General features: G+C 41.0%; 50 protein-coding genes (2 of these 50 only partly in view). 26 read left to right on the forward strand and 24 right to left on the reverse strand.

Annotated elements, in window-relative coordinates; translation table 11 throughout:
• The 3 genes from gatB to alaS all read right to left on the reverse strand — a co-directional run.
• A protein-coding gene (gatB, locus tag PDL71_RS17330; protein WP_407523517.1) for an Asp-tRNA(Asn)/Glu-tRNA(Gln) amidotransferase subunit GatB crosses the window boundary here: on the reverse strand, positions 1-515 show its start. Its footprint begins 931 nt before the window's first position; 515 of the gene's 1,446 nt are visible here — the first part of the coding sequence; its start codon is at positions 513-515; its stop codon lies beyond the left edge, outside the window.
• A 103-nt stretch (positions 516-618) separates the two neighbouring features.
• Entirely contained in the window at positions 619-1,683 is a 1,065-nt protein-coding gene (locus PDL71_RS17335; RefSeq protein WP_407523520.1) for a PDZ domain-containing protein, read from the reverse strand.
• Between the two features lie 342 nt (positions 1,684-2,025).
• The gene (gene alaS, locus PDL71_RS17340) at positions 2,026-4,644 is read right to left on the reverse strand and encodes an alanine--tRNA ligase (RefSeq protein WP_407523522.1); all 2,619 of its coding nucleotides are present in this window, start codon (positions 4,642-4,644) and stop codon (positions 2,026-2,028) included.
• 214 nt (positions 4,645-4,858) lie between these two features.
• Between alaS and PDL71_RS17345 the strand changes: the two genes are divergently transcribed.
• From PDL71_RS17345 to PDL71_RS17355, 3 genes are all read left to right on the forward strand, one after another.
• Positions 4,859-5,830 (forward strand): M23 family metallopeptidase, encoded by a 972-nt coding sequence (locus PDL71_RS17345; protein WP_407523525.1) that lies wholly within the window; start codon positions 4,859-4,861, stop codon positions 5,828-5,830.
• A 537-nt stretch (positions 5,831-6,367) separates the two neighbouring features.
• The gene (locus tag PDL71_RS17350; protein WP_407523528.1) at positions 6,368-6,871 is read left to right on the forward strand and encodes a MerR family transcriptional regulator; all 504 of its coding nucleotides are present in this window, start codon (positions 6,368-6,370) and stop codon (positions 6,869-6,871) included.
• Position 6,872: 1 nt separating this feature from the next.
• On the forward strand, positions 6,873-7,394 hold the full coding sequence (locus tag PDL71_RS17355; protein ID WP_407523531.1) for a thioredoxin family protein: 522 nt from the start codon (positions 6,873-6,875) through the stop codon (positions 7,392-7,394).
• Between the two features lie 116 nt (positions 7,395-7,510).
• Here the strand turns inward: PDL71_RS17355 and PDL71_RS17360 are convergent, their stop codons facing one another.
• From PDL71_RS17360 to rsfS, 8 genes are all read right to left on the reverse strand, one after another.
• A complete protein-coding gene (locus PDL71_RS17360; protein WP_407523534.1) occupies positions 7,511-8,044 on the reverse strand; it encodes a GNAT family N-acetyltransferase in 534 nt (177 codons plus the stop codon).
• A 4-nt stretch (positions 8,045-8,048) separates the two neighbouring features.
• Positions 8,049-9,116 carry a mechanosensitive ion channel family protein gene (locus tag PDL71_RS17365; RefSeq protein ID WP_407523537.1) on the reverse strand — a complete coding sequence of 356 codons (1,068 nt, stop codon included), beginning with the start codon at positions 9,114-9,116 and terminating at the stop codon, positions 8,049-8,051.
• Between the two features lie 69 nt (positions 9,117-9,185).
• Complete coding sequence (locus PDL71_RS17370) at positions 9,186-9,989, reverse strand: hypothetical protein (RefSeq protein ID WP_407523539.1); 804 nt, start codon at positions 9,987-9,989, stop codon at positions 9,186-9,188.
• Positions 9,986-10,744, reverse strand: coding sequence for a UDP-2,3-diacylglucosamine diphosphatase (locus tag PDL71_RS17375; protein ID WP_407523541.1), 759 nt, complete (start codon positions 10,742-10,744; stop codon positions 9,986-9,988). The genes PDL71_RS17370 and PDL71_RS17375 overlap by 4 nt, the downstream gene beginning before the upstream one ends.
• 38 nt (positions 10,745-10,782) lie before the next feature.
• Positions 10,783-11,202 (reverse strand): gamma-glutamylcyclotransferase, encoded by a 420-nt coding sequence (locus PDL71_RS17380; protein ID WP_407523543.1) that lies wholly within the window; start codon positions 11,200-11,202, stop codon positions 10,783-10,785.
• Positions 11,203-11,249: 47 nt separating this feature from the next.
• Entirely contained in the window at positions 11,250-11,897 is a 648-nt protein-coding gene (locus tag PDL71_RS17385; protein WP_407523545.1) for a lactate utilization protein C, read from the reverse strand.
• Positions 11,894-13,927, reverse strand: coding sequence for an ATP-dependent zinc metalloprotease FtsH (gene ftsH / locus PDL71_RS17390; RefSeq protein ID WP_407523547.1), 2,034 nt, complete (start codon positions 13,925-13,927; stop codon positions 11,894-11,896). The genes PDL71_RS17385 and ftsH overlap by 4 nt, the downstream gene beginning before the upstream one ends.
• A 131-nt stretch (positions 13,928-14,058) precedes the next feature.
• Entirely contained in the window at positions 14,059-14,466 is a 408-nt protein-coding gene (gene rsfS / locus PDL71_RS17395) for a ribosome silencing factor (protein WP_407523549.1), read from the reverse strand.
• Positions 14,467-14,558: 92 nt separating this feature from the next.
• On the opposite strand from rsfS, the gene PDL71_RS17400 reads away from it, so the two are divergent.
• The 12 genes from PDL71_RS17400 to PDL71_RS17455 all read left to right on the forward strand — a co-directional run bounded on the left by PDL71_RS17400 (position 14,559) and on the right by PDL71_RS17455 (position 28,419).
• Positions 14,559-15,323, forward strand: coding sequence for a biotin--[acetyl-CoA-carboxylase] ligase (locus PDL71_RS17400; RefSeq protein WP_407523552.1), 765 nt, complete (start codon positions 14,559-14,561; stop codon positions 15,321-15,323).
• 204 nt (positions 15,324-15,527) lie between these two features.
• Positions 15,528-16,982 carry an NADP-dependent isocitrate dehydrogenase gene (locus tag PDL71_RS17405; RefSeq protein ID WP_407523554.1) on the forward strand — a complete coding sequence of 485 codons (1,455 nt, stop codon included), beginning with the start codon at positions 15,528-15,530 and terminating at the stop codon, positions 16,980-16,982.
• 85 nt (positions 16,983-17,067) lie between these two features.
• Positions 17,068-18,387, forward strand: coding sequence for a hypothetical protein (locus tag PDL71_RS17410; protein WP_407523555.1), 1,320 nt, complete (start codon positions 17,068-17,070; stop codon positions 18,385-18,387).
• A 123-nt stretch (positions 18,388-18,510) separates the two neighbouring features.
• Positions 18,511-20,331: a tetratricopeptide repeat protein gene (locus tag PDL71_RS17415; protein ID WP_407523558.1), complete on the forward strand. Its 1,821-nt coding sequence runs from the start codon at positions 18,511-18,513 to the stop codon at positions 20,329-20,331.
• A 19-nt stretch (positions 20,332-20,350) separates the two neighbouring features.
• Positions 20,351-20,950: a DUF3109 family protein gene (locus tag PDL71_RS17420; RefSeq protein ID WP_407523561.1), complete on the forward strand. Its 600-nt coding sequence runs from the start codon at positions 20,351-20,353 to the stop codon at positions 20,948-20,950.
• Entirely contained in the window at positions 20,947-22,323 is a 1,377-nt protein-coding gene (locus PDL71_RS17425) for a LutB/LldF family L-lactate oxidation iron-sulfur protein (RefSeq protein WP_407523564.1), read from the forward strand. Before PDL71_RS17420 ends, PDL71_RS17425 begins: the two co-directional genes overlap by 4 nt.
• 4 nt (positions 22,324-22,327) lie before the next feature.
• Positions 22,328-23,611, forward strand: a complete 1,284-nt coding sequence (locus tag PDL71_RS17430) for a DUF7033 domain-containing protein (protein WP_407523567.1) — start codon at positions 22,328-22,330, stop codon at positions 23,609-23,611.
• 17 nt (positions 23,612-23,628) lie between these two features.
• The gene (locus tag PDL71_RS17435) at positions 23,629-25,488 is read left to right on the forward strand and encodes a carbamoyltransferase (RefSeq protein ID WP_407523569.1); all 1,860 of its coding nucleotides are present in this window, start codon (positions 23,629-23,631) and stop codon (positions 25,486-25,488) included.
• A gap of 24 nt (positions 25,489-25,512) precedes the next feature.
• Positions 25,513-26,601: an SGNH/GDSL hydrolase family protein gene (locus PDL71_RS17440; protein ID WP_407523572.1), complete on the forward strand. Its 1,089-nt coding sequence runs from the start codon at positions 25,513-25,515 to the stop codon at positions 26,599-26,601.
• Complete coding sequence (locus PDL71_RS17445; protein ID WP_407523574.1) at positions 26,598-26,750, forward strand: DUF5989 family protein; 153 nt, start codon at positions 26,598-26,600, stop codon at positions 26,748-26,750. The genes PDL71_RS17440 and PDL71_RS17445 overlap by 4 nt, the downstream gene beginning before the upstream one ends.
• A 1-nt stretch (position 26,751) precedes the next feature.
• On the forward strand, positions 26,752-27,108 hold the full coding sequence (locus PDL71_RS17450) for an SxtJ family membrane protein (RefSeq protein ID WP_407523576.1): 357 nt from the start codon (positions 26,752-26,754) through the stop codon (positions 27,106-27,108).
• Between the two features lie 117 nt (positions 27,109-27,225).
• Positions 27,226-28,419 carry an ATP-grasp domain-containing protein gene (locus PDL71_RS17455; protein WP_407523578.1) on the forward strand — a complete coding sequence of 398 codons (1,194 nt, stop codon included), beginning with the start codon at positions 27,226-27,228 and terminating at the stop codon, positions 28,417-28,419.
• Between the two features lie 37 nt (positions 28,420-28,456).
• Here PDL71_RS17455 and PDL71_RS17460 read toward each other — a convergent pair whose 3' ends face one another.
• The 7 genes from PDL71_RS17460 to radA all read right to left on the reverse strand — a co-directional run bounded on the left by PDL71_RS17460 (position 28,457) and on the right by radA (position 36,619).
• Positions 28,457-29,284 (reverse strand): alpha/beta fold hydrolase, encoded by an 828-nt coding sequence (locus PDL71_RS17460; RefSeq protein WP_407523580.1) that lies wholly within the window; start codon positions 29,282-29,284, stop codon positions 28,457-28,459.
• Between the two features lie 85 nt (positions 29,285-29,369).
• Positions 29,370-30,698 carry a stage 0 sporulation family protein gene (locus tag PDL71_RS17465; protein WP_407523583.1) on the reverse strand — a complete coding sequence of 443 codons (1,329 nt, stop codon included), beginning with the start codon at positions 30,696-30,698 and terminating at the stop codon, positions 29,370-29,372.
• A 456-nt stretch (positions 30,699-31,154) separates the two neighbouring features.
• Entirely contained in the window at positions 31,155-32,336 is a 1,182-nt protein-coding gene (locus PDL71_RS17470; RefSeq protein ID WP_407523585.1) for an ATP-binding protein, read from the reverse strand.
• Positions 32,337-32,413: 77 nt separating this feature from the next.
• Complete coding sequence (locus tag PDL71_RS17475) at positions 32,414-32,953, reverse strand: glutathione peroxidase (protein WP_407523589.1); 540 nt, start codon at positions 32,951-32,953, stop codon at positions 32,414-32,416.
• An 87-nt stretch (positions 32,954-33,040) separates the two neighbouring features.
• Positions 33,041-34,435, reverse strand: coding sequence for a choice-of-anchor Q domain-containing protein (locus tag PDL71_RS17480; protein WP_407523591.1), 1,395 nt, complete (start codon positions 34,433-34,435; stop codon positions 33,041-33,043).
• A gap of 55 nt (positions 34,436-34,490) precedes the next feature.
• Positions 34,491-35,192, reverse strand: coding sequence for a ComF family protein (locus PDL71_RS17485; RefSeq protein WP_407523593.1), 702 nt, complete (start codon positions 35,190-35,192; stop codon positions 34,491-34,493).
• A 35-nt stretch (positions 35,193-35,227) separates the two neighbouring features.
• Positions 35,228-36,619, reverse strand: a complete 1,392-nt coding sequence (gene radA / locus PDL71_RS17490; RefSeq protein ID WP_407523595.1) for a DNA repair protein RadA — start codon at positions 36,617-36,619, stop codon at positions 35,228-35,230.
• A 496-nt stretch (positions 36,620-37,115) separates the two neighbouring features.
• On the opposite strand from radA, the gene PDL71_RS17495 reads away from it, so the two are divergent.
• The 6 genes from PDL71_RS17495 to PDL71_RS17520 all read left to right on the forward strand — a co-directional run bounded on the left by PDL71_RS17495 (position 37,116) and on the right by PDL71_RS17520 (position 46,737).
• Positions 37,116-37,808, forward strand: a complete 693-nt coding sequence (locus PDL71_RS17495) for a zinc metallopeptidase (RefSeq protein ID WP_407523597.1) — start codon at positions 37,116-37,118, stop codon at positions 37,806-37,808.
• A 184-nt stretch (positions 37,809-37,992) separates the two neighbouring features.
• On the forward strand, positions 37,993-39,576 hold the full coding sequence (locus tag PDL71_RS17500; protein WP_407523599.1) for a SusC/RagA family TonB-linked outer membrane protein: 1,584 nt from the start codon (positions 37,993-37,995) through the stop codon (positions 39,574-39,576).
• A 40-nt stretch (positions 39,577-39,616) separates the two neighbouring features.
• Positions 39,617-41,080 carry a SusC/RagA family TonB-linked outer membrane protein gene (locus PDL71_RS17505; protein ID WP_407523601.1) on the forward strand — a complete coding sequence of 488 codons (1,464 nt, stop codon included), beginning with the start codon at positions 39,617-39,619 and terminating at the stop codon, positions 41,078-41,080.
• A 30-nt stretch (positions 41,081-41,110) separates the two neighbouring features.
• Positions 41,111-42,547: a RagB/SusD family nutrient uptake outer membrane protein gene (locus PDL71_RS17510; RefSeq protein ID WP_407523603.1), complete on the forward strand. Its 1,437-nt coding sequence runs from the start codon at positions 41,111-41,113 to the stop codon at positions 42,545-42,547.
• Positions 42,548-42,667: 120 nt separating this feature from the next.
• Positions 42,668-46,027 (forward strand): methylmalonyl-CoA mutase family protein, encoded by a 3,360-nt coding sequence (locus PDL71_RS17515; protein WP_407523605.1) that lies wholly within the window; start codon positions 42,668-42,670, stop codon positions 46,025-46,027.
• Positions 46,028-46,122: 95 nt separating this feature from the next.
• Positions 46,123-46,737, forward strand: a complete 615-nt coding sequence (locus PDL71_RS17520; protein ID WP_407523607.1) for a hypothetical protein — start codon at positions 46,123-46,125, stop codon at positions 46,735-46,737.
• A 67-nt stretch (positions 46,738-46,804) separates the two neighbouring features.
• Here PDL71_RS17520 and PDL71_RS17525 read toward each other — a convergent pair whose 3' ends face one another.
• Positions 46,805-47,389 (reverse strand): WG repeat-containing protein, encoded by a 585-nt coding sequence (locus PDL71_RS17525; RefSeq protein ID WP_407523609.1) that lies wholly within the window; start codon positions 47,387-47,389, stop codon positions 46,805-46,807.
• A 189-nt stretch (positions 47,390-47,578) separates the two neighbouring features.
• Here PDL71_RS17525 and PDL71_RS17530 point away from each other — a divergent pair, with 189 nt between their 5' ends.
• Both PDL71_RS17530 and PDL71_RS17535 read left to right on the forward strand, forming a co-directional pair.
• Positions 47,579-48,394, forward strand: a complete 816-nt coding sequence (locus PDL71_RS17530; RefSeq protein WP_407523611.1) for an N-acetylmuramoyl-L-alanine amidase — start codon at positions 47,579-47,581, stop codon at positions 48,392-48,394.
• An 85-nt stretch (positions 48,395-48,479) separates the two neighbouring features.
• Positions 48,480-51,086, forward strand: a complete 2,607-nt coding sequence (locus PDL71_RS17535) for an MGH1-like glycoside hydrolase domain-containing protein (RefSeq protein ID WP_407523613.1) — start codon at positions 48,480-48,482, stop codon at positions 51,084-51,086.
• A 175-nt stretch (positions 51,087-51,261) separates the two neighbouring features.
• Here PDL71_RS17535 and PDL71_RS17540 read toward each other — a convergent pair whose 3' ends face one another.
• Genes PDL71_RS17540 through PDL71_RS17555 form a run of 4 tightly spaced genes read right to left on the reverse strand, consistent with a single transcriptional unit; the run spans position 51,262 to position 54,233 of the window.
• Positions 51,262-51,990 (reverse strand): SOS response-associated peptidase, encoded by a 729-nt coding sequence (locus PDL71_RS17540; RefSeq protein ID WP_407523615.1) that lies wholly within the window; start codon positions 51,988-51,990, stop codon positions 51,262-51,264.
• The gene (locus PDL71_RS17545) at positions 51,987-52,502 is read right to left on the reverse strand and encodes a hypothetical protein (RefSeq protein ID WP_407523617.1); all 516 of its coding nucleotides are present in this window, start codon (positions 52,500-52,502) and stop codon (positions 51,987-51,989) included. The genes PDL71_RS17540 and PDL71_RS17545 overlap by 4 nt, the downstream gene beginning before the upstream one ends.
• A 6-nt stretch (positions 52,503-52,508) precedes the next feature.
• Entirely contained in the window at positions 52,509-53,792 is a 1,284-nt protein-coding gene (locus PDL71_RS17550; protein ID WP_407523619.1) for a Y-family DNA polymerase, read from the reverse strand.
• Positions 53,793-53,798: 6 nt separating this feature from the next.
• The gene (locus PDL71_RS17555) at positions 53,799-54,233 is read right to left on the reverse strand and encodes a LexA family protein (RefSeq protein WP_407523621.1); all 435 of its coding nucleotides are present in this window, start codon (positions 54,231-54,233) and stop codon (positions 53,799-53,801) included.
• 191 nt (positions 54,234-54,424) lie between these two features.
• On the opposite strand from PDL71_RS17555, the gene PDL71_RS17560 reads away from it, so the two are divergent.
• From PDL71_RS17560 to PDL71_RS17570, 3 genes are all read left to right on the forward strand, one after another.
• Positions 54,425-55,048, forward strand: coding sequence for a 2'-5' RNA ligase family protein (locus PDL71_RS17560; RefSeq protein WP_407523623.1), 624 nt, complete (start codon positions 54,425-54,427; stop codon positions 55,046-55,048).
• Positions 55,049-55,148: 100 nt separating this feature from the next.
• Positions 55,149-56,258: a PA0069 family radical SAM protein gene (locus PDL71_RS17565; protein WP_407523625.1), complete on the forward strand. Its 1,110-nt coding sequence runs from the start codon at positions 55,149-55,151 to the stop codon at positions 56,256-56,258.
• Positions 56,259-56,292: 34 nt separating this feature from the next.
• Positions 56,293-56,697 carry a Dabb family protein gene (locus PDL71_RS17570; RefSeq protein ID WP_407523627.1) on the forward strand — a complete coding sequence of 135 codons (405 nt, stop codon included), beginning with the start codon at positions 56,293-56,295 and terminating at the stop codon, positions 56,695-56,697.
• Between the two features lie 46 nt (positions 56,698-56,743).
• Here PDL71_RS17570 and PDL71_RS17575 read toward each other — a convergent pair whose 3' ends face one another.
• Positions 56,744-57,671: the 3' portion of a GDSL-type esterase/lipase family protein gene (locus PDL71_RS17575; RefSeq protein ID WP_407523629.1), read on the reverse strand. 323 nt of this gene lie beyond the right edge of the window; 928 of the gene's 1,251 nt are visible here — the last part of the coding sequence; its start codon lies beyond the right edge, outside the window; it ends in the stop codon at positions 56,744-56,746.

The following is a 57,671-nucleotide window of genomic DNA, read 5'->3' on the forward strand; positions in this document are numbered from 1 at the left end:
TAAGCCGCTGCTTCATCACCGTTATGAAGATCAGGTTCTGTTACAATTTCAACCAATGGAACGCCGGCACGATTGCAATCAACAACAGAATATTCTTCATATTGATCATGCATGCTTTTACCGGCATCTTCTTCCATATGAATCCGGTTGAGTTGGATCTTGCGTTCACCGGCTGCTGTTTTGATGGTAACATATCCTCCTTTACAAACAGGAGTTGTATGTTGTGAAAGCTGGTAGCCTTTCGGAAGATCAGGATAGAAATAATGTTTGCGTGCAAAATAATTGGTGGTTTCAATTTCACAATGACAGGCCAGCCCGATACGTACCGCCAGCTCAATAGCCTCTTTATTCAGCTTCGGTAATGTTCCGGGATGAGCTAATGTAATGGGACTTACATGTGTGTTTGGGGCTCCGCCAAAACCGGCATCATCTGCACTAAAGAGCTTGCTCTTTGTTAAAAGCTGGGCATGCACTTCCAAACCAATTACCGCTTCGTATTTATCGCTGTATTGCATAGAAAGAGCAAAAATATCCTATTTCAGCCGAAGCATTTGTAACATAGTTCACAAAAAAGCCCCGCCGGAAACGGAAGGGCTATCGATCAACATGAGAAAAGGTTTATGGTTCTAATTCAGCTTTTTTAAGTTCTTTGGGAATTTTCACTTCAATCGTTACCGGTTTACCGCCACGTTGTACTTTGATGTTCCATGTATTCTTATCTGTTGCTTCCCGCATGGCTTCCCTTGCATCATCTACATTATTGATTGCTTTGCCGTTGATTTCAGTGATCACATCTCCTTTTTGTAAACCATTCTTAGCTGCAGGTGAATCAGCATCTACTTCATCCACTGTTACACCTTTACCATCTTCCGTATCCTGAATGGTAGCGCCTAGTTTGGGACCTCGTTTGTAAAATTGAAAACCCTCTCCGCTAAAAGGAGGCATGATTCTCATTTCACGCAAACCATCAAACTGAAAATCAGGAATTTCAATAGGATCCATTCTGAATTGAAAACTTTCCGGCATTGAAAGCGACTTCAAAGTGGCTTTGGTGCTTTGCTTTTTTCCATCACGTAAATAGTCAATAGTCACTTCATCGCCCGGTTTGTGAGCACGAATGGCTTCTACCAGTTGCTCACTTTCTTTCATTTCCTTACCGTCTACCTTGGTAATAATATCGCCTTCCTTTAATCCGGCAGCAGCGGCTGCACTTTCATTGGAGACTTCTGTAATTTTTAATCCGTTGGAAACTTCATCGGTACTTACGCCCAGGAATGCACGTTTTTCCATTTTCAGTTTCATACCTTCCATTCTACGTTCCAGTTCCCTGCTCTTCTGCTCCCATTGCTTTGATTTATGTTGCCAGTCTCTCTGTTTCAACATAAGCTCTTCCTGTAATAAAGGCATCATGCGCTCATACACATGGGGCATGTGCAGGTAAACATCCTTATCATCAAACTCCCTGATGATGATGTTTCCATCTTTATCGCCCTCTTTGATTTCTTTACCATTCACTTTTACTTTATCCCCGTCAATTTCAATGACGGTCTTTTCATTTTTATCTCCTTTTTTCTGAATGATGATGCGCTCTGCTTTTTCCCGTTTCTGGGCAAATGATAAGGAACCCACTCCCAATTGTAAAGCCAGCAACAGCAGTGCGGCTTTGAATGTGATACGTTTCATACTATTAGGTTTTTTGATTGTTGAAAACGAATGTACGAAACATTTCCTAATTACGAAACATTTCGCATTTGTTAAAATTTGGCAATAAAAAAGCAGGCTGGAGCCTGCTTGCTTTGTGATATATAAAAGTTTAATGTGCTGTGCTATCGAAATATTTGCTTTAACCCCATCGGGGTGTTGATGTCAGTAGTACAATCAAATAATAAGAGCTTAAGCTCCGTAGGAGCGACATGTTTACAGTTCAGATTCGTAACATTTCGCCCTGATGGGGCTTGTTTTGCTTATCTGCTTTTCCCTACTAACGTTACGCCTCTCCGAGGCTCGTTAGACATAATCGCTTACTTATAATAATCCTTTCACCTTTTCAATCACTGTCTGCAAATTACCAGCTTCCTGGCCACCGGCTGTGGCCAATGTTTTTTGTCCGCCACCTCCACCTTTAATGAGCGGGGCAATATATTCCTTGATGATCTTGCCTGCATCTAATTGTTTAGCAGCTGCCACAGTTTCTGAAATGCCAACGGCCACAAAAGGCTTGCCGCCGATATTGGCGCAAAGCACTGCTACATAATCGTTGAGATTATTCTTCAGATCAAAACAGATTTTCTTGAGCGCATCTGCATTGCTCACTTCAATGATATCACCTACAAAGGTTACACCATTGATGATTTCATCTTTCTGCAACAGCTCGTTACGGATGGCTACCAACTGGCGTGCTTCCAAACCTTCGAGCCTTTTACGCAGCTCTGCATTTTCTGATTGCAAACTCTCTACTGCTTTCGTAAGATCCTTTGGATTTTTAAGCAGCTCACGGATTTCACTGATCAACACAGACTGGGTATTTATCAATTGCTCCGCTGCGAATCCTGTTACAGCTTCCACACGACGCACACCAGCCGCTACTGCACTTTCAGAAGTGAATTTGAAGAAACCAATTTCACCGGTGCTGCCTACATGTGTACCACCACATAACTCAATGGAGTAGTTAGGGTCCATAATCACTACCCGAACTACATCTGCATACTTTTCACCAAACAAAGCCATAGCACCCAAAGCAATCGCCTCTTCCTTGGGCATGGATTTGATCACTACCGGGATATTCGCCCTGATCTTTTCGTTAACGATCGCTTCTACATTCCGCAACTCTTCCTCTGTTAGTTTAGCAAAATGCGAAAAATCAAAACGTAAATATTCATCATTCACCAAACTACCCTTTTGTGCTACATGGGTACCGAGCACGGTACGTAAGGCAGCATGCATTAAGTGCGTAGCTGAGTGATTGAGTTCAGTATGCTTTCGTTGTAACGGATTTACTTTTGCTTCCACACCAGCAGCAATGGTAGCAGGAAGCTTCTCAGTAAAGTGAATGATGAGATCATTTTCTTTTTTGGTATCAGTAACTGCAATTTCTTCTCCATCAAAGATCAGCACACCTTTATCACCTACCTGTCCGCCGCTCTCTGCATAAAACGGTGTGGCACTTAATACAAACTGGTAATGCTCTTTGCCTTTTGCTTTTACTTTTCGGTATTTGAGTACATCAGCTTTTGTTTCCAGTGAATCATAGCCAATGAATTTATTCTCCGCTTCTTTCAATACCACCCAGTCCTCTGTATCAAGCGTGGTAGCAGCACGGCTTCTTTCTTTCTGTTCATTCAATGCAGTTTCAAAACCTTTCTCATCAATGCTCAGTTTGTTTTCTGATGCAATCAATCTTGTTAAGTCAATGGGGAAACCATAAGTATCAAATAATTCAAATGCTGCTTTTCCTTCAATAACTCCACCGTTTGCTGAAGCGATCATATCATCAATACGCTTCAGGCCTTTTTCCAGTGTTCGCAAAAACGCTTCTTCTTCTTCTTTCACCACTTTGGCTACAAAACCTTCCTGTGCTTTTAATTCAGGAAACACGTTTTCAAACTGTGCAGCCAACACAAAAACTAACTGATGTAATAAAGGCTGCTTATAGTCCAGGTAAGAATAATAATAACGAACCGCCCTTCTTAAAATACGACGGATCACATAACCGGCGCCGGTATTACTTGGCAATTGTCCATCAGCAATGGTAAAAGAAATAGCACGGATATGATCGGCCAATACCCTGAAAGCTACACTTTCTTTATCATCTCCACCTTTATAGATTTTGCCAACAATTTTTTCTGTAGCAGCAATCGTACCTGTGAAAATATCTGTATCGTAATTGCTTTGTTTGTTCTGCAACACACGGGTCAATCGTTCAAAACCCATACCTGTATCCACATGTTTGGCAGGCAATTGCTCCAGTGAACCATCTTTCAACCGGTTGAACTGGATGAATACATTATTCCAGATTTCAATCACCTGCGGATGATCATTGTTCACCAGTGTTTTTCCATCCACCAGTTTGCGTTCTTCATCTGTTCTGCAATCCACATGTATCTCTGTACAGGGACCACAAGGTCCTGTATCACCCATCTCCCAGAAATTATCTTTCTTATTGCCCAGCAAAATGCGGTCTTCCGCAATTACTTTTTTCCATTCATTGCAGGCTTCTTCATCTTTGGGTAATCCTTCTTTAGCATCACCTTCAAAAATGGTTACATACAAACGGTCTTTGGGAATACCATATACCTCCGTCAGCAATTCCCAACTCCAGGCAATGGCTTCCGTTTTAAAATAATCACCAAAGCTCCAGTTGCCCAGCATTTCAAACATGGTATGGTGATAGGTGTCCACGCCTACTTCTTCCAGGTCGTTATGCTTGCCGCTCACCCGCAAACATTTCTGTGTATCGGCAATACGTGGATGCACGGGTTTTTTATTGCCTAAGAAGTAATCCTTAAACTGGTTCATGCCTGCATTGGTAAACAACAAAGTGGGGTCATTCTTTACTACAATAGGGGCGCTGGGCACCACCTGGTGCTGTTTGGAAGCAAAAAAGTCTAAAAACTGCTGACGTATTTGGGCTGCGGTCATCATCATACAAAAAAAGGTTTGGGTTGATTTTTGCAGGGGAAGCGACTATATTTGTCAGCCTTCAAAAATCAATGGCGGCAAAGGTAAGCCTTGTAAACTGATTCAGATTACAGGCGGTGATCAAGTTGTGAAATTGCTGGCTACGTAAAGCACCACAACCATATTGTTCATGAACTTCCTTCAGCTGAAGGCAAAAATGTTCCCACGAGGGTTGGGGTAAATGAAAAAAGTAAAGTACTTCTATAATACCAATACACTCCGGTATGAGAAACTGGTAACTCCCCTGCGGGTAAAACTGCTGCGGGTGTTCAGTTTTATTGCTGCGGTGGCGGTAACGGGTTTCTTGTTTATGCAGATTGCCTACCGCTATTTCCCCAGCGCCAATGAAAAGAAACTGCTGCAGGAAAACGAACGCATACAGGATAAGTTTGACCTGGTGCAGCAGGAAATACAGCAGATGAGTAAACAACTCCGTGAAATTGAAAAACGGGATAATGAAGTGTACCGCTCCATCTTTGAAGCCAGCCCCATACCCGACAGTGCCCGAGCCAAAATGATGGAAAAACAGCAGGAAGAAAGGCTGATAGCCACACTCTCAGATAAAGAGCTGAACACGTCCATCATCAACCAGATTAAAAATCTCAGCAGCAGGTTATTTGCCCAGTCAAAGTCGTTTAATGCGGTTGAAAATATGGTGAAGAATAAGGAGGCACTTTTAGCAGCCACACCTGCTATACAACCCGTGAGCAATAAAGATCTAAACCGGTTAGCCAGTGGTTTTGGCTACAGGATTGATCCTGTTTATAAAACCACCAAGTTTCATGCAGGGCTTGATTTTGCAGCACCTCAAGGTTCGCCTGTGTATGCCACGGCTGATGGCGTGGTGGAACTGGCGGGCAATACCGGCAATGGCTATGGCAATCATGTGGTGATTAATCACGGTTTCAGCTATGAAACATTGTATGGTCACATGGTACGTATAAAAGCAAGGGCTGGACAAAAAGTGAGAAGAGGCGAAGTGATTGGCTGGGTGGGCAGCACGGGTAAAAGTACCGGACCGCACCTGCACTATGAAGTACATAAAAATGGCAGGGAAATCAACCCGATCTACTTCTTTTATAACGATCTTACTCCGGAGCAGTTTGATCGTTTGCTGAAAATAGCTGCCACCGGTAACCAGAGCTTTGACTGATAAAAGAATCACTGATGGAACTGATGAGAATGATGTTCACTGATTTTTATTGGACGGGCAGATGTGCCTTCGAGGGATCGATGTTGCGACGCTCCTTTCAGGGTTCGGTTTTTCAATTGGGCTTTATACTTAATTAAAATTGAAACCTCATACAATCATATTAGCGTTACTGCTGGCAATTCAAACAATCTATTGTTGGTATTGCTTTTATCAAGCACGGTTTTTAGAATACGATGACAATTATGGGCTTTTAATACACGGCTTTTTTATTTCATTAGTCGCTTTAATAACTCTACTAATTGTTTGGTTTCGAAATCGACAAATTCTTAAAAAGAACGCTGCTTTAGTAATTGCGTGGATGGTGTTAGGCTCACCCATAACATTTGTTATCTGTTCCCTGTTTTACGAAGCTATCTTCGGAGCAAGGCTTATGAGCTAAATGAGTATCTTTATAGTTACCTTATTATCCATCTTTAACACGGTCAATGTGTTTGAGGCTATTACCTTCAAAATTGATTTATTACTTTTGCATGGTTCATGACAGGCAATTCCCAAATAGCATTTGAGTTTGACGACACCAAACCGGCTACTACAGCACCTGTAGTGGTGCAGAAAGATGTAGTGCAGTTTGTAGCCGTAAAGCCAAAAACCAAACGGGGCCGCAAAAGCCTGAAGGATATGGTGAGCGAGGCCGAAATGGTACAGTTGCCGCCTGATGATGAGCTGAGCAAAAAGCTCTACTACAGCATCGGCGAAGTAGGTGCCATGTTCAACCTCAATCCGTCATCCTTGCGTTACTGGGAAACGGAGTTCAAACACATTACACCCCGTAAAAACAAAAAAGGCGATCGGTTTTATACAGTGGCTGATATTAAGAAGCTGCAACTGATTTACTTTTTGTTACGTCAAAGAAAATATACCATTGAAGGCGCTAAGGATTATCTCAAAAAGTATAAAGATGATTCTCTGCTGCGGTATGATCTCATTAAAAGTTTACAGGAAATAAAATCTTTCTTACTCACCATCAAAGCAGATTTATAAGATGAAGCAACTATTCGCTACCCTGCTCTTTAGTTTAACACTTGCACTTAACACCACCGCCCAGGTTCAATATGAAGTGGGAAAAGACCCGCAGAATGGTTTAAAAACGCTCAAAGGTATTCTGAGTATTGATGCATTAAAAACAGATGCAGCTTTTGAATGGATGCGGAACGATATCAGCTGGTACAAACCCAACGCTGCTGCTGTTACTGCTTTAAAGGAAGTAAAAGATACCGTTCAGTTGCTTGTATTCATCGGTACCTGGTGTGAAGATTCGCATATTGTATTTCCCCAGTTACTGAAGTTGTGTACAGAAGCAGGTTTTGATACCAAACGGATCACCATTATTGGTGTTGACCGCAAAAAAACAACGCTGGGTTCATTGTGTGAAGCGTTGGGCATAACCAAAGCTCCTACGATTGTGGTGATGAAAGCCGGCAAAGAAATTGGTCGTGTTGAAGAGTTTGGCAGCAGCGGTATGTATGATAAAGACTTGAGCGAAGTGTTGATGAAGGCAACGTAGGAGTTTAAGAACACAGAGTTCACAGGGTGCATAGAGAAAATACAAAATGATTGAATGAATTACTTCCCCTCTGTGCCCTCCTACTCCTGCGTGTGATGAAAAGCTTTCAATAACCCTTATCTCTTGCCCCAATCCTCTTTCTTCAACTCGTATTCAAAGTTGAGCCGCTCCGGCTCTCCATGATAAGCTACTTCAATTTCTTTTGTCTTGATGGCACCAATACGTTCAATAGCAATTTGTGAGCGTATGTTTTGTGCGCCAATATGAAATTTGATGGTATTAACAAGTTGAAATGCATAATCAATCATCAATTGTTTGGCAGCAGGGTTATAACCTTTACCCCAGAACTTGCGTCCGAAAAAGGTATAACCGATGAAAACGGAAGATGCTGTTTCATCATAATCATAAAACCGGCTGCAGCCTGCCACTTCTCCTGTTTCCTTTTCTTTTATAAGCATAGCTCCTTTTGATTGCATAGCCCCGTCAAAAAAATTCTGAAACACTTCCCGTTGATAACGGTTTTTGTTAGGATGTTGCTCCCACACCAATGGGTCAGCTGCTACTGTATATAATGGTTCAAAATCATCCTGCTGTAAGGGTTGCAGCAGAACGAGATTGTTTTGAAGTGTGGGTTGAAAATGGATATGCATGTATTTACTCTTTACTACCTGCCAGTTCTATTTGTAAATCTTCCATCGCACGCAGTAAGTGCAGGTTGATGGTTTGTTTGAGTTGTTGAAAACGGTTGAATTCAATAGAACTGGTAAAGTATTCTACAAGAACAGTAATGGATTTTAAACCAATATCATTCAGAATAACGCTGTGAGTTTGTATGTCATCCTCCTGTTGCAACAGCATTTCAGCCTTTGCAAGCAGCTCATTTATTTTTTGTGAAGAGGTTTGTACACTCAGCTCCAACCTGATTTCAGCTTTCCGCTGTGTACGCAGCGAAAGATTATCGAGTATGCTATCCACCATTTTTTTATTTGGCATGGTAACGTAGGTCTTCTGATCTGTACGTATTCTTGTGCTGCGCAAACCGATTTTTTCTACTGTACCTGTAATGGCTTCTACTTTCACTAAATCACCTACTGTAAAAGGTTTGTCAAAAAAAATGATGAAAGAGGCGATCAGGTTCTCAAGACTTTCTCTTGTAGCAAGAGCAATGGCTGCAGTTACAATGCTTAAACCTGTAATGAGATTGGTTACATTAAAATTAAAAGCAAACCGGGAGATAAGTAGTATCCCCAGAATAACAGCCACTGCTTTAAAAAAATCTTTGAAGAAAACTACAAGCTGGTTATCACTCTGATCAGCGGTTTGATTGGCCTGTACTTCAAAGATGAGTGCAAAAAAATCAATGAGACGAATGAGTAAACGGATAAAGAAAACAATCAGAATTATTTTACCGATGGCATCAGCAATATCCTGTGTACTTACTTTGTACAACTCAACTTTTAATACTTCGGGGAATTTCAGCTTGTGCAAAGAGAATACCACCACAGTCCATACAATAAACCATTCCATAGGCAGCAATACCAGAGCAATAAACTGTTTACGGTCCACATATTTCTTCGCTTTTGGAAAAAAGCCATACAGGATGCTGCATAAAAAACGGGAGATCACTCCCTTGAGCAGCATCATTGTTATAAGGACAACTGCAATCCATACATAACTCATGAGTGGATTATCAAGAAAGCTGTTTTGTAGAAATTCAGGCATATGCAAAATTAATTTCTAAACCTTTTCATGAGCATTAAAATTGATTAAGGGCGCATTACTGCTAAAGATTTAAAATGTAAAATGCCTGATGCTGTTGTTTTGAAGCAGGTACAAATGACCCGGTTGTATGATGGCTTTCTGATAATCAGCAAGACCGGCAGGCAAGGGAAGTCTTCTTTCAGTAAGTGTTCCGGTTGTATAAGCAATAATGATTTTGTTTTCAATGCCGAGTATGGTTTTACCGAAGACGGTAACATCCGTTAAGCCCTTGTACGAAATTTTTGTTTTGAAGCTGCCATAAATGTCAAACACATAAAATCCTTTTTCCGGATCATAGAGGTACACAAATCCATCGTGGTCAAAAATATGCGTGGGCGATGGCACTTCATCAAAGATGATGCGCAGGTCAACTGTTTCAAAAATCACTTCCCCTTTTTCACCAATGCGTTTGAGTTTATTATTCTGCTCATCATACAGCCAGATATTATTATCATAGCTCTGGGCAATGGCTTTTACCTGGAAGATGTTTTGTTTGCGCAGATCAAGTGTGTTCACAATGTTGAGAAAACGATCCAACACAACGATCGTTGAAAAGTTTTTGTAATACAACAACACCTTGAGCGGATTGGTAACATCAATAGAATATAGTTTGCCATAGCGACGTACATCATTAAAAACTCCCATACTATCGCCACGGTTATTGAGTTTTTTAAGCTGATTGTCTTTGGAAAGCAGGTAGTAGTTACCTAAGTTATCCACCGTAAAGTCGACAAACTCACCTTCAACTGTTTTAGCAGGTGTAAAAAAAGAACTGTCCTGCGCCTGTGTATTGCAAACAGCAACTAAAAAAAATATGGTAATGAATAACTTCAAGGATTGTATGTTTTCAATTCCAGATCTGTTCCGTCAAACTGAGCGTAGGTGAAATAACGGATCCAATCGCCGAGATTGATGTATGTTGATCTATCAGACAGACGATGATTGATGGGCAAATGGCGGTGTCCGAACACAAAAAAATTGTAAACCTTTTTTTGTAATACCTCTTTGCAATAAATAATGAGCCATTCTTTGTCTTCACCCAGAAACTGTTCTTCTGTTGCTCCCGTTTGTGCACGGCTGCGCCGGCTCATATAATTGGCAATACCCATGCCAATGTAAGGCGGCAAGACACCAAATAACCATTGGCAAACAGGATTACGGAATATCTTCTTGAGCATTTTATAACCATGATCCCCGGGACCTAATCCATCACCATGACCAATATGAAAAAGCTTCCCGTTGAATTCAAAATCCTTTGGTTCAAAATAAACAGGAATGTTGAGTTCTTTCTGAAAATAATCCTTCATCCACATATCATGATTGCCCACAAAAAAATGAACAGGAATACCGGCATCTGTCATCGCTGCCAGTTTACCAAGAATACGCACATAGCCTTTGGGTACCACAGTTCGGTATTCATACCAGAAGTCAAACAGATCACCTACAATAAAAACCGCAGCAGCTGTGGATTGTATTTCATCTAAAAAACGAATGAGCTTCTTTTCACGCAACAGGCTTTGTTCCTTATTGGGAGCGCCGAGATGAAAATCTGAAAGGAAGTATATTTTTTTACCCGCAGGAACTTGCATTTCCAAATATAAAAGAAGAAACAGGAACAGAGAACCCGTTAACGGCTGTTTTTAAAATACTCCATTACATCACCGCTTTCAACCACCGGGAAGCCGTCTACAGCACCATTGTACCAGTAAATCCATGCAGTGGTTTCAGTGTCATTATGGTAAACAGTAACCGTTTCTCTTCTGTACAAGGCAGTTTCTCCGGCTTCAGGGTTCAGGCCTTCATAATCATCAAGCTGACTGATGGCCCAGTTAAAATCTTCTGTGCTGTTTGCTACAAATAATTCACCAACCAGGTATCCTTCTTCTGAGGGAACAGCAGCAGGATAAGTGCCTAAATCAAATAAGCGGCCTTTCACCTTACCGTCAGCAACAAACGTAAAATGGTTCTTGATGTAATCAAAAACAGGATGATGAAATCCCCTGCGTAAAGAACCGTAAACAAATAAATGGATAACAGGCGTATTCATGCCTTAAAGATACAATCAAATCACTGTTGTAAAAAGTGAAACAAAAATTAAATGGAAGAAGGTGTTTCAATTAAAAACACAAACACTTCTTTAGGCCCGTGTACACCTACTACTAATGTTTTTTCAATATCTGCTGTGCGGCTGGGACCCGTAGCAAGCGATATAAAAGAAGGAAGATGGTTGCCGTATTTTTCTTTGAGCTGAACCAATCCATCTTTGATGTCATAAACCAATTGATGCGTGAAGGCAATACAAATATGAACCGGTGCATATACACTCGCTGTACGGCCGCTTTCATAAGCACTGCTCAGCAAAATACTTCCGGTACGGCTGATGAGTAATTCACAACTGGTGACAGAAGCATCACTATCATGCAATGCATTATGAAATTCCAGCTGAGGTGCAAAGCCCAGCAACAGGTTTTGCAGATCTTTTTCCCTGCATACAAGTTTAGACCATGCCCTGCTTTGTACTAACTCCAGCAAATGCTGTACAGCTTCTTTAGCATCGGCACAATACACAAAACGGCCCTGCAATTTGGTAAACTCCTGTGCAAACTGCACAGCCATATCATCAACCGGTGGTTGAAATACACTGTTGTTTCCTTCGCTTTGAGGAAATGGAACAGGCACCGGGTGACTCAGTGCCTGTCTTATTTTTTTCAGAATATTTTCCTTTGCGGGAGAAACACTCATGCTTCTGTATTTGGAGTATCAGGAATTTCGCTGGCAGCATGTGCATGATGCGGAATTTCAACACCGTTTTCATCCAATAATTTCTTGTGTTCAAACGGACGTTTACCAATCAGGGATTCCACATCACTCTGGAACAACACCTCTTTATCCAGCAACTCTTTCGCTAATTTCTCAACTTCGTTTTTCTTTTCCGTAAGCAATGCTTTGGTTCTTTCGTAGGCCGCATCAATTAACTTACGTACTTCCTCATCAATCATCTTCGCCGTTTCATCACTGTAAGGTTTGGTAAATGTTTGATCCTGGTTGGGGTCGTAGAAACTTACATTACCTACTTTATCATTCATACCATACACACTCACCATGGCATAAGCAATACGGGTGATCTGCTGCAAATCATTCTGGGCACCGGTTGAAATCTTACCAAAGAAAATATCTTCAGCAGCACGGCCACCCAGTGTCATACAAATCTGGTCAATCAACTGATCAGTGTTGTACAAATATTGTTCTTTAGGTGTGTATTGTGCATAGCCCAATGCAGCAGTACCACGGGGAACGATGGTTACCTTCAATAACGGATACGCATGTTCCAGGAACCATCCGCAGATGGCATGCCCTGCTTCATGATAAGCAATGATTTCTTTTTCTTCCGGACTGATGAGTTTGTTTTTCTTTTCCAAACCACCAATCACACGGTCAATCGCATCCTGGAAATCACTCATATCCACCGCTGCTTTTCCTTTACGTGCTGCAATCAATGCTGCTTCATTACAAACATTGGCAATATCAGCACCTGCAAAACCGGGGGTTTGTTCTGCCAGTTTATGAATATCGAGGGTTTCTGAAACCTTGATCGGTTTCAGGTGTACTTTGAAAATTTGTTCACGGCCTTTTACATCCGGACGATCAATAGAAATCTGACGATCAAAACGACCGGGACGTAAGAGTGCAGAATCCAATACATCGGGTCTGTTTGTTGCAGCAAGAATGATGATGCCGGTATCGCCACCAAAACCATCCATCTCCACCAGCAACTGGTTCAATGTATTTTCACGTTCATCATTACTTACAATCGCATTTCGTCCACGTGCACGGCCAATGGCATCAATTTCATCAATGAAAATAATACAAGGCGCTTTTTCTCTCGCCTGTTTGAACAGGTCACGAACACGGCTGGCACCCACACCCACAAATAATTCCACAAAATCAGAACCACTGATGCTGAAGAAAGGCACTTGTGCTTCGCCGGCCATTGCTTTTGCAAGCAAAGTCTTACCTGTACCTGGAGGGCCTACCAGCAAAGCACCTTTTGGAATTTTACCACCGAGTGCTGTGTATTTTTTGGGTTGCTTCAGGAAATCCACAATTTCCATCACTTCCACTTTTGCTTCATCCAAACCGGCTACATCCTGGAAAGTAACGTTAACCTTAGTGCCCTTCTCAAACAACTGGGCACGTGATTTTCCAATGTTGAAAATACCTCCACCGCCGGGACCAGCACCACCGCCTGCATTCATCTTGCGCATGAGTAGTACCCATAAGGCAATCAATACCAGAACCGGAAGTAATAAACTCAATACGGGGCTTAACCAGTTTTCTTCTTCTCTTGAATCCGATGCCGGCTTTACCACCGTTGGGTTAGCTATGAAAAAATCATTGAGCTGCTTATCAAAGTTGCTTACATCAGGAATTCTGAACTCAACATGAGGTCCTTGCTTTTTATCAATTTTTATTTTACGGCTTTCAAACCTTGAATTGATATAAGGATCAGAAAACGCATTTTCTTTAAGCGTAACTCTAACAACTTTTTTATTGGTTACAATCAAATAGTCTTTTACATAGCCCGGCTTAAGCAGGCTATCTAAAAACACCTCCCTGGAAATAGAGACAGTTGAGGGGGACATGCGCCCAAAAAGCTGAAAGCCCAGTAATATGGCCACAATAATGGCATATACCCAGTAAATATTAAACTTGATTGTTTTACGTGGTTCTTTTCCGCCGCCTTCGTTCATATTGTTATCCTGCAAACTCATTTTCTTTTTTTATTTAGCCCTCTCGGGTATTTTGATGGTTATATTACAACTGAAAGGTGAAATGTTTCACCGGAAATTAAAATTTAAGTGTCTTTGCCTGGTGGAGCAGACGGATTAAAACAATAATTCCTTTACAAATGTTCCTGTAAATCTGCATCACTCCACATTTCTTCCAGGCGGTAAAACTTTCTTGTTTCGGGCTGAAAGATATGGACTACAATATTGATATAATCCACTAACACCCATTGTGCCGCAGTCATTCCCTCATGCCGGTAAGGTAACTCTAAACAGACTTCTTTTACTTTTTGCTCCACATTATCTGCAATGGCTTTTACCTGTGTAGTACTGGTAGCCTGGCAAATGATAAAGAAATCGGCCACGGCCTCAGGTATCTTGCGCAAATCGAGGCTTACAATTTCCTCCGCCTTTTTTTCCTGAACGGCCAGAAGAATAGTTTTAAATAGCTTGCTGTTTCTGTTGATACGGGTAGTTGCTTTCGACTGTTTTTTAAGTGTACCGGTAAGAGATAGTGTACTCAAATGGCTGTTTATTTAGTGAATAATTACTGGTGCCTCCTTTTAGCGGAGATGCATTTACTTTGTTTGCTCAAAATTAAATAAAGTTCCCTTACATGAGCCTCAAAAAAAACCTACCCCCTCTCATTGAACTGAACGAAGTGGACAGCACCAACAACTATGCCATGGGGTGGGCACGCGGAAAGCACCTGCCAAAGGGGCATGAGGAACCTGTAAATGGCTTAGCAGTACTGGCTTATCATCAAACTGCAGGTCGTGGACAAAGAGGTAAAAGCTGGCAAAGCTCCCATGGCGAAAGTTTGAGTGTAAGTATTTTGTTAAAACCTGATTTTGCAGATCCCGGTCAGCCTTTTCCGCTATTAATGGCAATAGCAGTAGCAGCAGCCGGCGTATTGCAACGCTACACCGGCGATGAAACCGGCATTAAATGGCCCAATGATTTGTACTGGCGCAACCGAAAGTTGGGAGGCATTTTAATGGAAACCACGGTTAAAGGCAACAGTTTCAACTGGGTGGTGGCCGGCATTGGCATTAATGTATTGCAGAAGCAATTCCCTGATTTTCTGCAAAACCCGGTATCTATCAAACAAATCACCGGCAAGGAAGCTGATATTAAACAACTGGCTCTTGAGTTACAGGAAGCTGTAGTAACAGCGCTTGAACAAGCTGCACAAAACCCGTTGACTTATTTTGAATCCTATAACCAATTATTGTTTGGCCGGAATAAAACAATGAAACTGAAGCAGGGCAACAGGGCATTTGAAACGCTCATTAAGGGCGTGGATGCACAAGGCCGGTTGATGACGGGGGCAGATGGGTCTACTACCTTCCAATTTGGCGAAGTGGAATGGATGCTCTGATATTTTTCAATTCTTTAATTACGAATCCAATTATTCAAAACCGCCGGCCCTTACCTTTGCGGCCGATGAACAATTCCGTTGAATTTTCATTATAACAAACAGCACATGGAGGCGAACAGATGAACGCTTCCGGGCGTTGAAACATAAAACCATGAAGACAGCACCTTACCACCATTTGATTACACAGTTAAACATCAAAACAATATGACAAAGATTGCAGTAGCCAAAGGAGACGGAATTGGTCCGGAAATAATGGATGCCGTTTTAAACATTTTTAAAGCAGCCGATGTACCCCTGGAATATGAGCTGGTGGATATGGGTAAATGGGTATTTGATAAAGGTTTCAGTAATGGTATGACTCCAGAAGCACAGGCCACCATAGAAAACCTGGGTATCTTATTTAAAGGCCCCATGGAAACCCCCAAAGGAAAAGGCGTAAAAAGTGTAAACGTTACTGCCCGCAAAACATGGAATACGTATGCCAACAAACGCACTTTCCAGACATTGCATGGTGTAGATACGGTGTTCAGTAAAGCAGGCATCCCTATTGATGTAACGATTGTACGTGAAAATATTGAAGATACTTATGGTGGTATTGAACACATGCTTACGCATGATGTGGCTTTGAGCCGCCGTTTTATTACACGCCCAGGCAGTATGCAGGTGATTAAATATGCGTTTGAAATGGCTAAGAAAAAAGGAGCCAAACGTATTACCTGTGGTCACAAGGCTAACATCATGAAGATTACGGATGGTTTGTTCCTGGAAGTGTTTTATGAAGTAGCCAAAGAATACCCGGAGTTGAAAGCAGATGATGTGATTGTTGATGATTTGTGTATGAAGCTGGTGAGCCGTCCTGATTTGTTTGATGTGGTGGTACTTACAAATCTGCAAGGTGATATTGTAAGTGATCTATGTGCAGGATTGGTGGGTGGTTTAGGTTTTGCACCCAGCGCTAACATTGGTGATCATATCTGCATTTTTGAAGCGGTACACGGTACAGCACCGGATATTGCCGGAAAAAATATTGCCAACCCTACTGCCTTATTGTTGAGCGGTTTTGGCATGCTGCGTCACTTAGGTTTGATGCAGAAGGCTGCCATGATTGAAAACGCCTTGCTTTACACTTTAGAAAGCGGTGTACATACCGGTGATTTTGGTGATAAGAGCAAAGCAAGTGTAAACACAACTGGGTTTGCCAATGCCATCATCAGCAATTTTGGAAAATTACCGGCTCATAATCCCCGCCCGATGCTGGAAGATAAACCGGCTACCCAAACGGTTTATAAGCTGGAGAAAAATCCGCTCATTATGAGTAAGGAAATGGAAGGTGAAGTAATTGTGGGTGTAGATCTGTTTATAGAAAGTGCAGAGCAGCCTAAAGAAGTAGCTGAAAAATTACTGAAACATACCGGTGATTTATTTAAACTGGTAACTATCAGTAACCGTGGCACACAGGTATGGCCCAAGGGAAGCATCTTTACGAATTTGGTGAACCAATACAGATGCCGCTTTGAAAGTATTGAAGATATGCCGTTAACACAGGTTGATATTTTAGAATTGTATAAACGTACAATGGTTGATTTCAAAATCTGTTCAACAGAATTACTGAACATGTGGGGCGATAAAAAGGCTTACAGTTTGGCACAGGGGCAGTAAGATAAATTAGTTTTCAAATGAAAGAATCCCGTTACACATCTATGGTATCGGGATTTTTTTTATTTTGCCTTTTAATACTTCATTTATGAAAATCATCAGGTTGATTCTTTTATTACTCCTGCCCATAATATGTAATGCACAGAGTTATTTTCAGAATATAAACTTTGAACAGGCGTTAAAGAAAGCCAGGAAAACTGATAAGATTGTAATGGTGCGTTTGGAAAGTGAGGAATGTATTCAATGTAATGTTGCGGCTGAAGAAGGTCTTAATGGTGCAGGAGTACAGGAAGTTGCAGAGAGATATACTATTGCTCTTAGCCTCAACCCTGAATCATCAGAATGGAAAGATTTGAGCAAAAAGCATTTGATCAAGTATGGAATTCTGTTCTTTAACGATGCCGGCAACCTGCTCCATAAGTACCCGGCATCCACAACTTTTGCAGAAACATATATAAATGAAATCAAAAAGGCGATAGCAAAAGAAAAAGTATTTAAAGAACATAAAGAACTTGAAAACCGCTATAAAAAAGAAGAGCCTACTCTCGGAATTACTAAAGAATTGATTCAGAAAAAAATGGAGTTGGGCATTTCACATGACAGTTTAGTCGGGATATATCTTTCACTGTTAATGCCTCAAGAATTATATACAGAGCAAACTGTTGCGTTCCTGATTTCTACTGCTCCATTACTTTCAAGTACTCCGGATAGTATAATGAGAAAAGACTCGGCGGTATTTAACAGTTGCTGGCGAAAACTTCCTTTGCAGGAACGTATCAGAATCAACCAAAACATAATTTATAAAACCAGAAATAAAGCAATCACCACAAAGAATTTCTTATTGGCACAAAGAGTCGCTTCATTTACAGCATCGACTTATGCACCTGATAGAAACGCAGGCAGAAAGGGCTGGTACAAGCAAATGATTTATTACTACGCAGGTATTAACGACACGCTTAATCTTGACAGTTATTGTAAAACCTTTTCCAATTTCTATTTCTTACAGGTTTCCAAAGATTCCCTTGAACGGATCGATAGCATTGATCGTAATGAAAAAATGAAAAATGCTGAATCAAATATGGGTGTACGCACTATTCGTTTTACAAAATCAACGAATTCGTTAGGAAATGAAATTGACGAGATTGCCAATATCTATCTCAGGTTTTTTAATGACAGCTTAAAAATCAACTTTGCCTTACAACTAACAGATAAGGCGATAGAGCTTTTTGATTCGCCCTCCTACTTTGAAACGAGGGCATCCCTCTTTATGAAACTTAATAATAAAGAGGCAGCAATCGGTGCATTAGAAAAGGCAATTGCCAGTTTGAAACAAAAAGGGTTAAACCCAAAAGCTGTGCAGCAAAAATTGAATAACCTTAAGCAAAACGCTAAATCAATTAACGAATAAACTGTTTCGTTAAAAAAGGGGTAACATAATTTTAGTATTGAATTTTCCAGCAAAGAGTGTGTATTTGAATTTTAATAGAAGTTGAATCAATATCTTTAGTCTATCCTAACCAATTCAAAGAACATGCACAAGCTCAATAACATTCTTTCCTTCTGTATTTACTGCATTACCGCTTTCAACATTTTACTCAACACATCCGTTGCCCAGCAGGCAAAGTTTGTAGACAGTGTCACTGCACTCTACAAAAAAGAACAAAAGCTCACAGAAAAAGCAAGACTTGCGGGAGAGCTGTCGCAGATTTATATGGCAATTGATACCCTTCAATCCGATTATTGGGGTAATAAAGCGCTGGAAGATGCAGAATTGTCACGAGACCGGAAAGCCATGTTTAAAGCACAAATTGACAACGGGCTCCGGTTCAGTTTTATTGCTGCCAAAAAAGGATATGCTGTAAAAGCACAACAATACCTTGATATTGCCTTCACCATAGCCAAAGAAAACAAACTGGAGAAAGAACAGGCTGAAGCTTTGTTATGGCAGGCACATGTGCATCGGTTGATTTCTGAAATTGACAAATCGCTTTCTTATACTACACAGGCATTCGCCATAACACAAAGCCTGAATAACGACAGCCTTTTGTCAGCTTCTTATATTTCATTTGCACAGAGCTACAAGGAAAAAGGTGATAAACTGCTTACACTGAAAAATATTTTTGAAGCAACAACCCTTGCGGAAAAGATTGACAACCTTCCGCTCAAAAGAGTCTGCTACTTACAGCTTGCAGATTTTTATTTTGGCACTAAAAATTATGACAAATCATTAGACTATGCATTCAAAGTATTGCACCTTGACTTTCAAAGTAAATCAGAAGAATCAAAATACGGCAGGGTAACTGTGTATAATACAATCGGCAATATTTATGTGCGTAAGAAAAATTACAACATGGCACAATCATTCTACGAAACGTCCATAAAATATGCCGATACGATTGCATTTGCACCATTGAAAATGCAGGGCTACATGGGACTACTCAATATGTACCTGAGTGCCGATGAACCACAAAAAGCACTCAACTTTTTTAACAACAAACCAGACCTGAAACAATACATTTCAGGTTTTGGAATGAACAGTGTTATTGACCAGGCATATGCCGTTATTTATACACAGATGAACAAACTGGATTCAGCAACCTATTTTTATGCACGCTGTCTGCCTTTTTTTGAAACCAGCGTAAACACAGCATCAAAGCTTAGCTTCTTCGCACAATACGGCGACTATTTATTAAAAAAAGGAGATAAGATAAACTCCATAGCTGTTTTTGAACAATCAAAGCAACTTGCAGAAGCAACACAAAACCTTGAGTGGATGCGGTATTATACTAAAATGCTGGACACTTCTTATACCTTGGCCGGCAATTATGAAAAAGCCCTGTACTACAATAAACTTCACAACAAATTTAAAGACAGCCTGGACAAGCTTGGCAAAGAAGACGAAATTCTGCAACTGCAGATAACGGATGAAGAAAAAAGGATGGAACGTTTGGCTGCTGCAGAAAAAGAAAAGATTGAAAAAAGAAACCGTATTCAATACATGGCAATCATTATTGCCATCGCTGCTGTTTTTGTGGGGCTGGTGATGCTGGGTTTTTTACGGGTATCAGCTTCAACTATCCGTATCATCGGCTTTTTTGCATTTCTTATGTTCTTCGAGTTTATTTTCCTTGTATTTAAGAAGAGCATTTACGGCATAACGCAGGGTGAACCGTGGAAAGACTTGGGCATGATGGTTTTGGTAGCAGCATTACTCGTGCCCTTACATCATTGGGTAGAGCACAGGGTGATTCACTATTTATCCTCACAGCACATGCTTCGTTTAAGAAGCAGCAGCAGGGCATGGTGGCAGGGTTTATTTAAAAAGAAAGAACAATCGCAACCGCATCACTAAATTTGCAGAAATTTTAAGTGTGATTGTAATTGATAATATATACATCAGCGATGAAGTGATAGAGGAACAGTTTGTATGCAACCTCAGTGCATGCAAAGGCGGCTGTTGTATTGATGGCGATGCAGGTGCGCCGCTCACCAAAGAAGAGATGAATGAAGTGAAAGAGGCATATATACATGTAGCGGATTTGCTGACTGATGAAGGGAAAAAAGCAGTAGAAAAACAAGGGTACTATACATACGATCAGGAATTCGGCTGGGTAACACCTACCATCAGCAATGGTATGTGTGCTTATGGTTTGGTAGATGAGGCAGGAATCGTTAAATGCAGTTTTGAACAGGTGTACAATGAAGGTAAAACCAAATGGAAAAAGCCCATCAGTTGCCATTTGTACCCTATCAAAATCAGTAACAGTGAAAACACAGAGAACGAATATCTCAATTACGAGCCAAGGGATCCCATGTGCAATTCCGGCTGTGCTTTTGGCAAAGAGTTGAAAGTACCTGTATATCGTTTTTTGAAAGAAGCACTTGTTCGCAAGTATGGTGAAGATTTTTATGAAGTGCTGGAGCAGATTGCGAATCAATACTATCAACAGAAAGAAACAAAAGAATCATGAGTGAAACAGCATCAAAGTTTATTGCCAAAAGCACCATCAAGGCTGCGGATCTTGACCACCGCCGTACTATCAATTTCAATATTGGGAAGTACAATGCCAAAGTGCCGGAAGGTAAACAGCAGTTTACACAACTCATGACTGCACGGGAGCGTGCCAAGAACGTAAAATGGCGGGCGCTGGAAACACTGGACCAGCAATTGGAAGAATTTGAACTGCAGTTCACACGCCGTGGCGGTAAAGTAATATGGGCAGAAAACGCTCAACAGGCCTGTGATGAAATTTTAAAAATATGCCAGGCAAAAAACTGCAAAACACTGGTGAAGAGCAAGAGCATGGTTACGGAAGAAATTCATCTCAACGACATGCTTGAAAAAAACGGTATTGAAAGTGTAGAAACGGATCTTGGCGAATACATTCAGCAACTGGATGGTGAAGCACCCTATCATATTGTTACACCGGCCATGCACAAAAGCAAGGAAGATGTAGCAAAACTCTTTGCAGAAAAACTGGGAACTGACCCCAAAGCTACTCCTGAGCAACTCACATTGGTGGCCAGGAAAATTCTTCGTGAAAAATACTTACAGGCAGAGGTGGGAGTTACCGGCGCCAATTTTATTTTGGCCGATGTAGGCGGTATTGCCGTTACTGAAAATGAAGGCAATGCAAGGTTAAGCTGTGCCTTTCCAAAAACTCATATTGTGGTAGTTGGCATTGAAAAAGTACTGCCCTCTATTAATGATCTTGGTTTGTTCTGGCCTTTGCTGGCTACTTATGGTACCGGTCAGCAGGTAACGGTGTATAACAGCATTGTGCTCGGACCAAGACAAACAAACGAAAAAGATGGTCCGGAAGAAATGATTGTGATTTTACTGGATAATGGACGTACCAACATCCTGAAAAATCCGGCCACCCGTGAAAGTTTGTATTGTATTCGTTGCGGAGCTTGTTTAAATGCCTGCCCCGTTTATAAAAACATTGGCGGTCACAGTTACGGAGCTACTTACAGTGGACCGATTGGAAAAGTAATTACGCCGCATCTCAATCATCTTGATGAATACAAACATTTGAGTTATGCTTCCTCCCTCTGCGGAAATTGTACTGAAGTGTGCCCGGTACGGATTAATCTGCATGAACTTCTTCTGGAAAACCGATATGAATCAGTTGCGCAGGGCTATTCATCTTTTGCTGAACGTATGGCATGGAAAGTTTGGAAACAGGCCAGCATGAGCAGAAAGATGATGAATATGGGTAGCAGCAAAATCAAAAATTTTGTGCTGAACAACTTTGTGAAGGAGTGGAAGAAGCATCATGGCGAACTGCAGTTCCCGGAGAAGAGCTTTAACCAGCTCTGGCGAGAAAAAAATTCCAACTGATCGTTTGTTGTTAGTATTCAGCCATCATATCACACCCCGTCTTCAATATGTCATTGATTACCTCAATGAAAAAATGAATTGGCAGGCTGTGATTACTGATGATCTAATGTTGTTCAAAGCGCATCATTCAGAAAAAATCAATTATTCCACGCAGCGCTTAGCAACTGATGAGCTTTTTATTTATGCTTCAGGTTTGCTGCATGAGCAGGAAATAAGAAAACAGCAGATTAATTGTTTTGAATGGCATAACACCATCGCTTTTTTTAAAACCGAAGATGATATAGGGTTTGATTTGTTTTCAGCAATCTTCTATTGCATCAGTCGCTATGAAGAATACCTGGAACATGAGCCGGATGAATATGGACGGTATGCGCATTGGAATTCACTGGCCTGGAAAAACAATTTTCTGAACAAACCTGTTGTTGATAGTTGGCTGAAAGAGTTTGGCAAATTGCTACAATCTAAATTCAACGCACTCACCATTCACCATTCAGCATTCACATTCATCCCCACTTACGATATTGACATTGCGTGGACATATCAACACAAGGGATTCCGGCGCAATCTTGGAGCTTCCATCAAACAACCTTCTTCAATAGCACAACGATTACGTGTATTGCTGGGTAAAGAAGAGGATCCTTTTGATTGTTATCATTGGCTGCAGGAATTGCATCAGCAACATCAATTAGCTGCGTTATACTTTTTTTTAGTGGCCGAAGAAAAAACTGAACTTGATAAAAATATTTCTCCCAAAAAGAAAGCATTGCAACAATTGATTGCTGCCAGCGGCAAACATGCAACTGTTGGCCTGCATCCATCTGTTTGCAGCAATACAGCCCGTGAAAACCTTACCAAAGAAAAAAATACACTTGAATCAATACTGAAGCAATCGGTAACCAAAAGCCGGCATCATTATCTACGGTTTCATTTACCTCATAGTTACAGGGAATTGATGAAGGCAGGTATAACAGATGATTACAGCATGGGCTACGGTACGGTCAACGGCTTTCGTGCATCAACCTGTAATTCTTTTTTGTGGTACGACCTGGAACAGGAAGCAGCAACTTCCTTGCGTGTTCATCCTTTTGTTTTTATGGAAGCCAACAATTTTTATGAACTCCATCACACACCGGAACATGCTGCAACTGAACTGCAGCAGTTAGTGCAGGAAGTACAACAGGTACGAGGCACCTGTATCACCGTTTTTCACAACCAGTTCCTCGGAACTGATCCTTTATTTGCAGGCTGGAAAGAAATGTATGCTTCCTTTACAGCATCTCTGCAGTAAAGAGTTATTTTGCGCCTATGTACGTTCTTGGTATTTCTGCCTTTTATCATGATGCTGCGGCTGCACTCCTTTATAACGGGCAGTTGATTGCTGCGGCACAGGAAGAACGTTTTACCCGTAAAAAACATGATGCTGCTTTTCCTTCAAATGCCATTGCCTTTTGCTTGAAGAAAGCTGGAATAGGATTAAAAGACATTGACTCTATTGTATTCTATGAAAAGCCTTTTTTAAAATTTGAACGGCTGCTGGAAACCTATTATGCATTTGCACCAAAAGGCATTGCTTCTTTTTTGAAAGCGATGCCCGTGTGGCTCAATGAAAAACTGTTTCTCAAAAAAATCATCCGTGATGAATTAAAGAAAATAGATCCTGCTGCAGCCAAACAATTGAACTTACTGTTTGCAGAACATCATCTCAGTCATGCTGCTTCTGCTTTTTATCCATCACCATTTGAAGAAGCAGCTATTCTTACTATTGATGGTGTGGGCGAATGGGCCACTACTACAATCTGCAAAGGGAGCAATGCATCGATCAGTTTATTAAAACAACTCAACTTTCCGCATTCGCTGGGTTTGCTGTACTCTGCTTTTACTTATTATCTCGGCTTTAAAGTAAACAGCGGTGAGTATAAGCTGATGGGATTAGCGCCTTATGGTGATCCGGAATCTTTGCAAACAAAAGAGTTTATAAAAAAAATCAAAGAACATCTTATAACAGTTTTTGATGATGGAGGTATTTTCCTGCACCAATCTTATTTTAATTATGCCGTTGGTTTAAGAATGGCGAATGACGGCAAATGGGAATCGCTTTTTGGTTTTAAACGAAGGGCTGAAGAAGAAGAGTTGCAGCAACATCATTGTAACCTGGCCTTGGCTATTCAACAGGTAACAGAAGAAATTGTACTAAAGCTCGTTGCACATGCACAACAGATAACAGGTGCCAAAAAATTATGTTTGGCCGGTGGTGTAGCACTCAACTGTGTGGCTAACGGCAAACTGCAGAACAGCGGATTGTTTGATGAAATTTATATTCAACCAGCCGGCGGTGATGCAGGCGGAGCTGCTGGAGCGGCATGGGCTGCTTATCATTTGTTCAAAGAACAAAGCCGTACTGTTCAATTACCCGACGGTATGATTGGTTCTTATCTCGGACCCTCTTTCACCAATGATGAAATACTGCATACAGCCGAAAGCTTTCATGCAAATTTTCAACTGTTTACTGATGAAGCGGCATTGAATACTACAGTGGCAACATTACTCAACGAAGGAAATGTAGTGGGATGGTTTCAAGGCAGTATGGAATACGGACCCCGTGCTCTTGGTAACCGCAGCATACTCGCAGATGCACGCAATGCAGCAATGCAGAAAAAGCTCAACCTTAAAATCAAATACCGGGAAGGGTTCCGGCCTTTTGCACCGGCTGTATTAGCGGAAGATGCGGAACAATATTTTGAACTTAAAACAAGTTCACCTTACATGTTATTGGTGCAACCTGTAAAAAAAGAATTACAAAATCCTCTTCCTCAGAACTATCATACATTGCCACTGCAGGAAAAACTCTATTTCCAACGCAGCAGTTTACCCGCTGTTACACATATTGATTTTTCTGCACGTATTCAAACTGTGCATAAAGAAACCAATCCTGCTTTTTATAACCTGCTTTCAGCATTTAAACAACAAACAGGTTGCAGCGTGCTTATTAATACCAGTTTTAATGTAAGGGGAGAACCTCCCGTTTGCACTCCGGCAGAAGCTTATCAATGTTTCATGCGCACAGAAATGGATTACCTTGTGATGGGTAATTATTTATTTGCCAAAAAAGAGCAACCCGCCTGGAAAGAAGACAGTAACTGGAAAGAGAAAATCAAAACTGATTAAAAGCTTCATTCACAGTCGTTCTGCATGACTAAAAAAATTTTCTATACAGCCCTTCTGGTTATCCTCACCGCTTTACTGGCAGAAGTAATCACCAGTGTTTTTTATTATCATCGTTATGGTAAAAGAAAGCTGGCGGTTGTTGAGTTATATCATGCTGTAAAAGAAAACATCCGTAAGAAGAAAGAAGTTGAAACCCGAACCAAACAGAACTATCAGTTTCAGCAATTAGTAAGACCTGATTCATCTGAACAAATGAACCGGCAGGTTCATGATGAAGCGATGGCTTCGAATCATCTCATCTATACTCCATGGTTGGAATTCCGGAACAAAGATTTCACAGGTACGTATGTGAACATCCGTGGATTTGAACGCAAAACCATCCCCGGCTTTATTCAAAAAGGAAAAGATACGCTCATCATCTGGTTTTTAGGAGGCTCTACCACATTTGGTTTTAATGTTGCTGATGCGGAAACTATTCCTTCCTTTTTTGCAAGACAGTTTTATGATAGTATTGATACCAATACTTCTTTAGAAGTGCATAATTATGGGGTGCCTTACTATTACCTGTACCAGGAGTACAAATTGTTTCAGCATCTGCTGAGCTCCCAAAAGAAACCTCACCTGGTCATTTTTATGGACGGGCTTAACAACTTTGTTTATAAAAATTATACCTCGGCAAATGAGAGTTGGCTCAGCAATACGTACAGAAATACAACGTCGTTAACAACGGCAACAGCAGCAACCCAATACCCAACGGATAAAACTTTACTCATCAATGGTTACCTGCAATCGGTATCATTGATAGAGCAGGAAGCGGTTATAAAAGACATCCGTTCATTATTAGTAGTACAGCCTGTACCCTATTACCAATATCCTGACCGGGCTATGGATCCTGTTTGTTCTAAAAAAGAGGAGCCTGTGTTTGCGGCTGTTTATCCGCAGTTAGAAACAGCATTTCTGAACAAAACAGGCCGGCTGTATCTTGGCGATATTCAAAAGCAGGCCATTAAACCATTGTATGTGGATGCATTTCATTATTCACCCGGATTTAATCAACAGATAGCTTCCTTAATTTTGCAAAGAGTTAAATTGCTGATGCAGCAAAAATTATGATTGAACTACTCAAAGATTTCTGGCTCTTTTTAAAAGAGCGTAAAAAATGGTGGCTGGCGCCCATCATTATATTCCTCGTGCTGTTAGGTGCTTTGCTCATTTTTGGCGGCGGCAGTGCTGCGGCGCCTTTTATCTATTCTTTGTTTTAATATGAAGTGGCAGCAACAACATAGTTCACTTGCCGTCATTATAGCCGGGTTTGTTTTATTGTGCATCTTGTTTCATAATTACTGGTTACTGATACCGGCCACAGCAGCGCTTGCTGGTTTTCTTATACCTGCACTTGGAAATTTGATTCACCTTGGGTGGATGAAATTAGCTTCTGTCCTCGGTTGGATCAACAGCAGAATTTTGCTTACAATCGTTTTTTTCCTGCTGCTCACACCACTGGCCTTAATCGCAAGATTATTGAAGGGAACCGGCTTCAGCAGGTACAACAAAGGTCAATCTCCACTGGTAACCCGTGAGCATACATTTGGAAAAGCTGATTTTGAAAAGCCCTGGTAAGCCTGTAATCCTTTACCACTAACAGTTGCAGCCGCTTTCCACTGTTTATTTACATCAGCAGAAAATGATTGAAATCCTTTTACATTTTTTCTGCTGCACCCCTACCTTTGCACCGCCATGGCAAATACAGTCCTTCACAACGAGTCCATTCCATCTACACGTAAAAAAATTATTGTTCTCGGCAGCGGCCCCAACCGAATTGGTCAGGGTATTGAATTTGATTACTGCTGTGTACACGGTTTACTCGCCATTAAAGAGTGCGGTTATGAAGCCATCATGGTAAACTGTAACCCCGAAACGGTGAGTACCGATTTTGACATGGCTGATAAACTCTACTTTGAACCCGTTAACTGGGAGCATCTCTGGGAAATCATTGAACTGGAGCAACCGTATGGTGTGATTGTGCAGTTGGGCGGACAAACTGCTCTCAAATTGGCCAAGCGTCTGCATGAGAAAGGCATCCGCATCATCGGCACTTCCTTTGACAATATGGATATAGCGGAAGATCGTGGCCGCTTTAGTGATCTCTTGAAAGAACTGGATATTCCTTATCCAAAATACGGAACTGCTTATACTACAGACGATGCTATGGAAGTGGCAAAGGAAGTTGGTTATCCGGTGTTGGTACGCCCCAGCTATGTACTCGGTGGTCAGCGTATGCGGATTGTGATTAATGATGAGGAACTGGAGAAAGCAGTGTTGAGCTTATTAAAACATTTACCCGGCAATAAAATTTTGATTGATCATTTCCTCGACCGTTGCCAGGAAGCGGAAATTGATGCCATTTACGATGGTGAAAACTTTCATGTAATGGGTGTGATGGAGCATATTGAACCCGCAGGTATCCACAGTGGCGACAGCCATGCGGTGTTACCGGAGTTCAACTTAACGCCGTTGGTTGTAACAACGATGGAAGAGTATGCTAAAAAGATTGCTAAGGCATTGAACATAAAAGGACTCATCAACATACAATTTGCCATCAAAGACGGCAAAGTTTATGTAATTGAAGCCAATCCTCGTGCTTCAAGAACCACTCCGTTTATAGCCAAAGCTTACCAGATTCCTTACCTCAACATTGCTACCAAGGTAATGATGGGTGAAAAGAAATTAACAGACTTTACATACGAGAAAAAGCTCACCGGCTATGCCATTAAAGAACCTGTGTTCAGCTTTAATAAGTTTCCCAATGTAAATAAAGAATTGGGGCCTGAAATGAAAAGTACAGGTGAAGCCATCCGCTTTATTAAAAATTTGAGAGATCCTTACTTCCGTCAGTTGTACAAAGACAGGAGTATGTATTTAAGTAAATAAAATTAAAATCCCGAATCATCGGGATTTTTAGTTTTCGTTACTTCAGGCTCATCAACAACTCCACAATCTCTTTCTCTCTCGTCCAAACAATAAAATGATTTTCTTTTTCAAATGTGGTTACAAAAACGGAATCTGTTTTGGTAAGCATCTTTTGTGTATATGCTACGTTGCTGTATGGCACCAGCATATCTTTTGTACCATGCAATATGTACACAGGACAGGTTATCTTTTCATAATCGGTCGCCATTTCTTTTAAGTCATTTTTCAAATACCATAGCTCTTCATTGCTGGGGCGTAAGGCACCGGGCACTAAATAATTTAACGGTGTTTTGAATAAAACAGGCCGCCACTTCTCCGGTTTTTCGGCGCTCGGGTCTTGTGAACCAGCTAATACCACTACTGTTTTTGTGTATTGTGGTCGTGCAGCAGCTAATTTTAATACTAATGGTCCGCCCAAACTATGACCAACAATGATAAACGGCTTACCATTATTCACCGCATCCATCCATTGGCTGATGATGTTTGTTTGTGCAGACATATTCATGGCATTGCCAAAATCACTGTAACCAAATCCCGGGCGGTCAATGGAAATGATACGATAATGTTGCAACAGTTCATTATTCCTCAAATAATTCTGAAATGCATCCCAGCTTCCGGGTGTTCCATGAACAAATAATAAGGTGGGCAATGTATCATTCCCTGTTTGTGCATAATGCAGATTCACACCATCAATTTTCTTTACAGGAGTTTGAAGCGCAACTCCTGCTTCATCAAACTTTTTCTTTGCTTCTTTATCACTCATCCGAAACTTCATACAGCTTTGTGCCAACAGGAGCCATAGAACTAATATGATACTGAGAATCATGAATGATATTTTCATAAACTTTCGCATGAAACAGAAAGATACCTACTAAATAAAAAACCCCGACGCTTTGTTCGGGGTTTCACAATTAATTATCCTTCTTCGGCGGTTCGTTCCTCCGCTGTTGCGGCGGACGATTCTGCTGCGGACGGTTTTGATTTTGAGGTGGCCGTTGTTGTTGGCCTCTGTTTTGTCCGCCGCCCTGCTGTTGTTTATTTCCACCGCCTTGTTGCTGTTGCGGTCTTCTTTGTTGTTGTTGATTACCGCCCTGTTGTTTTTGCTGCGGCTGATTGCGTTGTGATTGCTCCCGGTCTCTGCGTTTTTTGCTGTTACGCTCTAATGCACGCAGGCTTATTTGACCCACGAGCTCCACATGCGCCATTTCTTTTTCTTCTGCCTTGGCAGGAGCCAGTTCAATAGCACCTAACTCATCGGGCCTTATACCTTTCGCATTCATGGCACGGATTTCTTTTACACGGTCAATCGGCACCGGGTATTGCTTGTTGCTATCCGGCAACACATACCACATCAGGTTTTTGAAAATATCTTTTTTAATGAGTGTGGCGGTACCACGGCTTAGCTCCAGCATATCAGCATTCGTGGGGAAATGCTGTAAGGCATCCAGGTAAGTATCCAGTTCATAATTCAAACAACACTTTAAACGGCCGCATTGTCCGCTCAGTTTTGTTTGATTAATGGTTAAGTTTTGATAGCGTGCAATAGTGGTGGTTACACTTTTAAAATCACTGAGCCAACTGCTGCAGCACAATTCCCTGCCGCAACTGCCGATACCACCAATCTTTGCGGCTTCCTGCCGGATGCCGATCTGCTTCATCTCCACTTTCACTTTAAACTCACCGGCAAGAATTTTAATGAGCTCACGAAAATCCACACGGTCTTCGGCAGTATAATAAAAAGTGGCTTTCCGTCCATCGGCCTGCATCTCTACTTCAATCAGCTTCATATCCAGCTTCAACTGTATAAGGATGGCCCTTGTACGTACCAGTGCCGGTTTTTCACGCTCCTTGCTTTCTCTCCACTTCTGCAAATCCATTTCATTGGCACGGCGCATGATCTTCTTCATCTCCGGGTTATCTTCTGCCACGCCTTTCTTTTTCATTTGCATGCGCACCAGTTCACCACTCAGGTTTACCATACCCACATCAAAACCGCTCACACCTTCCACCGTTACCATATCACCTTTTTCAAAATGCTGGAGCGTATTGTTCCGGTAAAATTCTTTGCGGCTGCCGTTATTAAACGTAATCTCTACCACACGGCAATCACTCGTAGGATCGCTGAAGGGAAGATTGGCCAGCCAGTCGTGCACATTCAAACGGTTACACCCGCCCGTGCTGCATCCACCATTGCTTTTGCAGCCATTTGGTTTACCCGTTCCGCAACTTGTACAACTCATATAAACATGAGAAATTAAAAATGATCAAACCGAAATGAAGAAGGAGTTGGGGGCAAGCTGAGGAATATTTATGAAGCTGTGTTGTGTCACTCTCTTGTACGTTCTGTTCAGCAGGGAGCTTTTTGCCCTACTTTAGTGCTATGTTGAATGCAGTGCTGAAAAAAGCACGGCAGTATCAACGCCTTTTGCGTGATGCCGACGAAACATTCAGTTCAATAATGTTAAGGCGGTACAAGTGTGCGACGCAACAGAAGATGCTCCCTGTTTCAAAAGCCTGCTGCACAAAACCTTTTCTTCTGTCTTTTTTTATTGACCTGCTCTTTTTCGCTAATCCGTTCAAGGTCAATTCATCAAAAATAAGGAATTAAAGGCGTTTTGTCATTTCGACGAAGGAGAAATCTGTTAGGCTATGTACAAACGCTGAGCAGATCCACCACTTCGTTCGGGAGGACAGCTCTATTGAACCTCAATCACCGCCCCGTTGGCAATAATATGATACAGCTTGATGGTAAGGGCCATAAAGAGCAGCTTGGCGTTGGCATTGCGTTCAATGTAGTAGGCCGCCTTGTCCAGTTCCTGCGTAATAGCCTGTATGCGACTGACATCGCACATTTTATTTAAGCGAACTGCAAAATCTTTTTCTGTGCCCGTGAGCGGCAGATTATCCTCGCCCATAGTGCGGAGTCGAATGCTTTGCTCAAGCAAATGGGTAAAGTAGCGGAGAAATTGTTTTTGCTTTTCCCGACCCAGGGCACTTACGGTTTCCACCCATTTTACCTGCGCCACCGGACCGGTTCTTAGCACCGAATTGAGCCATTCTCTTAACAAACTCTGCCAATCTTCCTCCGCATGCTGAATGAGTTGGAGGGCTTCCCGGTAATTGCCTTCGCTCACACCGGCAATCTGGTTGGCTTGTTCAGCACTCAGTTTAGCTCTTTGCTGCAGCGCTTGTGCCACCTCATTGATTTCGATGGGCGGTATACGAACAGTTTGGCAACGACTCACTATGGTAGGCAATACCAAACTTTCATTTTCGGCTACCAGGATGAACAATGTGTTGGCAGGCGGTTCTTCAATTAACTTCAGCAGTTTGTTGCCTTCATTGCCCAAATACTCAGGCATCCACAATACCAATATTTTGTATTCGCTTTCAAAACTTTTGAGATTGAGCTTGCGGATGATATCGGCACACTCGGATGCGGTGATATTGCCCTGCTTGTTTTCTGCACCGATGAATTGCAACCAATCATACACATTGCCGTAGGGATATTGTTTGATGAACTCCCGCCATTCGTTGATGTAATCTGTACTGATGGGTTTATCACCACTCTTGCGAGGAATAACGGGATAGCTGTAATGAATATCAGGATGAATGTATTGAGCGGCCAGTTCTGCACCATGTGATGAAACAGCTGCCGGTGCCACTTCTTCACCAAACAAACCCATCACCGGTGCAGCTGCGGGCTTTTGTTGTTCGCTCCGGCTCACTACATAATTGCTGAAAGCCAGTGCCAGGGGCAAACCACCGGCTCCTTCTTTGGCTATCATAAGAATAGCATGGCTGAGGCGGTTGTTATCCACCATTTCTTTCAACTGTTCAATGGTTGATTGCTGGCCTATGATCGCTGAGAATTGCATGAAGGGCGAAGATAGGATTTGCAGAAAATAAAAAAGCAGAAGCGATTGCCTCTGCTTTCAAATACAGAAAGAGAAATTTATAGTTTGCCGGTAATCTCTTCACTCATCGGCTTCACCTTGCTCGGGAAATAAGCAATGAGTTCTCCATTTTCATTCAATAAAAACTTATTGAAGTTCCATTTTACTTCGGCATCCAGTACACCGTTTTTGGCTTTGTTGGTGAGCCATTGGTAGAGTTCACACATATCATCACCTTTCACACTCACTTTGGTGGTCATGGGAAAGGTTACTTTGTAAGTACCGCTGCAAAAAGCTTTGATCTCTGCATTGGTGCCGGGTTCCTGCCCACCGAAGTTGTTGGCCGGTACACCAATTACTACCAGTTTGTCTTTGTATTTTTCATACAGGGCCTGCAACTCTTCATACTGTGGTGTGTAACCACATTTAGAAGCGGTATTAACGATGAGTATTTTTTTGCCTTTGTACTTTTTAAAATCAATGGTGCCGCCTTCCAGTCCTTCAATTTTGAACTGATGCACACTGGGCAACTTTGTAGAAGTTTTGACTGTAAAGGATAAAAAGAGCAGAGCAATTGCTGCAAATAATAAACGCTTCATATCAATAAGTTTTAAAATAAACGTTTGAAGTTTTTGATTGTTCAAAGTTCGGTGAAAAGAAACAGATGCAAAAAAAGCCGAAATGGTTTACTGCCGCTCATAACATCCTAGATCAGGCAGGCCTATCCGGGACCTTCCGTTGATATCTGTAACAAGGGGGGTTACAATTCCTTTATTGATAGCGGGTGAACCGGCTTTAAGCTGAAAGTTGTAGAACCGTCTGCTTACATCAATACTGTCAAATTGCGGCAGTTGATTTTTAATACTATTGCTCAATGTTGTATTGGCAGGATCTGCCTTGGCCCTGTATAATACATTGTTGAATGTAAGATTCAATGCGTCAGTACCTTGTTTATCCGTTACTACTTCGTTATCTACAAAACCTTCATCGCCCCAAATAATACAGTTGGTAAAAACCGCATTTAAAGGTGAAGTTAGAATCTGGTTGCCCTGTTTTACAAAATTAGTAGCCACCAATACCGGGTTCTTGTGTGTAACAAAGAGATTGGAGTAAGAGGCAGCCGTAACATGCGTAAAGTTGTAAGTACCACCGTACACAAGCGTAATATTATTGCCGCAGTTACTGATGAGACAGTTATTAGCCGTAATACTGGAATTGATACCGAGCACACCAATATCAAACACATTATCGATATAGCAATTATTAAGTATCAACTTTGGATTGGCATTGCCGGATGGTTTTTCCGCTACAACACCCTGGTAAGAATTTTTGATATAAGTATAGGTAAGCACATTATCCTTGCTGCTGCCACGGAAATAAATGCCGGGCCATGCCCCTGGGTAATCTTTATAAGGTTCATCCAAACGATTACTTCTAAACACTACACTATCTGTTTTGGTGCCATTGATGATGAGTGTACCATCAACAATAAAAGGTGCATCGGCATTCAAATGAATTCTTGTACCCGACTGAACAGTGAGTGTAGCATTGGTATCTACAATCATACCGCCAAGGATCACATAAGGTTTATCTTTTGTCCATGTAATGTTTCCCTGGAAGATGGTACTCCGTATGTAATTAGCATTTTGACCCCACGCTTCCAATTGCTTATGTTCTGTATTTCCGTTCCATTGAATACGGATACTGTCTTTTATTACAAAGGGTTGATTAGCGGCAGTAGGATTTACATTTACTCTTACAAAAACATACATACTGTCGTTGCCGGCTAATTCAATATTGCTGAATTGTGCACCCTGCGATCCATCTACGTTCATCTTAAAAGCAGAACCGGTTCCTCCCATTAATTGAATATTATCAATACGGATGGATTGTCTGTTTTCATTACGGATGAGAAAATACTGTGTAACGGATCCGGCAGTTGTAAATACAGTATCAAATAATAAGCTATCCCTTCCTATATCCAATCTTGCTTCACGGCTGGTATTAAAAGATTCTTTTTTGCAGGAACTCACAGCAAACAAAACGAAGGAGATAAGCAGTATGAGGTTGAGTAGTTTCACCGGGCGTAAAAATAAGAAGTGGATTGTATATGAATTATTTTTTATTGTTAAAGCATCACTCATCGCTTGCCCAGGCCAATACCGCAATGCTCAGTTTGGCGCCACTTTCAACTATTGCTGTTCCGCAGGCTTCTAAAGTAGCACCGGTTGTAATTACATCATCTACTAATAAAACATACTCAGGTTTTACTATTGCTGAATCGTTTACAACAAAACTGCCATCTACATTTTTCCACCTTTCAATCCGCCCTTTTTTTGTTTGAGTATCAGTATAACGCTTACGCAATACAAAATCGTTTACAACAGGAATATTAATTACTTCAGCAATGCCATTGCATAAAACGGTTGCCTGGTTATAACCACGTCTTTTTTCTTTTTCGGGGAATAAGGGTAATGGAATGAGTGCATCAATGTTTGTAAATCTTCCGCTGCTTTTAAGCAGGCCGCCCATCCATCTGCCTAATTGCAAACCCACTTCCTGGTTGTTTCTGTATTTAAGTGTATGTATAAGTTGCTGCAGTACGGATTGTTTGCTGAAGTAGTAAGCCGCCATTGCTTCACTCACAGGCACCCTGCCATAGAATATTTTTTCAATGGGATTATTATGATGTGGCGCAAAATAAGTTTCGGGTAATGAAGTATAGCATTGATGACAGATGTGTTGGTGGGCTTCCACCAGGTCACTGCCACAACCTGCACAATGATGCGGAAAAAATAAATGGGCAAAATCATTAAACCATTTACGGGCGTTGATCATGCATGAAAGTTAGAAAAGAATCAACTCAAAAGCAATCAACCCTGAAACAAATACTGGTACAATTCTTCCACTTTACCCATGGTTACCACTTCAATATTGTATTTCTGCCGGGCTGCTTTATCATTCTTATGCCCGAGGTTGTACTTGCTGATAATGATTTTTTCAAAGCCGAGTTTTTCAGCTTCTGCAATGCGTTGATCAATCCGGTTTACAGCTCTTATTTCACCACTTAAACCCACTTCACCTGCAAAACAGATTTGAGGATTCAGCGGCATATCATCATAACTGGAAAGCAGGGCACACAACACCGCCAGGTCAATAGAAGGGTCTTCTACCTTTAAACCACCGGCAATATTTAAAAACACATCCTTCATTCCAAAATGAAAACCTCCTCTTTTTTCTAACACCGCCAACAGCAACTGCAACCTGCGTAAATCAAAACCACTAACGGTTCGTTGCGGTGTACCATAAACACTTTGTGTTACCAGGGCCTGCACTTCAATCAGTAATGGACGCATGCCTTCCATGGTTGCTGCAATGGCAATACCGCTGAGTATATCTTCCTTTTGTGTAATGAGTATTTCGCTGGGGTTACTTACAGGACGCATACCAGCTTCTGTCATTTCATAAATACCAAGTTCGCTTGTAGAACCAAAACGGTTCTTCATTGTACGTAAGATGCGGTAAGTATAATGACGGTCGCCTTCAAACTGCAGTACAGCATCTACCATATGTTCTAATATCTTGGGACCTGCAATACTTCCGTCTTTTGTAATATGACCAATTAAAAAAACAGGTGTGTTGGTTTCTTTAGCAAAGCGTTGCAGTTCAGCAGCACTCTCTCTTATTTGCGATATACTGCCCGGACCTGATTCTATGTATGGTGTCTGAAGTGTTTGAATAGAATCAATGATCACTAAGTCGGGTTTCAGTTTTTTAACTTCATTAAAGATGATATTGGTAGATGTTTCTGTAAGTAAATAGAAATCTTCATTCTGCATCTGCAAACGATCAGCACGCATTTTAATTTGCTGTTCACTTTCTTCGCCACTCACATATAAAGTTGTTACGCCTTTCAATTGTAAGCCGCTTTGCAAAAACAAAGTGGATTTACCAATACCCGGTTCACCGGCTATTAAAACAATACTGCCGGGCACAATGCCGCCACCAAGCACTCTGTTTAATTCAGCATCATTTGTAAGTATTCTTTTTTCTTCGCTGCTTTTTACTTCACCTAAAGAAATGGTTTTGCTTTCACCTGCCTGCAGTTCATCTCTCCACATTTGTTTTTTTACATCGCTCTTATCTTTTGTAATGAGTTCTTCTACAAATGTGTTCCATTCATTACAACTCGGACATCTTCCGATCCATTTGGTTGATTCGTACCCGCAGTTACTGCAGAAAAATGCTGTTTTAACTTTACTCATATTTTTTATTACATCAACTGCATAAAAGTGCATCAAAAAATTTCAATGCCTTCAATTATTTTTTGTTACAAATTTTTTGAAACGAAGCAGATGAAGAGAAAAATTGCAGGAAAAAAAGATGCGCTTTTCAAAAAGTAAAAGGGCCGAAATTGCTTTCGACCCTTTGTACTTACTAACCCATTAAATTCTATTGCTAAATTACAACTTGCGGGCACATTTCAAAATTATTTTTCGGCCCTGTGCATAAATATTTGATCAAAGGCAAACAGCCTAAAACAGGCATACCCGACTGAAATAAACCTCATAAACTATTGGTTTTCAATTATTAATACAATTTTGATTGGTTGGTATAAATTCGATGGTTGCTTACGGCGAATCATAAACGTAACTGCCTCTGACAAAAAGACTTAGCAACCGTTAAAGCCCTTCAAAATTTGTCATTTTTTGTGTTTGGAAACGAATTTGATGGTTAATTTGTAATCAAAAATACAGGTACATGACACCAGGAATTTTATTAGTATCCCTCCTATTTATGGGGATTGGCTTTTTAGTTCAATACAGGCTTAAAAGTAAGTTCAAACAGTACTCTCAACACCCTCTTTTCAGCGGGCTAACCGGTAAACAGGTGGCCGAAAAAATGCTGAAGGAAAACGGAATTTATGACGTGAAGGTGGTTTCTGTGGACGGTTTTTTAAGCGATCACTATAACCCGGTAAATAAAACGGTCAACCTGAGCCCCGATGTGTTCAACAGCAGTTCCATAGCAGCGGCGGCTGTGGCGGCTCATGAGTGTGGCCATGCAGTACAGCACGCTACTGCATATCAATGGCTTATGCTTCGTTCAAGGTTGGTACCGGTGGTACAGGTAAGCACCACCTTATCCCAGTGGATTCTCGCCATCGGGGTAGGTATTTTAGGCTTTGGAGGAGGAAACCACACCGTTTTATTGATAGGCATAATGCTTTTTGCAGCCAGCACGCTTTTTTCAGTTATCACCCTGCCGGTGGAGTTTGATGCCAGTAACCGGGCCCTCGCATGGCTCAACCATACTAATATTACCAACGGCCAGGAACATGAGGGCGCTAAAGATGCCTTAAAGTGGGCTGCTATGACTTATGTGGTGGCCGCATTAGCTTCTATAGTTACCTTGGTACAGTACATCTTAATCTATATGAGCAGAAGAGACTAAGTATACATAATTTGCAGACTAAAGCCGCCGCAGAGCGGCATTTTGTTTTGTTGAACATTCAGGCCCCTAAAAAATAGATTCACGAACAATTTGCATAAAAGCAGCACACAAAAGGTATTTACTGTCTTTTTTAATCTGTTAAAAAAACTTTAACAGTTATATTTGAACCTTAAATTAATCGTTTATGAGAAAAATTCTGATGCTGGTTTTTTGCCTGCTTACAGGCATTACACAGCTTTGGGCTCAGTCAAAAGAAGTAACCGGAAAGGTTACTGATTCCAGAGACGGATCTCCATTAGCCGGTGTAACTATCAAAGTAAAAGGAACATCTACAGTTGCATTAACCGATGCTGCAGGTGTATTCAAAGTAAGCTTTACCGGAGGTAGGGCTACACTTGTATTCAGTTATGTTGGTTTTGAAGAAACTGAATACACTGTTACCGGTGGATCCATCAATGTTTCGATGGTTGCCGGTACAAAGAATCTGAATGAAGTAATTATTACCGGTTTTGGTTCTCAAATTAAAAGAGATGTTACAGGTAACATTGCAAGGGTAAAAGGTAAGGACATTGAAAATATGCCTACGCCTACCGTTGATGCCGCTTTACAAGGCCGTGCAGCAGGTGTTTATGTTAACAGCCAATCCGGTAAATTAGGTCAGGCGGTTTCTGTACGTGTACGTGGTAACTCATCTATCAGTGCAGGTAACCAGCCATTATATGTTGTGGATGGTGTACCTATTACAACCAACAGTCAAAGTAACTATGGTGGTGCTACCAACCCGCTTGCAGATCTGAACCCCAACGATATTGAAACAATTGAAATTTTAAAAGACGCCTCTGCAGGTGCCATCTTCGGTTCTCGTGCAGCAAATGGTGTAGTACTTATAACTACTAAGAAAGGTAAGTCAGGAAAAACAAATGTTTCATTAAACGTACAAACAGGTTATTCTGAATCAACACGCCGTGTACCTTTCCTGAACTCTCAGCAATATGCTGAGTTATTATTGGAAGGCGCAAAATACATTGACGATCAATTCGGCACTCCCTATAATGATCCCGGAAGCGAAACTACTTATGCAAGAGACTGGATGAGTTATTTCAGTTACGGACAGTGGGATACAGATCCTAACAAAACATACGAGTGGCAGGATGTAGTTTTCCAGAAAGGACAATACCGCCAGGCTGATTTGCAAATGAGCGGTGGTAATGATAAAACCAAGTTCTTCATCTCCGGTCAATACTTAGACCAAAGCGGTATTATCATTGGTAACAACCTTGATCGTGTTACAGGAAGATTAAACCTTGATCATAAAGCTAATAATTGGTTGAATCTCGGTTTAACCATGAATGTTGCCCGCACCTTGAACAGAAGGTTGCCTGATGATAACGCATTTTCCAATCCATTGCAAAGTGTGGCATTGATGCCAATGACTCCTTCTAAAGATCCTAATACGGGTCTTCCTGCAGGTACTCCTCCCGGTGATGTAAATATTCCTATGTATTACAATCCGCAAATCACAGTTGATTATGCAAAGTATCTTCAGGAATCATTCCGCACATTCAGCAATGGTTATGCTACAATTAAACTCTTACCCGGTTTGATCTTCCAGTCTGATTTTGGATTTGATTTATTAAATCAACAGGAAGAAAGTTATTTCCAGTCTCAAACCGTACGTAATCAAACAAGAGCAGGAAGAGGTTTGGGTACAAATAGGGCAACATTTGTAACCAACTATAATACCAATAACTATTTTCAACTATACTAAAACATTCGGCAAAGTACATGATATAGCAGCAACACTTGGTATGCAATACCAACAGTCCCGCTCAACGTTCAACTTTGTAGAAGGTTTGGATTTCCCTTCTGATTCTTACCAGCGTATTGCCAGTGCAGCAACTGTATCAGGTGGTAGCTCTTCTGAATCAAACTTCCGTTTCCTTTCTTATTTCCTGCGTACCAACTATAAGTTTGCTGATAAATACCTCGTTTCTTTAAGTGGTCGTATTGATGGATCTTCACGTTTCGGTACCAATAACAGGTACGGTTTTTTCCCGGCTGTTTCTGCCGGTTGGGTACTCTCTGAAGAAAAATTCATGAGCGGTATTAAACCTCTCAGCTTCCTGAAATTAAGAGCGAGTTACGGTATTGTAGGTAATGCTGAAATCGGAAACTTTCCTCAATTAGGTTTGTTTACCGGAAGTGCTAACTATACCAATTTTGGTGGACAGGCTCCTTCACAAATTGGTAATCCTAACCTGCAATGGGAAACCAACAAGCAGTTTGATATCGGATTGGATTTCGGCTTATTCAACAATCGTTTGAATGGTGAGATTGACTACTACGTTCGTAATTCAGAAGACCTGCTCCTGAATGTTAATATTCCTACTTCTACAGGTTTTGGTTCAGTGGTTAAAAACCTCGGTCGTATGGAAAACAAAGGTTTTGAATTTGTATTAAACACCCAGAACCTCGTAGGTAAGTTTAAGTGGAGTACTTCATTAAACTTCTCTACTAACGAAAATAAAATCCTGAACATTAACGGACAGGTTATTGAAGGTGGTGTAGGTAACTTAAATCGTGCTATGGAAGGTCAGCCTTTGGGCGTATTTTTCACTGTTGAGTATGCAGGTGTAAATCCGCAAAATGGTGATGCACAGTTTTACCTCAACACAAAGAAAACTGATGGTACACTTGACCGCACTATTCTCAGTAACTCTCAATACAACCAGGCACAACGTGTGGTAGTAGGTGATCCTAATCCTGATTTTATTGCCGGTGTTACCAATACCTTCTCTTACAAAGGATTTGATTTATCCGTATTCTTTAACGGTGTATTTGGCAATGATGTGAGTGTTTACGGAATGGGTCAATACTCTATGGCTAACATGATTTACGAAGACAACCAAACAGCAGATCAAATGAAACGCTGGCAAAAGCCCGGCGACATTACGAATGTACCACAAGCCCGTTACTGGTTTGGTAATGGTAACCAGCGCAGCAGCCGTTTTATTGTTGATGGCTCTTTCGTTCGTTTGCGTACTGTTAACTTAGGTTATAACCTCCCGCAATCAATTTTGAGTAAAGTTAAAATTGAACGTATGAGGGTTTATGTTTCAGCTATGAACTTGTTTACCTGGACCAACAATTATCCTCTGTGGGATCCTGAAGTAAATGCTGACTCCTTTGATTCGAACATTGCTAAGGGTAATGATTTTTATACGCCTCCGCAACCCCGCACTATTTTGTTCGGTATCAACGTAGGTTTCTAATTTATAACCACATCTAAAATGATCATGAATATGAAACATAAACTTTTTAAAATAACATTCGTAGCTGCAATGCTGCTTACAATAGCAGGTTGTAAAAAGCGACTTGATGTAGTGCCCTTTCAAAGCTTACCACCTGAAAAGGCATTAACTACAGAGAGTGATTTAAAAGGGGTGCTTATAGGCGCTTATAATGGTATCCAAAGTACTGCTTCGTATGGTGGTGATATACAACTTATGGCCGATTTATGGTCAAACAGATTGTATCAGCGCTTTAGGGGTACTTTCAATGGCCTGTTGCAGATTGCCAGCATTACTACTACAAGTAATGTAATATTGGTTGATAATGGATGGGCAAGTACACTTTGGTCAAGCTCTTACAGCACCATTAACACCTGTAATCTTGTATTAGAGAATTTGAAACTTGCAAATACTCAAGCCACCAAAGACAGAATTGAAGGTGAAGCTTTATTCATCAGAGGTTCTTTATATTTTGAACTGGCTCGTCTTTACGGTAGACCTTGGGGTGATGGTGATAACAATACCAATCTTGCAGTTCCCTTAGTTCTGAAATCAACACCATTTGAAGAAAGTAAATTAACTCCCGAAAATTATCCGCCTAGGGCTACTGTTGCAGCTATTTATGCACAGGCAAAGGCTGATTTACAAAGAGCATCTACTTTATTACCCGCTTCAAACGGTTTCTTTGCTTCAAGATGGGCTGCGATGGCTCAATTATCTCGTATTGCTTTAATGCAGGAAGATTTTACAACTGCAAGAGATATGGCAAACGCAGTAATTGCGGGCAGTACAGGAGGTGCAAACCCTCAACACTCACTGGCAGCTCCTTTTAATAATTTATGGTATAACTATATCAATTTTGGTGGCGTAGCTCCCAGAGAATACGTATTCTATATCCGGATTACGAATCAGGATGGTACAAACGGTTTAAATACTTATTATGGACAAACGGTAGGCTCTATTCAAGGAACTGCAGGTCGTGGCGATATTGATATTCAAACTGCATGGTTAAACCTGCATGAAGCTGGTGATGCACGCAGAAATTTCTTTATTGTTACAAACCGCAGGTTAACACAAAAGCACCTGGATCGTTTTGGTCATGTGCCTGTTATCCGTTTAGCTGAAATGTATCTGACAAGAGCAGAAGCAAATTTCAGATTGGGTACTACAGTAGGTGCAACTCCTGAAGAAGATGTAAACCGGATTCGTAACAGAGCCGGCCTTCCAAATCTTGCTGCTCCTCCTACACTTGCTCAAATTTTAAGAGAGCGTGATCTTGAATTAGCATTTGAAGGACATTTTCTGCATGATAGAAAACGTAACCGTCAGGCAATGCCTGGCTCTACAGGAGCTAATGGCCCGGCATGGAACAGTCCTCGTCTTGTAATGCCAATCCCACAAAGGGAAATGGATGTAAACAAGAACCTTGTTCAAAACCCAGGTTATTAATTAATAATGTTTGATTTTATTAAACCCTGGCCAAATGGCCGGGGTTTTTTGCTATTACACCTTCGCCCTGAATTAATTACTTTTGCCGAACAATTGTTAGCGCTTACAGATTTGTCAATTATGAGCTATACTCCAAAAAATAAAGTACGTATTGTTACAGCAGCTTCCTTATTTGATGGTCATGATGCAGCCATCAACATCATGCGGCGTATTATGCAGAGCAAAGGAGCGGAAATTATCCATCTCGGTCATAACCGCAGCGTAAAAGAAATTGTGGAATGTGCCATTGAAGAAGATGCACAGGGCATCGCCATTACCAGTTACCAGGGCGGGCATGTGGAATTTTTCAAATACATGAAAGACCTGCTGGAAGAAAACGGTTGCGGTCATATTAAAATATTTGGCGGTGGCGGCGGCACTATTCTTCCGGATGAAATTGAAGAACTGCATCACTATGGCATCACCCGTATTTATTCGCCTGATGATGGACGTAAGATGGGCCTGGAAGGAATGATTGAAGATGTGATCAAACAATGCGATGTTTCTCTCAACGGAACCGGTGAGTATAAAAGTGCATTAAAACTGGAAGAAGTAAAAGATGTGCGGAAAATTGCACGGCAAATCACCAATGCGGAGAATGGAAATAAGTTGACAGTTGACAGTTCTAAGTTGGCCGCAACAACCATTCCGGTTCTTGGTATAACGGGTACAGGCGGCGCCGGTAAATCATCGGTTACTGATGAAATCGTCCGTCGTTTCCTCAACAACTTCACAGATAAAACCATCGCTGTCATATCCGTTGATCCAAGTAAGAAAAAAACAGGCGGTGCTTTGCTGGGCGATCGTATCCGTATGAACGCCATCTCCCACCCCCGTGCTTATATGCGCTCACTCGCCACACGTGATGATAATACAGCATTAAGTGCAGCTGTACAGGAAGCCATTGATATTTGTAAAGTCGCCGCTTTTGACTTCATCATTTTAGAAAGCGCAGGTGTGGGGCAAAGTGATGCCAGCATTCTTGATTATTGTGATGTGAGTATGTATGTGATGACGCCGGAGTACGGCGCCGCATCACAACTGGAAAAGATTAATATGCTGGACTATGCTGATGTAATTGCCATCAACAAATTTGATAAAGCCGGGGCCTTAGATGCATTGGCTGATGTACGCAAGCAATACAAACGCAACCATCAACTGTTTACCGCAAAAGATAACGAGTTGCCCATTGTTGGCACCATGGCGAGTAAATTCAATGATGATGGTGTGAATCATTTGTTTGAACTGCTCATCAAAACCATTGAAAAGAAAACAGGCAACCGCTTTGGTGATTTTTCGTTTTCAGAAACAGCAAAAGTTTCACAAGCCATCATTCCATCAAACAGAACAAGATATTTAAGTGAAATTGCTGAGAATAACCGTGGCTATGATCAGTTGACTAAAGAACAATGTTCGCTTGCAAGTAAGTTATACCAGTTACATGGTGCAGTTGAAACCCTGACGGCGGCTAAAGCCCCTTCAGCGGTTATAGATGAACTGCAAAAGCAAATCACCTTCTTTAACGAGCAACTCACACCCGTAGCACGCAAACTCATTAACAACTGGCCGGAAAAAATAAAAGCCTATCAAAAAGATTATTACGAGTACAAAGTGCGTGATAAAGTAATTCAGCAGGAAATGTATTCCACCAGCTTAAGCGGCACACGTATTCCAAAAGTGGTATTACCCAAGTTTAAAGATTGGGGTGATTTACTTCGCTGGCAGGCTCAGGAAAATTTTCCGGGTCATTTTCCATTTACAAGCGGTGTGTTTCCATTAAAACGTGAAGGCGAAGATCCAACAAGAATGTTTGCCGGCGAAGGCGGACCGGAACGTACCAACAAACGCTTTCACTATGTAAGTGTGGACCAACCGGCTAAACGTTTATCAACTGCTTTTGATAGTGTTACTTTATATGGAGAAGATCCTGCTTACCGTCCGGATATTTATGGCAAAGTAGGAAACAGCGGTGTAAGTATTGCTACAGTTGATGATGCCAAAAAACTGTACAGTGGTTTTGATTTGTGTGATCCCAAGACATCTGTATCCATGACCATCAACGGACCTGCTCCCATGCTGCTGGCATTTTTTATGAATGCAGCCATAGATCAGCAGTGTGAAAAATGGATTGAAGCGAATGGCCAATGGGAGATGGTGAAGGAAGCGTTTCAAAAAAAATATAGTAACACACAACAACCAAAATATTATAATCCGTTAGCCCCTGATGCGTTACCCGAAGGGAACAATGGTCTTGGTTTGAAGTTATTAGGTTTAAGTGGTGATGAAGTGTTGCCAAAGGAAATTTATGAGCAATGTAAACAAGCTGCATTGCAACAGGTTCGTGGTACGGTGCAGGCAGATATCTTAAAAGAAGACCAGGCTCAAAACACCTGTATTTTCTCTACAGAGTTTGCACTGAAGCTCATGGGTGATGTACAGGAATATTTCATCAACAACCAGGTACGGAATTTTTATTCCGTATCCATCAGCGGTTATCATATTGCAGAAGCAGGCGCTAATCCAATTACACAATTGGCATTTACATTGGCCAATGGATTTACCTATGTTGAGTATTATCTCAGCCGTGGAATGAATATTGATGATTTTGCCCCTAACCTTTCCTTTTTCTTCAGCAATGGTATGGACCCTGAATACAGTGTGATAGGAAGAGTAGCCAGGAGAATCTGGGCCAAAGCCATGAAGTATAAATACAAGGCCAACAAACGCAGCCAGATGTTGAAGTATCATATTCAAACAAGTGGACGCAGTTTGCATGCACAAGAAATTGATTTCAACGATATCCGTACCACGCTGCAGGCTTTGTATGCCATTTATGATAATTGTAATTCGCTTCACACCAATGCGTATGATGAAGCTATCACTACGCCTACAGAAGAAAGTGTAAGAAGAGCCATGGCTATCCAGCTCATCATCAACCGTGAATTAGGAAGTGCTAAAATTGAAAACGTTACACAAGGGAGTTTTGCAATTGAAGAATTAACCGACCTGGTAGAAGAAGCTGTGTTGTCTGAGTTTGATCGCATCACTGAAAGAGGTGGTGTATTAGGTGCTATGGAACGCATGTACCAGCGTAATAAAATTCAGGAAGAGAGTCTGCATTATGAACACCTGAAACATACCGGTGAGTTACCGTTGATAGGTGTAAACACATTCCTCAATAAAAACGGAAGCCCTACCATTCTGCCGCAGGAAGTTATACGCAGTACGGATGAGGAAAAGCAACAACAGATCAATAACCTGCAGGCATTCTGGAAAAGGAATGAAGGTAAAAGTGATCAGGCTTTGCAGCGTTTAAAACAGGCAGCCATCAATAACGGCAACTTGTTTGAAGAGCTCATGGAAACAGTGAAGTATTGTTCACTGGGACAGGTAACCCATGCTTTGTACGAAGTAGGTGGACAGTACCGAAGAAATATGTAAAATGGCACGGGAATTGACTGGTTGATACCAATCCTTGAATGATGCAACTGTAGTTACCCCATCATTCATCTTTAAATCATAAAATTGAAACACACATGAAACAGTTTGTTCTCATTTTTACAGCTTTTGTTATCAGTTTGGGAGTGGCCGCCCAGGGAAAAAGCGGAAATAAAGAAAAAGGAAAAAACAAGCAAAACCAGGAACAAAGTGCGGATGCCAACTCCAAAGGCAAGGGCAAAAACAACAATGATGCTAAAGGAAATAAAGAGCAAAAGGAACATGACCAAAAAATTTGGGAAGGAACATATAAGAATGAAGGTGATGGCCCCAAGCCCTCAAAGAATCAACCTGCGAAAGTGAGAGAAGCATTTTCCAGGGATTATCCTAATGTACAGAATGTAACCTGGAGTAAATACCGTGGCGATTGGACGGCTACGTTCCGTAACGGCGTATTCACATCCACTGCCGTTTATCATGCAAATGGCGACAGAAGAGATACAAGAACACCAGTTCCCAGGCAGGAAGTACCACGCAATATTTTAGAAGAAATTTTTAAGAGAAGACCTCAAACGCAACAAAACGAAGAAGTGATAAAAGTAGAGTTACCTGAAAAGAACCGTCATCTTTTTCGTTTTAAAGAAATCATTAACGGAGTAGCCAATTATTTCTTTGTTGATAATGCAGGCAAGGAAGTCAACTACAACTATTAAGAACATGCATAATAGTATAATGGTCGCTCTTACTGAGCGACCATTTTTATTTTCACTGAAACGAGCACTACTCTTTTACTTCATTACCTTTTTTATCAATCATAATCATGTTGCCGTTTAACATAACCCGGGCTTTCCCTTCTGTAAATAAATCGGCAAAATTATATTTATAGTTCAGTGCCATATGTCCTTTCCTATCAATATAACCCCATAATCCTTTGGAGTTAGCCACGGGAGCTAAGCCTTCAGAAAAACCACGGGCCATTTCATATTGAAACGGAATAACAACCTTATAACTATAATCTATATAACCAAAGTGCCCGTTCTTTCTTACCGGTGCCAGGCTATCACGAAACGAACCGGCTTCATCAAACATTGGCTCAATCACTACTTTTCCTGTACTGTCTAAATAACCCCATTTAGTATCTAATCTTACGGGCGCCCGACCTTCATTAAAACTCATAGCTTCATCATAAATAAGCGGAACTTTTAATTCACCTTTGGCATTAACATAACCAAATTTATTATTCTTACTCACTTTGGCTAAACCGCAAATACAATCATCCACATAATCATATTGTTTGGTCCATGCCTGGCCAAAACTATTACCGGCTATCAGCAGCGGCAACAGTAATAAGAAAGATCGTTTCATAGCAAATATTTTATGCAGTTAACAAAAGAATATCGTTGAATTTCACACGTCGGCCTCCTTCATTTTCCATGGTAAGTTAATTGCAGATATCTCCCTGTTTTATGACAGGCAGCAGCGGGTGAAATGATTATTGGCAGAAAAGAATACGCAACATGGAATGATTTTTTATCTTGCCGCAAAACCCAATACATGAAGTCGTTCGGATTTGTATGTTTAACCTTTTTGTTACTGGTTATCAGTGGCTGTACCATCTCGCCGTATAAAGCCACCAACCGTGACTATAAACAACAATCAAAGCGTTTTGCAAAACTCCTCCGTGCATATCCGTTGACCGATTCGGCAGGTTTAAATTTTGCATCCGGTTTTGTAGGTACTACCAACTTCTCGATGCGTAAGCCCAGTTATGTCATCATTCATCATACAGCGCAAAATAGCTGCGATCAGACTTTAAAAACATTTACACTGCCACGCACACAGGTAAGTGCTCATTATGTGATATGCAGGGATGGTTCTGTATTTCACATGCTCAACGATTACCTACGGGCACATCATGCAGGAGTGAGCAAATGGGGCGGAGCAGTTGATATCAACAGCAGCAGTATTGGCATTGAGCTTGACAATAATGGTTTTGAACAGTTTGATGAGCGACAACTGAACAGTTTAATCGTACTGCTTGAACGATTAAAAAAGTCATTCAATATTCCGGCTTCGCATTTTATTGGTCATGGCGATATTGCTCCTACCCGCAAGAACGATCCTAACTGGCGGTTCCCCTGGAAAACATTAAGTGAAAAAGGCTTCGGCTTATGGTGGAGCGATACAACCAATGTACAGGTGCCTGTAAATTTTGATTATGTAACTGCTATCCGTTTAGTAGGTTATGATATAAAAGATACGAGTGCCGCTATTGTACGCTTCAAACAACATTTTTTACAGGATACTACCAAGGGAATGACTGAGCCGGCACAAAAAGTATTGTACCAGCTCTACAAAAAATACCTGTAACTTTATCTCTCTGCGATTGTTTCCATTTAAATAAGTTGGTAAAGATGCCTTTGCATCTGCGTTTTAAGTAATGAATGTATGTGATATGACAGCAGAACATCAGCGTTTACAGGAAAACAAACATAAACAGGTTCCACTCGAAAAATGGGGCCCTTATTTAAGTGAACGGCAATGGGGCACTGTAAGAGAAGATTACGGGCCTTACGGTGATGCATGGGGCTACTTCCCATTTGAACATTCACATTTTCGTTCCTATTTGTGGGGAGAAGATGGAATTGCCGGCATCTCGGACTATTTTCAGAATTTATGTTTTTCTATTGCCATGTGGAATGGGAAAGATGACATCCTGAAAGAGCGTTTATTTGGCGTTGGTAATTACCAGGGCAACCATGGTGAAGATGTGAAGGAACTGTACTACTACCTGGATAACGTACCTACGCATTATTACATGGAGTATTTGTACAAATACCCGCAACTTGCTTTTCCATATAAAAAACTGTACGATGAAAACCGCAAACGTTCCAAGCATGAACCTGAATTTGAGATTTTAGATACACCGGTTTTTAAGAACAACCACTATTTCGATGTACAGGTAACTTACGCCAAGTACAATTCCAATGATATTGTAATCAGGATTGATGTTACTAACCGGTATCATCGTGTTGCTGATCTTACGTTGCTGCCTACCCTTTGGTTTATGAATAAATGGAGCCGCAATGAAAAAGAAATAAAACCTGTGATTGAGTGGGTGAATGAGCAGTGTGTACATGCATGGCATCACCGGCTGGGTGATTATTATTTTTACTTTTCTGAATCAGATGATCTGCTGTTTACAGAAAATGAAACCAATAAAGAGAAATTAGACGGCACGCCGAATGATTCCATTTTTGTGAAAGATGCCTTTCATGATGCCATTATTCATAACAGTAACCGTAAAAAACTCCGGGAGAAAAAGAGCGGAACAAAATGTGCGCCTGTATATAAACTGCATTTTAAAGCGCACGAAACTAAAACATTGTATTGCCGTTTGGTGAATGCCTATATTGACAATCCCTTTCCCGAAGGCATTGAAAATATTTTTAAACAACGCAAACAGGAAGCAGATGAATTTTACAATACGATTATACCTACAAAACTTTCACCGGAACAAAAAAATATTTCCCGCCAAGCGTATGCAGGCTTACTCTGGAGCAAACAGTATTATGGATTTGATGTAGAAAAATGGCTCACCAACAGTGATGGTATTACCCCGGTAAATGATGGTAAAAAATCCGGCCGTAATCATGACTGGAAACATTTAAAGAATGCAGATATCATTCTCATGCCTGATAAATGGGAATATCCATGGTATGCAGCATGGGATCTTGCCTTTCATTGCATTGGCATGGCATCGTTGGATCCTGTATTTGCTAAACATCAGCTGCTGCTTATTATGCGGGAGTGGTATATGAAACCGGATGGTCAGCTGCCTGCTTACGAATGGAATTTTGGAGATGTGAATCCACCTGTACATGCCATGGCTGCCTGGTATGTATATCAAACAGAAAAAAAACAAACAGGTAAAGGTGATATACAATTCTTAAAACGCATTTTTCAAAAACTCATCATCAACTTTACCTGGTGGATCAACCGCAAAGATGAAAACGGCAATAATTTATTCCAGGGCGGGTTCTTAGGTCTTGATAATATCGGTGTGTTTAACCGCAGTCATCATATACCCGGCAATCATGACCTGGAGCAGGCTGATGGTACCGCATGGATGGGTATGTATGCCTTGAACATGATGGATATTGCTCTTGAAATTGCCATGCATGATGATGCGTTTGAAGATACAGCCACACGCTTCTTTGAGCACTTCGTTCTGATTGCAGAAGCATTAAACGAGCAACATACGTGGAATGAAGAAGACAAGTTTTATTATGACGTGCTTTGTTTGCACGATGGTTCACATATTCCCCTTCGCATTCAATCAGCTGTGGGTTTAACCAGTTTATATGCGGTATCAACCATCAACCGAACTATACTCGGTCGTTTGAAAGATTTTAAGAAACGGATCAACTGGTTTGAAAACTACCGCAAAAGCAACAAACGCTACTGGCCCAATGAAGAGCGCAGCGACAGTGAAGAAATTCTGTTATCCATTGTGCCAAGGGAAAAATTAATTGCCATTTTGCAACGATTGCTGGATGAGAATGAATTTTTATCAGAAGGTGGTATCAGGGCCTTATCAAAACATCATGAAAAGAAACCCTACTCTGTAGAAATAGAAGGCCATACCTATTCCATCAAGTATGACCCCGGTGACAGTACCAGTGATATGTTTGGCGGAAACAGTAACTGGCGTGGACCTGTGTGGATGCCGTTGAACTTTTTAATCATTCAATCCATCCGGCAGTTTGGAAAATTTTATGGAGACAGTTTACAGGTAGAATATCCCAAACGTTCCGGTAATATTTTAACGCTGGAGCAGGTAGCAGATGAACTTACGAAACGGGTGTTTGACCTGTTTTATTTAGATGAACTGGATGAGCGCCGCTGTTATGAAAAGTACAACTGGTTTTACAAGCAACCGCATAACCGTCATCTTGTTTTGTTTTATGAATATTTCCATGGAGATACCGGTAAAGGCTTAGGTGCGAATCACCAAACAGGATGGACGGCCCTGATTGCTCATTTACTGCAGGAGTTGTAAATTCAATTTTATTTTACCAGTATGGAGTTTGGAAGAGTTTCTGAAAGCGAATTGTACTTCATGAATATGCAGCTTTCTATCAAGAAGTAATATTTATTTGAAACCCATCCTTGAAAATCCAAAATAAGATTTTGGATTTTCAAGGATGAATTTTCTGACTTTGATTGAACACACCTCACAAACCGGGTAACGATTCCTTTGGTAAAGCATCCATCACACGTTCATCATCTGCTTTCCTTGTACGTATAGTATTTACCGGCCATACCTCTATTTCCTTTTCAGGAAGTTCAAAAGCAAGAATACTTCTCATCTGTTCATCTGTTAACTGCGGATGGAGCCATTGCTGTGCCAAAGCTTTAGTGAGTATCAGTGGCATACGCTCACTGTTTGGTCCGTGATTATGAATTTTTTTCATGAGTGCGTTCGCTGGTCTTGTAATAATGGTGAATGTGCCGATCAGTTCACCTGTTTCCCTAACAGGTAACGGAGAATAATTGTACAGGCCTGCAAAACAAAACACTTCCGTATTTTTTATCTTGATGAAATACGGGAGTTTCTTTTTCCAACCCACTTCACGGTGTTCAAAAAAACCGGTTGTAAATACAAGACATCGTTGTTTGCGGAGGCGATGCCACACACTACGTTGATCATCCAATATTTTTTCACTGCGTGCATTGGCCATGCTGCTGCGGTATTGTTTGATTTTATCAGGCGTGTTCATATAATCAGCAATCAATCCCCACTCAAAGTATTTGAGTTTGGTTGCGCCATCTTCAAAAATCACTACCGGAAACGGATGCCAGCTTTGTGCTACCTGGTGATAAGTAGGTGTAAAATCAAATTCAGGAATTTGATCTATTTGAATAAATTCAGTTATGAGTTTAATGGACGAAAAGTAACTCATGTCATAACACATGGCGTAAAATTTTCAATTTCCTCTAAAGGTATCTCAACTCTGTTCATCTCCCAACTTACGATCAGGAACAATTTTCCAAAACGGTCTTTTAATTGAATGTTTGTTTTATGATTGTTCCAATCTTTAAAATTATTAAGCATATAAGTATTTAGCTGTCTTCTTAAAGATAATGGCGGGTTCCATTTTTTCATTAATAAATTCACATAGCATTGATAAGGGAGTGGTTGAGCGGCTGCTTTTAATAGCCGCTCTCTATGTTCCGGGTTTTCACTATCATACAAAAATGCATAGTTGTCTTTTTTCAACTGTGCATAATGATAGTCGGCACGATGCCGTTCCATATCACGCTCCTTATTGTAATATGTAAACAGCAGTGGAATCGTTTGGTCACCCGTTGCACTCCTCTTTCCTCTTGCATACAGTTCCCGCACAAAGAGTTTGGGTTCTTTGAGCATAGCTTCCATCAGTTCAACCGTTAATAATGCAAATGGATTTTGCATAGTTCATTATTTTACAACATACAATTCCTCCCATCTTGTAGTATAGCGTGGGCTTCTTAGCTCCTGCCGCATCTTCCAGTCACGTGAAGTACCGCTGGCAGCAAATTTCAACACATCATTCCGCTGGCTGAAGTTGACATTATCAATCATCGCCATCAATTTGCGGCCGCAGTTATTGGCGGGAGCTGCAAACAGATTTCCCTGTATCGAGGCATCCGGCACCAATCCGCTTAACATCACACCCGCTTTTTTATAAACCGTTCCCGGTTGAAACAACTGGTCAACCAATGATACTGCCGGTTTAATTAATTCATTGGTAAGAGAAGTGGCAGCAGGTAATGTAGCATACCTGCTGTGCGTAACACCATGATGAAAGCTTGCGTTATGGTTCTCCTCTTTTGTTACCACAAACACACTGATGATGCTTGCAGCACTTTGTTGTCTTCTCAATTTTTCAGCAGCCCTGGACGTATAGGTAGCAACGGCCTCTTTAATATCATGGATGTTATCAACAGGGCTGCCAAACATTCTTGTGGTAGCGATCATTTTTTTGGTTACGAGTTCGTCTTCCATTTCCCTGGAAGGAATACTGTTTAACTCACGAATAAGTCTTGCTCCTACTACACCGCCCAGGTGCGTATGGGCAAACTCTTCACTCATTTTGCTTAACTGTAATGCATCGGTAATAAACCATTGTTCTTTGAGCTTATAAGCGTAACGTCCGCCCACGCCCCATACATCTCCTACAGGAGTAGCTGCTAAGGCTTTTTCTATTTTCTCTTTGGTATCCAGCACCACTACGCAATTAGTTTTTTGTTTATTTTTTTTAGCCAGCCGGTTGGCAACTTTGGATAATACTTTTGTGGGTGCTACACCTACTGATACTTTAATGCCTGTCCACTGTTCTACTGTTTCCCGTATCTGCACTGCAAGCGACTGTAGTTCTTCCGGCGGAAAAATGCTCAGGTCCAGAAATGCTTCATCTACTGAATACACTTCTACATGTTGTTTACCAACAAGAGTGCGTAATGTTTCCATTACCCGCCAGCTTAAATCGCCGTATAAATTATAGTTGCTGGAAAACACCGCTACTCCATGTTTTTGAATCAATGGCCTGGCTTTGAAGTAAGGCCCCGCCATTTCCACACCCAATACTTTTGCTTCATCACTTCTTGAAATAATACAGCCGTCATTATTGCTGAGCACAACAACAGGTTTATTATCCAAATACGGTTTGAATAAACGCTCACAGGAACAATAAAAATTATTGCAATCAACTATCGCCTTCATACCTGCTTATTCAAATGAATGAATTGAGTGCACCACCACACCCCAGATTCTGAAATCATTAAACTCGGCTACATTAATATTTTTATACCGCTGGTTTTCTGCAATTAAAAATGCTGATGAAAAATTTTTATGAAACCTTCTTACCAACAACTCCCCATTTAATACGGCTACTACTACTTTTCCGTTTTGTAATTTGAGCGATCGGTCTACAATTAAAATATCACCGTCAAAAATGCCTGCCTCCGTCATAGCATCCCCTTTCATGCGAAAGAAAAACGTAGCCGGTTTGTTTTTAATGAGTTGTTCATTTAAATCAATACCCCGCTCCATATAATCATCTGCAGCGGCGCCAAAACCTGTAGCATTGGCGGTTTTTACTTCCTGTTGTGTAAACTGTTTACTGCCACGGTAAGCAGCACCAAAAAATTGTTCCCCATCCATAATGAAACATTTAACGGCTCAAGGCCATGAAAAAATAAGTTTGATGGGTTTGTAAGAAAGTTTTGTAAAACTAAAACTTTTAGTACATTCGTAGTACAAACATCTCCGAAAAAATTTTCTGATACTTCTTCAAACCCATCAGCAGCAGTACAACTGCTGCAAAAAATTTATTAATCATTTAAAGATGGGTTATGCAATTACAATCAGTCAAAACCGCCACCATTCCCGGTTACAGAATTTATGAGTACCTGCTCGTATTAAGTCCGCATGAAGAATTATGGAATCGTATTGTAAAAGAAAAAGAAACCTTTGCCGAAAAATACAAAGCAGATCATGCAAAGTGGACCAAGCCTCACATCACACTTGTAAATTTTTTGCAATATGAATTAATGGAAGAGCGGTTGCTCAACCGTTTAAAGATGATTGCTATGGGGTTTCATCCCATTAAAGTGGAGCTGAAAGATTACGGCAGTTTTCCATCGCACACAATCTATATAAATGTAGTAAGCAAGCTGCCTGTACAATCACTGGTAAAAACCATACGCACAGAATCACAAAGATTGATGAAACTCAATGATGATAATAAGCCGCATTTTATTTTAGAACCACATATACCTGTTGCCAGAAAATTGCAACCCTGGCAATATGAAAAAGGATGGTTGGAGTACAGTCATAAATATTTTACGGGACGATTTATTGCCGAAGGTATGTTATTGTTAAAACGTCCGCTGGGTGAAAACAGGTATCAAATTATACAGCGTTTGGAGTTTCAGAATTTAGCAGTTACTACAAAACAGGGAGATTTATTTAGCTAAACTTATTTAAAAGCACAGAGTACACAAAGTATAATACAAAGAACACAGAGGGTTCTTTGTGCCCTCTGTGAAAACCTTTAACTCCTCTGTGGTAAAAGCCATGTCAGAAAAATTGCAGCAAGATCATTATAAAGTAAAACCCAAAGAAACAGATGAATCACAGCCATATCATGCCGGTCGTGGTGCACAGTTCAATACCAAGAACAAATTTTTAAAAGATGAAACAACAAAAGAACATATTGAAGCCATTGATGAGTGGCAGGAAACAGAACTTAAAACGCAATACATTGAAACCTTTTCAAAAACAATTGTAAACAAAGTAGAAAGTCCGGATGTGGGCATGAGTTACAGCATGAATCCTTATGCAGGATGTGAACATGGTTGCATCTATTGCTATGCACGCAATGTGCATGAGTACTGGGGCTACAGTGCGGGTATGGACTTTGAACAAAAAATACTGGTAAAGAAAAACGCACCACAACTACTTCGCAAATTTTTAATGCACCCCAAATGGGATGCCACACCCATCATGCTCAGTGGTAATACGGATTGTTATCAACCGGCCGAACAACAGTTTCGTTTAACAAGAGGACTGCTGGAAGTATGTAATGAATTCAATCAGCCTGTAGGCATCCTCACTAAAAATGCGTGGATCATTAAAGACAAAGATGTGTTGCAGGAAATGGGAAAAAAGAATATTGTTTCGGCAATGGTATCTATTACCTCTTTCAATGAAGATTTACGAAGAGTGATGGAACCACGCACCGTTACAGCCAAACAAAAATTAAAAGTGATTAATGAACTGAGCAGTGCCGGTGTACGCATGGGTATTATGATGGGCCCCATGATTCCCGGATTGAACGATCATGAAATGCAACGCATCATGAATGCTGCCAGGGACAACGGTGCCACTTTCACTGCTTATACGTTCATTCGGTTAAATGGTGCCATCAAGTTTTTATTTCATGATTGGTTATACAAAAATTTTCCTGACCGTGCCGATAAAGTGTGGCATCATATTGAACACAGTCATGACGGTAAAGTAAACGATACCCGCTGGGGTGTACGTATGCGAGGCGAAGGACCGATTGCACAACTGGTTGCACAGCAGTATAAAAAATATGGAAAGCTGTATGGCATGAATGCTGAAGAGTGGAGTTTAGACAGAACAAAATTCAGAAGACCTGGGCAGCAGGGGAGTTTGTTTTGATATTCGATGTAAATTGAATATTCAATTACATACCATGCAACGCAAATCATTCCTCACCAAACTCTCTGCTGCTTCTGCTGCAATTATTGGCTTTTCTTCGTTTCAACAGCCTGTATCAAAGAAGGAACTGAAAAACTGTTTCATTCATCATGTCTATTTCTGGCTCAAGAATCCGGATAGCAAAGCTGATCTGGAGCAACTCGTTGCCGGGTTAAAGAAACTGTCAAATGTGAAAACCATTCAGCAGTTTCACATCGGTAAACCGGCGGCTACCCGCCGTGATGTAATTGAAAGTAGCTACGCCGTTTCCTGGTTCACACAATTTGCCAATGCAGCAGATGAGGAACGTTATCAAACGGATCCGATTCATTTAAAATTTATTGAAGAGTGTTCGCACTTGTGGAGTAAAGTGGTAGTGTATGACTCCATAGATGCATAAAAAAATCCTGCTTAAAAGGCAGGATTTTTTTATGCTTACTGATTTTTTACCAAACAAATCCCTTTACAGCAGTTTGTCCTTCATCTGTTTGAATGCGTACGAAGTACTGTCCTTTTGAAAGTCCGCTTAAAGAAACCAGGATTTTGGAATAAGGAAGGGTTAATGTTTCCTTACGTTGCAACAGCACGGCACCGGCAGCATTTACAATTGTGAGCTGGACTGTTTTTCCTGATGCTGCATAAATATCAGCTACTAAACGCTCCCCTGCATCTGTGTAAAGACGCTGTATGTGCAGTGGCTTCAGCTTTGCCTCTACGGCTGCAATGGGCGAATAAAATGTTTTACCGGGTTCGGTAATTTTAAGCCGGTAAAAACTGCGGCCTGCCAACGGATAAAAATCAGTTTTACTGTATTCTGCTTTTGAAACAGGATCTCTGTGATTCATTACATTGATTGTTTCAAAACCACGACTATCGCTGCTGCGTTGCAACTCAAATTGTGTATCAGGCTCCTGTTCTTCAACATTCCACTTTACAACTACAGTATTATCCTTCATACTTGCTGTAAAACTTATGAGACGTAACGGCACAGGGATTGGTGCCTGTCCTGCAAACAATGCCTTATTGGCAACACGCTGAAAAACCAACTGATGACCCAAATCATTGATATGATAATCAACCAACGGATCACCATACACCACTTCATTGCGTAACCGGAACTGCCCATCATTGGTAACAAGATCAGTCCAGAAGTCAATAGCATAATAACCAAAATTATTATTTACTGAATCCACAATTTCTCTCAAAGCCTGCCGCATGGCAAAAGGCTGATCATTTCTTGGTTGTGATGTTGTGATGTAACACTTGGCGCCTGTGGCTGTTATTAATCCCCTGATGGTACGCAGATTGTCCATCATTTCCTTTTTACCATAGCCAAACACCACATCGTTACTGGGATAATTGATAATAACAACA

Origin of the sequence: Lacibacter sp. MH-610 (genome assembly GCF_045780045.1) — a bacterium.
Taxonomy (GTDB): Bacteria; Bacteroidota; Bacteroidia; order Chitinophagales; family Chitinophagaceae; genus Lacibacter.

What these genes read in the sequence shown, in the direction of transcription:
- PDL71_RS17355 (WP_407523531.1), top strand. Translation starts at nt 6,873, where the DNA reads ATGAAGCAACTATTCGCTACCCTGCTCTTTAGTTTAACACTTGCACTT.
- PDL71_RS17350 (WP_407523528.1), top strand. Translation starts at nt 6,368, where the DNA reads ATGACAGGCAATTCCCAAATAGCATTTGAGTTTGACGACACCAAACCG.
- PDL71_RS17565 (WP_407523625.1), top strand. Translation starts at nt 55,149, where the DNA reads ATGTCAGAAAAATTGCAGCAAGATCATTATAAAGTAAAACCCAAAGAA.
- PDL71_RS17360 (WP_407523534.1), bottom strand. Translation starts at nt 8,044, where the DNA reads ATGCATATCCATTTTCAACCCACACTTCAAAACAATCTCGTTCTGCTG.
- PDL71_RS17335 (WP_407523520.1), bottom strand. Translation starts at nt 1,683, where the DNA reads ATGAAACGTATCACATTCAAAGCCGCACTGCTGTTGCTGGCTTTACAA.
- PDL71_RS17520 (WP_407523607.1), top strand. Translation starts at nt 46,123, where the DNA reads ATGAAACAGTTTGTTCTCATTTTTACAGCTTTTGTTATCAGTTTGGGA.
- PDL71_RS17425 (WP_407523564.1), top strand. Translation starts at nt 20,947, where the DNA reads ATGAGTGAAACAGCATCAAAGTTTATTGCCAAAAGCACCATCAAGGCT.
- PDL71_RS17400 (WP_407523552.1), top strand. Translation starts at nt 14,559, where the DNA reads ATGAGCCTCAAAAAAAACCTACCCCCTCTCATTGAACTGAACGAAGTG.
- PDL71_RS17540 (WP_407523615.1), bottom strand. Translation starts at nt 51,990, where the DNA reads ATGAGTTACTTTTCGTCCATTAAACTCATAACTGAATTTATTCAAATA.
- PDL71_RS17550 (WP_407523619.1), bottom strand. Translation starts at nt 53,792, where the DNA reads ATGAAGGCGATAGTTGATTGCAATAATTTTTATTGTTCCTGTGAGCGT.
- PDL71_RS17515 (WP_407523605.1), top strand. Translation starts at nt 42,668, where the DNA reads ATGAGCTATACTCCAAAAAATAAAGTACGTATTGTTACAGCAGCTTCC.
- PDL71_RS17525 (WP_407523609.1), bottom strand. Translation starts at nt 47,389, where the DNA reads ATGAAACGATCTTTCTTATTACTGTTGCCGCTGCTGATAGCCGGTAAT.
- PDL71_RS17570 (WP_407523627.1), top strand. Translation starts at nt 56,293, where the DNA reads ATGCAACGCAAATCATTCCTCACCAAACTCTCTGCTGCTTCTGCTGCA.
- PDL71_RS17470 (WP_407523585.1), bottom strand. Translation starts at nt 32,336, where the DNA reads ATGCAATTCTCAGCGATCATAGGCCAGCAATCAACCATTGAACAGTTG.
- PDL71_RS17545 (WP_407523617.1), bottom strand. Translation starts at nt 52,502, where the DNA reads ATGCAAAATCCATTTGCATTATTAACGGTTGAACTGATGGAAGCTATG.
- PDL71_RS17380 (WP_407523543.1), bottom strand. Translation starts at nt 11,202, where the DNA reads ATGAATACGCCTGTTATCCATTTATTTGTTTACGGTTCTTTACGCAGG.
- ftsH (WP_407523547.1), bottom strand. Translation starts at nt 13,927, where the DNA reads ATGAGTTTGCAGGATAACAATATGAACGAAGGCGGCGGAAAAGAACCA.
- PDL71_RS17345 (WP_407523525.1), top strand. Translation starts at nt 4,859, where the DNA reads ATGAAAAAAGTAAAGTACTTCTATAATACCAATACACTCCGGTATGAG.
- PDL71_RS17535 (WP_407523613.1), top strand. Translation starts at nt 48,480, where the DNA reads ATGACAGCAGAACATCAGCGTTTACAGGAAAACAAACATAAACAGGTT.
- PDL71_RS17485 (WP_407523593.1), bottom strand. Translation starts at nt 35,192, where the DNA reads ATGATCAACGCCCGTAAATGGTTTAATGATTTTGCCCATTTATTTTTT.
- PDL71_RS17495 (WP_407523597.1), top strand. Translation starts at nt 37,116, where the DNA reads ATGACACCAGGAATTTTATTAGTATCCCTCCTATTTATGGGGATTGGC.
- PDL71_RS17505 (WP_407523601.1), top strand. Translation starts at nt 39,617, where the DNA reads ATGCAATACCAACAGTCCCGCTCAACGTTCAACTTTGTAGAAGGTTTG.
- alaS (WP_407523522.1), bottom strand. Translation starts at nt 4,644, where the DNA reads ATGATGATGACCGCAGCCCAAATACGTCAGCAGTTTTTAGACTTTTTT.
- radA (WP_407523595.1), bottom strand. Translation starts at nt 36,619, where the DNA reads ATGAGTAAAGTTAAAACAGCATTTTTCTGCAGTAACTGCGGGTACGAA.
- PDL71_RS17410 (WP_407523555.1), top strand. Translation starts at nt 17,068, where the DNA reads ATGAAAATCATCAGGTTGATTCTTTTATTACTCCTGCCCATAATATGT.
- PDL71_RS17450 (WP_407523576.1), top strand. Translation starts at nt 26,752, where the DNA reads ATGAAGTGGCAGCAACAACATAGTTCACTTGCCGTCATTATAGCCGGG.
- PDL71_RS17385 (WP_407523545.1), bottom strand. Translation starts at nt 11,897, where the DNA reads ATGAGTGTTTCTCCCGCAAAGGAAAATATTCTGAAAAAAATAAGACAG.
- PDL71_RS17435 (WP_407523569.1), top strand. Translation starts at nt 23,629, where the DNA reads ATGTACGTTCTTGGTATTTCTGCCTTTTATCATGATGCTGCGGCTGCA.
- PDL71_RS17455 (WP_407523578.1), top strand. Translation starts at nt 27,226, where the DNA reads ATGGCAAATACAGTCCTTCACAACGAGTCCATTCCATCTACACGTAAA.
- PDL71_RS17375 (WP_407523541.1), bottom strand. Translation starts at nt 10,744, where the DNA reads ATGCAAGTTCCTGCGGGTAAAAAAATATACTTCCTTTCAGATTTTCAT.
- PDL71_RS17415 (WP_407523558.1), top strand. Translation starts at nt 18,511, where the DNA reads ATGCACAAGCTCAATAACATTCTTTCCTTCTGTATTTACTGCATTACC.
- PDL71_RS17440 (WP_407523572.1), top strand. Translation starts at nt 25,513, where the DNA reads ATGACTAAAAAAATTTTCTATACAGCCCTTCTGGTTATCCTCACCGCT.
- PDL71_RS17465 (WP_407523583.1), bottom strand. Translation starts at nt 30,698, where the DNA reads ATGAGTTGTACAAGTTGCGGAACGGGTAAACCAAATGGCTGCAAAAGC.
- PDL71_RS17475 (WP_407523589.1), bottom strand. Translation starts at nt 32,953, where the DNA reads ATGAAGCGTTTATTATTTGCAGCAATTGCTCTGCTCTTTTTATCCTTT.
- PDL71_RS17365 (WP_407523537.1), bottom strand. Translation starts at nt 9,116, where the DNA reads ATGCCTGAATTTCTACAAAACAGCTTTCTTGATAATCCACTCATGAGT.
- PDL71_RS17500 (WP_407523599.1), top strand. Translation starts at nt 37,993, where the DNA reads ATGAGAAAAATTCTGATGCTGGTTTTTTGCCTGCTTACAGGCATTACA.
- PDL71_RS17530 (WP_407523611.1), top strand. Translation starts at nt 47,579, where the DNA reads ATGAAGTCGTTCGGATTTGTATGTTTAACCTTTTTGTTACTGGTTATC.
- PDL71_RS17405 (WP_407523554.1), top strand. Translation starts at nt 15,528, where the DNA reads ATGACAAAGATTGCAGTAGCCAAAGGAGACGGAATTGGTCCGGAAATA.
- PDL71_RS17560 (WP_407523623.1), top strand. Translation starts at nt 54,425, where the DNA reads ATGCAATTACAATCAGTCAAAACCGCCACCATTCCCGGTTACAGAATT.
- PDL71_RS17460 (WP_407523580.1), bottom strand. Translation starts at nt 29,284, where the DNA reads ATGATTCTCAGTATCATATTAGTTCTATGGCTCCTGTTGGCACAAAGC.
- PDL71_RS17555 (WP_407523621.1), bottom strand. Translation starts at nt 54,233, where the DNA reads ATGGATGGGGAACAATTTTTTGGTGCTGCTTACCGTGGCAGTAAACAG.
- PDL71_RS17510 (WP_407523603.1), top strand. Translation starts at nt 41,111, where the DNA reads ATGAAACATAAACTTTTTAAAATAACATTCGTAGCTGCAATGCTGCTT.
- PDL71_RS17445 (WP_407523574.1), top strand. Translation starts at nt 26,598, where the DNA reads ATGATTGAACTACTCAAAGATTTCTGGCTCTTTTTAAAAGAGCGTAAA.